Origin of the sequence: Arenicella xantha (genome assembly GCF_003315245.1) — a bacterium.
In the GTDB taxonomy this organism is placed as follows: domain Bacteria; phylum Pseudomonadota; class Gammaproteobacteria; order Arenicellales; family Arenicellaceae; genus Arenicella; species Arenicella xantha.
The window spans coordinates 115,344-173,014 of record NZ_QNRT01000002.1; the positions used below are offsets into that span (position 1 = coordinate 115,344).

General features: G+C 47.3%; 53 protein-coding genes and 1 tRNA gene (2 of these 54 cut by a window edge). 15 read left to right on the forward strand and 39 right to left on the reverse strand.

Features of this window, described 5'->3' with window-relative positions; translation table 11 throughout:
* The 3 genes from DFR28_RS06425 to DFR28_RS06435 form a co-directional block, all read right to left on the reverse strand.
* Positions 1-767, reverse strand: partial view of a lipase secretion chaperone gene (locus DFR28_RS06425; protein ID WP_113953524.1) — the 5' portion only. The gene continues 31 nt to the left of window position 1, outside the view; the window shows 767 of its 798 coding nt (coding positions 1-767); its start codon is at positions 765-767; the stop codon falls past the left edge of the window.
* A 170-nt stretch (positions 768-937) separates the two neighbouring features.
* Positions 938-1,873: a poly(ethylene terephthalate) hydrolase family protein gene (locus tag DFR28_RS06430; RefSeq protein WP_113953525.1), complete on the reverse strand. Its 936-nt coding sequence runs from the start codon at positions 1,871-1,873 to the stop codon at positions 938-940.
* Between the two features lie 549 nt (positions 1,874-2,422).
* Entirely contained in the window at positions 2,423-3,484 is a 1,062-nt protein-coding gene (locus tag DFR28_RS06435; protein WP_113953526.1) for a PQQ-dependent sugar dehydrogenase, read from the reverse strand.
* A 179-nt stretch (positions 3,485-3,663) separates the two neighbouring features.
* Here DFR28_RS06435 and DFR28_RS06440 point away from each other — a divergent pair, with 179 nt between their 5' ends.
* A complete protein-coding gene (locus DFR28_RS06440; protein ID WP_113953527.1) occupies positions 3,664-4,605 on the forward strand; it encodes a sterol desaturase family protein in 942 nt (313 codons plus the stop codon).
* A 16-nt stretch (positions 4,606-4,621) separates the two neighbouring features.
* Complete coding sequence (locus tag DFR28_RS06445; RefSeq protein WP_113953528.1) at positions 4,622-5,416, forward strand: hypothetical protein; 795 nt, start codon at positions 4,622-4,624, stop codon at positions 5,414-5,416.
* Positions 5,417-5,429: 13 nt separating this feature from the next.
* Here DFR28_RS06445 and DFR28_RS06450 read toward each other — a convergent pair whose 3' ends face one another.
* Together DFR28_RS06450 and DFR28_RS06455 are read right to left on the reverse strand one after the other, a co-directional pair.
* On the reverse strand, positions 5,430-6,371 hold the full coding sequence (locus DFR28_RS06450) for an SDR family oxidoreductase (protein WP_113953529.1): 942 nt from the start codon (positions 6,369-6,371) through the stop codon (positions 5,430-5,432).
* A gap of 30 nt (positions 6,372-6,401) precedes the next feature.
* On the reverse strand, positions 6,402-6,872 hold the full coding sequence (locus tag DFR28_RS06455; protein WP_113953530.1) for a DUF411 domain-containing protein: 471 nt from the start codon (positions 6,870-6,872) through the stop codon (positions 6,402-6,404).
* A gap of 243 nt (positions 6,873-7,115) precedes the next feature.
* Here DFR28_RS06455 and DFR28_RS06460 point away from each other — a divergent pair, with 243 nt between their 5' ends.
* From DFR28_RS06460 to DFR28_RS06470, 3 genes are read left to right on the forward strand one after another with little or no spacing between them, the layout of a single operon-like run.
* Positions 7,116-7,415, forward strand: coding sequence for an ArsR/SmtB family transcription factor (locus DFR28_RS06460; RefSeq protein WP_113953531.1), 300 nt, complete (start codon positions 7,116-7,118; stop codon positions 7,413-7,415).
* 18 nt (positions 7,416-7,433) lie between these two features.
* Entirely contained in the window at positions 7,434-7,856 is a 423-nt protein-coding gene (locus DFR28_RS06465; protein ID WP_113953532.1) for a YeeE/YedE family protein, read from the forward strand.
* Positions 7,857-8,273 (forward strand): DUF6691 family protein, encoded by a 417-nt coding sequence (locus DFR28_RS06470; protein ID WP_113953533.1) that lies wholly within the window; start codon positions 7,857-7,859, stop codon positions 8,271-8,273.
* A gap of 143 nt (positions 8,274-8,416) precedes the next feature.
* On the opposite strand, the gene gdhA is transcribed toward DFR28_RS06470, so the two are convergent.
* The 11 genes from gdhA to ccoN form a co-directional block, all read right to left on the reverse strand.
* Positions 8,417-9,778 carry an NADP-specific glutamate dehydrogenase gene (gene gdhA / locus DFR28_RS06475; RefSeq protein ID WP_113953534.1) on the reverse strand — a complete coding sequence of 454 codons (1,362 nt, stop codon included), beginning with the start codon at positions 9,776-9,778 and terminating at the stop codon, positions 8,417-8,419.
* A gap of 264 nt (positions 9,779-10,042) precedes the next feature.
* Positions 10,043-10,774 (reverse strand): sulfite exporter TauE/SafE family protein, encoded by a 732-nt coding sequence (locus DFR28_RS06480; RefSeq protein WP_113953535.1) that lies wholly within the window; start codon positions 10,772-10,774, stop codon positions 10,043-10,045.
* Positions 10,771-10,959 carry a cbb3-type cytochrome oxidase assembly protein CcoS gene (ccoS, locus tag DFR28_RS06485; RefSeq protein WP_113953536.1) on the reverse strand — a complete coding sequence of 63 codons (189 nt, stop codon included), beginning with the start codon at positions 10,957-10,959 and terminating at the stop codon, positions 10,771-10,773. The genes DFR28_RS06480 and ccoS overlap by 4 nt, the downstream gene beginning before the upstream one ends.
* A gap of 26 nt (positions 10,960-10,985) precedes the next feature.
* Entirely contained in the window at positions 10,986-13,565 is a 2,580-nt protein-coding gene (locus DFR28_RS06490) for a heavy metal translocating P-type ATPase (protein WP_113953537.1), read from the reverse strand.
* Between the two features lie 43 nt (positions 13,566-13,608).
* A complete protein-coding gene (locus tag DFR28_RS19630; RefSeq protein WP_170131996.1) occupies positions 13,609-13,782 on the reverse strand; it encodes a hypothetical protein in 174 nt (57 codons plus the stop codon).
* 42 nt (positions 13,783-13,824) lie between these two features.
* Positions 13,825-15,255 (reverse strand): cytochrome c oxidase accessory protein CcoG, encoded by a 1,431-nt coding sequence (gene ccoG, locus DFR28_RS06495; RefSeq protein WP_170131997.1) that lies wholly within the window; start codon positions 15,253-15,255, stop codon positions 13,825-13,827.
* 3 nt (positions 15,256-15,258) lie between these two features.
* A complete protein-coding gene (locus tag DFR28_RS06500) occupies positions 15,259-15,525 on the reverse strand; it encodes a hypothetical protein (RefSeq protein WP_113953538.1) in 267 nt (88 codons plus the stop codon).
* Positions 15,526-15,531: 6 nt separating this feature from the next.
* Positions 15,532-16,416 (reverse strand): cytochrome-c oxidase, cbb3-type subunit III, encoded by an 885-nt coding sequence (ccoP, locus tag DFR28_RS06505; protein ID WP_113953539.1) that lies wholly within the window; start codon positions 16,414-16,416, stop codon positions 15,532-15,534.
* Positions 16,409-16,573 carry a cbb3-type cytochrome oxidase subunit 3 gene (locus DFR28_RS06510; RefSeq protein WP_211316911.1) on the reverse strand — a complete coding sequence of 55 codons (165 nt, stop codon included), beginning with the start codon at positions 16,571-16,573 and terminating at the stop codon, positions 16,409-16,411. The genes ccoP and DFR28_RS06510 overlap by 8 nt, the downstream gene beginning before the upstream one ends.
* Positions 16,570-17,184 (reverse strand): cytochrome-c oxidase, cbb3-type subunit II, encoded by a 615-nt coding sequence (ccoO, locus tag DFR28_RS06515; protein ID WP_113953540.1) that lies wholly within the window; start codon positions 17,182-17,184, stop codon positions 16,570-16,572. The genes DFR28_RS06510 and ccoO overlap by 4 nt, the downstream gene beginning before the upstream one ends.
* Positions 17,184-18,617: a cytochrome-c oxidase, cbb3-type subunit I gene (gene ccoN, locus DFR28_RS06520; RefSeq protein ID WP_113953541.1), complete on the reverse strand. Its 1,434-nt coding sequence runs from the start codon at positions 18,615-18,617 to the stop codon at positions 17,184-17,186. The genes ccoO and ccoN overlap by 1 nt, the downstream gene beginning before the upstream one ends.
* Positions 18,618-18,753: 136 nt before the next feature.
* Between ccoN and hemN the strand changes: the two genes are divergently transcribed.
* Positions 18,754-20,166, forward strand: a complete 1,413-nt coding sequence (gene hemN, locus DFR28_RS06525; protein ID WP_113953542.1) for an oxygen-independent coproporphyrinogen III oxidase — start codon at positions 18,754-18,756, stop codon at positions 20,164-20,166.
* 122 nt (positions 20,167-20,288) lie between these two features.
* Here the strand turns inward: hemN and DFR28_RS06530 are convergent, their stop codons facing one another.
* On the reverse strand, positions 20,289-20,765 hold the full coding sequence (locus DFR28_RS06530) for a c-type cytochrome (protein WP_211316912.1): 477 nt from the start codon (positions 20,763-20,765) through the stop codon (positions 20,289-20,291).
* Positions 20,766-21,246: 481 nt separating this feature from the next.
* Here DFR28_RS06530 and DFR28_RS06535 point away from each other — a divergent pair, with 481 nt between their 5' ends.
* A complete protein-coding gene (locus tag DFR28_RS06535) occupies positions 21,247-22,077 on the forward strand; it encodes a universal stress protein (protein ID WP_113953543.1) in 831 nt (276 codons plus the stop codon).
* Between the two features lie 115 nt (positions 22,078-22,192).
* Here DFR28_RS06535 and DFR28_RS06540 read toward each other — a convergent pair whose 3' ends face one another.
* The 5 genes from DFR28_RS06540 to DFR28_RS06560 all read right to left on the reverse strand — a co-directional run bounded on the left by DFR28_RS06540 (position 22,193) and on the right by DFR28_RS06560 (position 27,279).
* The gene (locus tag DFR28_RS06540; RefSeq protein ID WP_113953544.1) at positions 22,193-23,875 is read right to left on the reverse strand and encodes a Na/Pi cotransporter family protein; all 1,683 of its coding nucleotides are present in this window, start codon (positions 23,873-23,875) and stop codon (positions 22,193-22,195) included.
* Positions 23,876-23,973: 98 nt separating this feature from the next.
* The gene (locus DFR28_RS06545; protein WP_113953545.1) at positions 23,974-24,405 is read right to left on the reverse strand and encodes a hypothetical protein; all 432 of its coding nucleotides are present in this window, start codon (positions 24,403-24,405) and stop codon (positions 23,974-23,976) included.
* A gap of 206 nt (positions 24,406-24,611) precedes the next feature.
* Complete coding sequence (locus tag DFR28_RS06550; protein ID WP_170131998.1) at positions 24,612-25,325, reverse strand: helix-turn-helix domain-containing protein; 714 nt, start codon at positions 25,323-25,325, stop codon at positions 24,612-24,614.
* Positions 25,326-25,514: 189 nt separating this feature from the next.
* Positions 25,515-26,909, reverse strand: a complete 1,395-nt coding sequence (locus DFR28_RS06555) for a mechanosensitive ion channel family protein (RefSeq protein ID WP_113953547.1) — start codon at positions 26,907-26,909, stop codon at positions 25,515-25,517.
* 13 nt (positions 26,910-26,922) lie between these two features.
* Positions 26,923-27,279: a DUF1304 domain-containing protein gene (locus DFR28_RS06560; protein ID WP_113953548.1), complete on the reverse strand. Its 357-nt coding sequence runs from the start codon at positions 27,277-27,279 to the stop codon at positions 26,923-26,925.
* A 372-nt stretch (positions 27,280-27,651) separates the two neighbouring features.
* Between DFR28_RS06560 and DFR28_RS06565 the strand changes: the two genes are divergently transcribed.
* Together DFR28_RS06565 and DFR28_RS06570 are read left to right on the forward strand one after the other, a co-directional pair.
* On the forward strand, positions 27,652-28,614 hold the full coding sequence (locus tag DFR28_RS06565) for a phospholipase A (protein WP_113953549.1): 963 nt from the start codon (positions 27,652-27,654) through the stop codon (positions 28,612-28,614).
* A gap of 206 nt (positions 28,615-28,820) precedes the next feature.
* Complete coding sequence (locus DFR28_RS06570; protein ID WP_113953550.1) at positions 28,821-29,711, forward strand: phytanoyl-CoA dioxygenase family protein; 891 nt, start codon at positions 28,821-28,823, stop codon at positions 29,709-29,711.
* Between the two features lie 160 nt (positions 29,712-29,871).
* On the opposite strand, the gene DFR28_RS06575 is transcribed toward DFR28_RS06570, so the two are convergent.
* On the reverse strand, positions 29,872-30,090 hold the full coding sequence (locus DFR28_RS06575; RefSeq protein ID WP_113953551.1) for a hypothetical protein: 219 nt from the start codon (positions 30,088-30,090) through the stop codon (positions 29,872-29,874).
* 337 nt (positions 30,091-30,427) lie between these two features.
* Between DFR28_RS06575 and DFR28_RS06580 the strand changes: the two genes are divergently transcribed.
* The gene (locus DFR28_RS06580) at positions 30,428-30,628 is read left to right on the forward strand and encodes a helix-turn-helix domain-containing protein (RefSeq protein ID WP_113953552.1); all 201 of its coding nucleotides are present in this window, start codon (positions 30,428-30,430) and stop codon (positions 30,626-30,628) included.
* 29 nt (positions 30,629-30,657) lie between these two features.
* Here the strand turns inward: DFR28_RS06580 and DFR28_RS06585 are convergent, their stop codons facing one another.
* From DFR28_RS06585 to DFR28_RS06605, 5 genes are all read right to left on the reverse strand, one after another.
* A complete protein-coding gene (locus DFR28_RS06585; protein WP_113953553.1) occupies positions 30,658-32,550 on the reverse strand; it encodes an Orn/Lys/Arg family decarboxylase in 1,893 nt (630 codons plus the stop codon).
* Positions 32,551-32,744: 194 nt separating this feature from the next.
* On the reverse strand, positions 32,745-33,953 hold the full coding sequence (locus tag DFR28_RS06590) for an efflux RND transporter periplasmic adaptor subunit (RefSeq protein WP_113953554.1): 1,209 nt from the start codon (positions 33,951-33,953) through the stop codon (positions 32,745-32,747).
* The gene (locus DFR28_RS06595) at positions 33,935-37,027 is read right to left on the reverse strand and encodes an efflux RND transporter permease subunit (RefSeq protein ID WP_170131999.1); all 3,093 of its coding nucleotides are present in this window, start codon (positions 37,025-37,027) and stop codon (positions 33,935-33,937) included. Before DFR28_RS06595 ends, DFR28_RS06590 begins: the two co-directional genes overlap by 19 nt.
* A 433-nt stretch (positions 37,028-37,460) precedes the next feature.
* Positions 37,461-37,970, reverse strand: coding sequence for a hypothetical protein (locus DFR28_RS06600; RefSeq protein ID WP_147250943.1), 510 nt, complete (start codon positions 37,968-37,970; stop codon positions 37,461-37,463).
* Positions 37,971-38,118: 148 nt separating this feature from the next.
* Positions 38,119-39,057: a winged helix-turn-helix transcriptional regulator gene (locus DFR28_RS06605; RefSeq protein WP_113953557.1), complete on the reverse strand. Its 939-nt coding sequence runs from the start codon at positions 39,055-39,057 to the stop codon at positions 38,119-38,121.
* A gap of 175 nt (positions 39,058-39,232) precedes the next feature.
* Here DFR28_RS06605 and DFR28_RS06610 point away from each other — a divergent pair, with 175 nt between their 5' ends.
* Positions 39,233-40,720, forward strand: coding sequence for a carotenoid oxygenase family protein (locus tag DFR28_RS06610; protein WP_113953558.1), 1,488 nt, complete (start codon positions 39,233-39,235; stop codon positions 40,718-40,720).
* Between the two features lie 32 nt (positions 40,721-40,752).
* A complete protein-coding gene (locus tag DFR28_RS06615) occupies positions 40,753-42,006 on the forward strand; it encodes an acetyl-CoA acetyltransferase (RefSeq protein WP_113953559.1) in 1,254 nt (417 codons plus the stop codon).
* Positions 42,007-42,174: 168 nt separating this feature from the next.
* Here the strand turns inward: DFR28_RS06615 and DFR28_RS06620 are convergent, their stop codons facing one another.
* The 6 genes from DFR28_RS06620 to DFR28_RS06645 all read right to left on the reverse strand — a co-directional run bounded on the left by DFR28_RS06620 (position 42,175) and on the right by DFR28_RS06645 (position 48,978).
* The gene (locus DFR28_RS06620) at positions 42,175-43,326 is read right to left on the reverse strand and encodes a glycosyl hydrolase family 28-related protein (RefSeq protein WP_113953560.1); all 1,152 of its coding nucleotides are present in this window, start codon (positions 43,324-43,326) and stop codon (positions 42,175-42,177) included.
* A gap of 156 nt (positions 43,327-43,482) precedes the next feature.
* Positions 43,483-44,310, reverse strand: coding sequence for an ABC transporter ATP-binding protein (locus DFR28_RS06625; protein ID WP_113953561.1), 828 nt, complete (start codon positions 44,308-44,310; stop codon positions 43,483-43,485).
* The gene (locus DFR28_RS06630) at positions 44,307-45,353 is read right to left on the reverse strand and encodes a FecCD family ABC transporter permease (protein ID WP_113953562.1); all 1,047 of its coding nucleotides are present in this window, start codon (positions 45,351-45,353) and stop codon (positions 44,307-44,309) included. The genes DFR28_RS06625 and DFR28_RS06630 overlap by 4 nt, the downstream gene beginning before the upstream one ends.
* The gene (locus tag DFR28_RS06635) at positions 45,350-45,640 is read right to left on the reverse strand and encodes a DUF2218 domain-containing protein (protein ID WP_113953563.1); all 291 of its coding nucleotides are present in this window, start codon (positions 45,638-45,640) and stop codon (positions 45,350-45,352) included. Before DFR28_RS06635 ends, DFR28_RS06630 begins: the two co-directional genes overlap by 4 nt.
* A 6-nt stretch (positions 45,641-45,646) precedes the next feature.
* Positions 45,647-46,780 (reverse strand): ABC transporter substrate-binding protein, encoded by a 1,134-nt coding sequence (locus tag DFR28_RS06640; RefSeq protein ID WP_113953564.1) that lies wholly within the window; start codon positions 46,778-46,780, stop codon positions 45,647-45,649.
* A gap of 71 nt (positions 46,781-46,851) precedes the next feature.
* Positions 46,852-48,978 carry a TonB-dependent receptor domain-containing protein gene (locus DFR28_RS06645; RefSeq protein ID WP_113953565.1) on the reverse strand — a complete coding sequence of 709 codons (2,127 nt, stop codon included), beginning with the start codon at positions 48,976-48,978 and terminating at the stop codon, positions 46,852-46,854.
* A 137-nt stretch (positions 48,979-49,115) separates the two neighbouring features.
* Between DFR28_RS06645 and DFR28_RS06650 the strand changes: the two genes are divergently transcribed.
* Positions 49,116-50,126, forward strand: a complete 1,011-nt coding sequence (locus DFR28_RS06650; RefSeq protein WP_113953566.1) for an AraC family transcriptional regulator — start codon at positions 49,116-49,118, stop codon at positions 50,124-50,126.
* Positions 50,127-50,237: 111 nt separating this feature from the next.
* On the opposite strand, the gene DFR28_RS06655 is transcribed toward DFR28_RS06650, so the two are convergent.
* From DFR28_RS06655 to DFR28_RS06675, 5 genes are all read right to left on the reverse strand, one after another.
* Entirely contained in the window at positions 50,238-51,128 is an 891-nt protein-coding gene (locus DFR28_RS06655) for a DUF2894 domain-containing protein (RefSeq protein WP_113953567.1), read from the reverse strand.
* The gene (locus tag DFR28_RS06660) at positions 51,125-51,799 is read right to left on the reverse strand and encodes an OmpA family protein (RefSeq protein ID WP_113953568.1); all 675 of its coding nucleotides are present in this window, start codon (positions 51,797-51,799) and stop codon (positions 51,125-51,127) included. The genes DFR28_RS06655 and DFR28_RS06660 overlap by 4 nt, the downstream gene beginning before the upstream one ends.
* Positions 51,799-53,688 carry a hypothetical protein gene (locus DFR28_RS06665; protein WP_113953569.1) on the reverse strand — a complete coding sequence of 630 codons (1,890 nt, stop codon included), beginning with the start codon at positions 53,686-53,688 and terminating at the stop codon, positions 51,799-51,801. The genes DFR28_RS06660 and DFR28_RS06665 overlap by 1 nt, the downstream gene beginning before the upstream one ends.
* Positions 53,688-54,428, reverse strand: coding sequence for a DUF3348 family protein (locus DFR28_RS06670; protein ID WP_147250944.1), 741 nt, complete (start codon positions 54,426-54,428; stop codon positions 53,688-53,690). Before DFR28_RS06670 ends, DFR28_RS06665 begins: the two co-directional genes overlap by 1 nt.
* A 391-nt stretch (positions 54,429-54,819) precedes the next feature.
* A tRNA-Gly gene (locus DFR28_RS06675) sits at positions 54,820-54,894 on the reverse strand.
* Between the two features lie 893 nt (positions 54,895-55,787).
* Between DFR28_RS06675 and DFR28_RS06680 the strand changes: the two genes are divergently transcribed.
* Positions 55,788-57,017, forward strand: a complete 1,230-nt coding sequence (locus DFR28_RS06680; RefSeq protein WP_113953571.1) for an efflux RND transporter periplasmic adaptor subunit — start codon at positions 55,788-55,790, stop codon at positions 57,015-57,017.
* A gap of 5 nt (positions 57,018-57,022) precedes the next feature.
* Positions 57,023-57,671, forward strand: the 5' portion of a protein-coding gene (locus tag DFR28_RS06685) for an ABC transporter permease (RefSeq protein ID WP_113953572.1). It continues 554 nt past the right edge of the window; only the first 649 of its 1,203 coding nucleotides appear in the window; its start codon is at positions 57,023-57,025; the stop codon falls past the right edge of the window.

The following is a 57,671-nucleotide window of genomic DNA, read 5'->3' on the forward strand; positions in this document are numbered from 1 at the left end:
GTTTGATCTTTTAATCGATCTTGCAGTTCCTGTTGTCGTGCGGCAATTTGTTCGCTCGACAGACTCGGGTCTACACCTAGCTTCAAACTTTCAAACATGTACTCGGCGTTCGCGTCAGACACTTGAAACAGCTGCTTAGTCGTCTCACTACCCAAATAAACCTCTCGTAACGCCTGCAATTCAGAATACAGTTGTTGGTCGCTGGTCAACGACTGCAAGGTCGGCTCACCGTGTGCGTTTGCAGTATTCTCATACATTTGACTAAACTCCTCCTTGGCACGCAAGAACTGCCGGTAATCGTCAACTAGCTCAGCGGTTTGCTCACCGGCCTTTCCAGGCAGCGCTGATTTGATCAGCTCTTGTAGCTCGGTGGCAGATGCTTGGTCTAGCCTATTGTAAATTCGCTCCAAGGCTTCATCAAGCGATAGCAAAGCGTCATGATCGAGGACCACGTCGCCGTTATCATCTAGTTTCACTGCCTGCAAAGCATCATAAACAGACTTTGGCGTAAATGGCCGTGAGGATTGGTCGGCGGCAGCATCGGCCGTGTTACCAGACACGCCAACCTTGTCCCAACGCCATGCGCTTCCAATATTGTCGGCCACAGACTGTTGCGTTGTCGCCGATAATGTATTTTCTGAAATTCGGTCGGCAGATCGCTGAGGGGGGTACGTTGGGACGCTAGAATTCTTTTGCACCACGACAATACCAACCAACAACAGTAGAGCCACCGAGACCGCGATAATTGTAAGGCTGAGTTTCGACATATAACCTCCTCTTCTATGGAACGTACGTCGAGGAGTGTGTGGCAAGGGTATGCGCCTTACCAACTCCTCATGTAACTAGAAAACATGGAACTCGATTGCTCGAGCCCCATGTCAACGCGCGCATCACCGTTTAGTTGATAACACTGTGCGCGTTATTGCTAAACAATCTTCTAGGTAAAGTCGCAAGTATCACGAAATTCAGAGATGCGGCTATTCGACTCGTGATTTGGTCCGCATAGGAATTGATTATAGCGGTGATCCTTGTCCAAAAATCGTTTCATCCAAGACACACCATAGGTCGCGAGCAAAGCATTATTGCTATTGCTACCATTGGCGCAATTATGTTGACCGCCAGAAATCTCCATAAAAGCTTTGTCCGTGCTTGTAGGAATTGTGTTGTAGAAAGGACTGGCGTGCGAGCTAACGTTAGCAGTGGAGTCGTTTTCGCAGGCCATGATCATTGTTGGTACCGCTATTTGATTAAAGCTATTACTACCTGAATTCCAAGGAGCAAGAGGCACCGCCGCACTTAAGCGATTACGAGAGGCGCTTTGTAGCGATCCGCCACCGCCCATGGAAAATCCCATGGTTGCCAAGCGATTTTCGTCCACCAGGCCAGAGATAGAACTACTTGAGCTATCACTTTGCGATATCAAATACGACAATGCACTGTCGAGCTGTCGGCTTCGGCTATCAGGCTGATCGAAGCGCGAGTTAGTATCGATGGTAATGACTACAAAGCCATGAGAAGCCAACAACGGCCCCCACCAAGCAATTGCCGACTGCGTATTGGTAAAGCCTGGCGCTATAGAAATTGCCGCCATTTCTTGGGATATGTTACTTGGATAGTAAATCGTACCGCCGCCGAATCCATCGACAGAGCTAGACACACTGACTGTTGAGACTGGCTGGGGTCCTTGCGCGGCACTCACGAAAGAGAGACTTGGGTTAGGGCCAAGTTCGTATCCGCAATTGCTGGTGCAAGTATCTGGCAACGGTAGGTCGTCACCGGTACTGCCTCCCCCGCTGCCGCCACCGAACGCGGACAAAGAAAAAGAGAGAGAGATGATACATAGGGTTGATTTGATTAATGTGGTGGTTTTCATAGAGTTATCCTTTGGTTTATATCATTATTGTTTTAATAAAATACTTCATTGATCAACTACAAAAAACTACGTGTCCAGTTACCTGAACAGATTAATCATATAATAATAAGATATATTAATAAACAGATGACAAGGAAGTCATGCGCAGACCCATGCACACCGAAGCTCCGCTCAAGCCGACCTAAGGTTTTATAAGCTCTCCGTGGCTTTGACGTAGGCGTCCTAAAGTAAATTATTAGTGACTGTTGGCAAAAAACGTAGCCGCCGCGAAAAATCTTAAGTACTTGATAAATAGTATTATTTACCTTCAACGTGCGAGATTCGAAGCGATGAATAGATGAACACTAAGCGATTCCTTTTGCAGGTATCCGAAAAATAGCTTGGAAAGCCTTAATTTGACTGCTTACTGTTTTAAGCGCAAACCAGTCATAAAAAAGAGGCTGAACTAGTTAACTAGCTCAGCCTCTTATTGGTATTCACAGATACTTTACTAAATACTATCGATTCGCATCCGCGTCATCTTAATAAGTGCGAATGAGCAATAGGCTCCTATTGAATAGTGCTTTCGGTAAGCTTCAACAGACGCCCTCCCTTGCTGTCTTCTAATACCCATATCGCGCCATCGGGCCCTTGTTCTAATTCACGAATACGGGTTCCCATATCAAAACGATCGACCTCCTTAGCAGTATCGCCGTTAATCTCAACTCGTATGATCGCGGCCGATTTTAGGCCAGCAATAAATGCCGAACCCTGCCAATCTGGAAATACTTTGCCGTTGTAGAAGATTAGCTCGGATGGCGCAATGCTCGGTACCCAATAAGCCTTAGGTGCCTCGAATTCAGGTCTGGTGTCGTGGTTCGGGATTTCATCGCCATTATAATGGTCACCATTCGACACTATGGGATAACCGTAGTTTTTAGCTGGTTTCACCAGGTTGAGTTCGTCACCGTGTAGTGGCCCCATTTCAGTATTCCATAGGCGACCCTCTGCATCGAATGCCAGCCCCAGTGGATTGCGATGACCCAACGACCAAATCTGAGCAGTAATGCCGCCTTGATCAAAAAACGGGTTATCGCTTGGAATCGACCCATCGTCATTTAGACGTAAAATTTTACCCAGGTTACTCTTCATGTCTTGCGAGGGATCAAATTTTTGCCGTTCGCCGGAAGAAATAAACAGAAAGCCATTAGCATCAAATGCGATTCGGTGACCGTAGTGACCGCTGCCTGTGACTTTAGCACTTTGTCGCCATATAACTTTGGAGTCAGTCAAAGCGGCGGCACCGTCATCGCCAAGCTCCAATGTGGCACGGAGCACTGCAGCCCCACGGGTATTATTATCGCCTGCCTCAGCGTAGCTTATATAAACAAGATTGTTGTTTTTGAAATCGGGATGTAACACCACATCGCCTAAGCCGCCCTGCCCGCGGTAATCGACTTTTGGAACGTTCTTTACCGGCCTCGAAACGTCACCATTTTGCGTTACCACCAACAATCGCCCAGGTTTTTCCGTAATCAACATTCGACCGTCAGGTAGAAAGGTCATGGCCCAGGGTTCATCAAAAGAAGCAATCGGAGTGACCATAAAAGGTAATCCGTTACTGGCGGCCATAACAACCGCTGTGAAACAATAGGTTATGAAAAAAATAACGATCTTCTGCACGGTGAATCTCCTAGAATTATCTGCGTCAATTATAGACAATTCAGGTGATGGAAATGCGCATGATTTTGCCTGCTACAATGAGCGAAGATAACTATCTCAAATCAATCCACACGCATAAGGCTTAAGCTATGGACTTAAAAAATATCATCAATGAATTTTCCCAAGATGATCTGATCTATGTGTTTTTGCCAATTTTTTTCGCGGCACTATTGATTGAATGGATTTATAGCCGTCGTTATCGTCCCGAGCTATTCGAAATCGGAGATACTAAAGCGTCGATTTGGATGATGTTGTTGGTTGGTGTGGTTGACCTTGCGCCCAAGTTTTTAGCATTTATTGCGCTGGTCTACTTAGCCGACCTGTCTCCATTGCGCGATATTGTGCGGCGTCAATGGTGGGCTTGGGTCTTACTATTTTTATTAGACGACTTTATTTATTACTGGTTTCATAGACTAAATCATCAAGTTCGTCTTTTCTGGGCTGGGCATGTGTCGCATCACTCGGCGATCCGAATGAATTTCGCCACCGCACTTCGCCAAGGTGTTGGAGAACGCTTACACAAATATCTATTTTGGCTGCCACTTCCTCTGTTGGGCTTTGACCCATTGATGATTTTGACTGTTATGGCGTGGAATTTATTCTATCAATACTGGCTCCATACTGAACTCATCGGCCGCTTACCGACCTGGTTTGAATGGATATTTAATACGCCCTCACATCATCGAGTACACCATGCATCGAATATACGGTACCTAGATTGTAATCATGGCGGCATGCTCATAATTTGGGATCGCCTATTTGGTAGCTTCTCGAAGGAAGTAGCCACAGAGAAACCCGTGTATGGATTGACTACGAATATTACCTCGCTGCGGCCAATTGATGTTGCAACGCATGAGTACCGCGCGATTCTAAGTGACGTGCATCGCGCAACTAGCTGGAGCGATAAACTACGCTATCTATTTTTAGCGCCCGGCTGGAGCCATGATGGTGAAGACAAACGATCTAAGGTGTTGCGATCTAAGGTGTTGAGATCTAATTCCGATAGCAATACCGATGAAGTCGCAGGCTGACGCAGACAGGTAAACCATGCCAACAATCCGTCAATGCCCCAAATGCGACTACATTAGAAATGCAGGTGATGCCCTTGTGCTGGATAGTATTTGTCCAGCCTGCGGTATAGTCTATGAGCGCTTTCTTGCGCAGCGCGAGCCGCAGGCTCACAACGATTTACCAACAAATGTCACTAGCCGCAATAGACGAGATTCATTACCCAATGCCGGTAACGATGCTCGCCAAAACCAACCAACCAGTATGCTGCACTACCTGATGCCCAACACATCACAATCCGTAATTCTCGAACAGCTGCTCGGATACGGAGTGCTGTATCTGATTGTGTTTATTTGGGGTTGGCGTTTTATTATCGCAGGCCTGAGTGTTGAACCAATTATGGGCTCGTTTATGCACTTGGTAAACTTACCGTTCCATGAGTTTGGTCACATCCTATTTAGACCCTTTGGGAACTTTATGACCATCCTTGGAGGCAGCTTGTTTCAGGTTGCTCTGCCGCTGGCACTGACCATTATTTTTGTATTTAAGAAACGCCATCCATTCGCCGCGTCGGTCACTTTATGGTGGTGCGGTCAGAGTTTTATCGATTTATCACCCTATATCGCAGACGCAAGTTTTCGTAGTTTGCCGTTGATTGCAGGTCTTGGTGAGGAGTCTCACGATTGGGGAAATTTGCTGACACAGCTCGATTGCTTGCAATACGACACCCAATTGGCGAGCTTCAGCTTTTGGTTAGGGTCGAGCATTCTTCTAATTAGCTTAGTGTGGGGAGCATTAGTGCTACACAAGCTGGTTAAACAGCATCGGGCATAGACCACTTCTTACGTCATTCAATATACGGCTTTACTGCGTCGTAGCTAAACGACCACAATTGCTCCGCTAAATCGACACTTTGCCCATATCGACTCGGTCGCTCTTCACTGCAATCTGCAAAGTATTTACCGTTCGCCGTCGATAATTCAGGCGCAGTTGCTACATAGCATTGGGTTGCCGCGCCTTGCGCGATTGTCTTGGTGCCCAGCATTTTTCCGACAAACCAACCACTGATAGGATTATTAAACAAGACACCTTGAATACCGCCCATATTGCGGCTCAGGTTAGTGCGTATGATGCCCGGATGTACCGCGTTGGCCGTGGCAGAACTGCCCTCTAAACGAGCGGAAAGCGCGAGCGCTGTCAGCATATTGGCTAATTTTGACTGACCATAAAACGGCCAATCTTTGTACCACTTGGAGCCGTCGAGGTTGTCAAATAATATCCCCCCTAAAGGCGCCATTTTATGCGCTAAGCTCGACAACATCACAATACGCCCTTGATCAGCCCGTTTAATTGAGTCAAGTAGCCTATTCACCAAAATGAAGTGCCCTAAATGATTGGTATTAAACTGTTGTTCAAAACCATTCGCTAATTCCAGTTTCGGTAAGGCCATAATTCCGGCGTTACAAATCAATCCATCTATCGGTAGATCGAGCGCATTAACCTGATCAGCGCATTGTCTAACTGATCCAAAATCACTGAGTTCGCAGATAACGGTGGTTACTTTGCCATCGATAGACGCAGCGGCTGTTGCCGCTTTCTCTTTGGTTCGAGCAGTACCGATAATGTGCGCGCCACGACTCGTTAGCACGCGCATGGTTTCAAGCCCTAGTCCTGAGTTTATGCCGGTGACCACAATATTTTTACCCGCCAAGTCGACCCCTTCGGTGACATCAGTGGCAGTACTAGTCTTAGTAAATTCACGCGGCTTGGTAATTTGGTTGGTGGTCATCGCTTGGTCCTCAATTAAATGCTTAAAGCGTTATTGATTAACATGAGCATACACAGAACTCGACCCGTCTTCATTGAGCTGCAGCACTTGGTAGTAATCAAGTCGGTCACCGACTTCCATGCCGGGGCTCCCAACTGGCATACCAGGAACCGACAGCCCAAACGCGCCTGCTGGCGGGTTGGCTAAAAACGCTTCAACGTACTTGGCCGGTATATGGCCTTCAAAAATATAATGCTTGCCTTCAGAGTACTCAGTAGCAACCAAGCCAGTATGGCAGGATCGGTAACGACCTTGCACACCATGCTTCGACTTGATTGGAGCGAGGTCAGACAATGCAATAACATTGGTTTGAATGCCATTCTCGGTTAAATGATCAACCCATTTTTGACAACATCCACAGCTAGGTGTCTTGTATACCGTCATCGATACTTCTGCCATGGATTGAGTGGTGTAACTGCTGATAAGCCCGATAAATATCCAGGCTTTGATTCGTATATTCATATTTCTTAGGCCTAAGCTTCAAACACTGTTTAGTACATTGCTGGCATAGTTTAACGTAAGTTACGCAAAGTATCGTGACTTCCATGAGTCAGCTATCACTCGAGTCTGGGCTTAATAAAGTACATTATTAATGGTGGCTTCCCTCTAAGCTCTTGCTCATCATTATCAAATAAACCGTACTTCAGACAACAATTTAATCATCAAGCGCTGTTTATTATTCGTTATTTGCATATATAATGAATTATGAATATTGAAAGACTTAACCAATCAGCAACGCAAGTCAGCGAACTAATGAAGATGCTTTCTAGCGTTAATCGTTTACTAATACTTTGCCAATTGACTGATGGCGAGAAATCGGTTGGCGAACTCTGTAAGCTGGTTTCAATGAAGCCGCCGGCTATGTCTCAACAACTATCCATTCTACGTCGTGAAGGTTTACTCAAAAGCAATCGTGTCGGTCAATCAATCTTTTATTCGATCACTGATGACAATCTGCTGAAGCTAATTTCATTTCTTCACGACACTTATTGTTCTGAACCTTAACTCAACTCGGCAAAACATATGAACGACTATCTAATAGCTCTACTCGGCGGTGGCTTAATAGGCCTAGCAAGTGTAATTTTAATGGCTTCGCAAGGAGCCGTCATGGGAATCAGCGGCATTGTCAGTCGAGCCATTTCTAGACCAACAAGTGTGACTGCCTGGCGGCTGGTGTTTATTGCCGGCGTACTCGCTGCACCGATTGTTTATTCGCTCTTTGCCAACAACTTCATTGCTCTCGAAATCACTGAAAACTCAGTATTGTTAGTGATAGCGGGATTATTCGTTGGTGTCGGTACGGTAATTGGAAACGGCTGCACATCGGGGCACGGAGTCTGCGGATTATCGCGCTTATCGGCTCGCTCAATGGTTGCGACAATCACTTTTATGTTAACCGCCGTGTTGACTGTTGCTGCCGTCAACTACTTGTCAGGAGTTAATTAAATGCGACTTATTACGATTTTTATCTCTGGGTTAGTATTCGGCATTGGAATTATTGTGTCTGGCATGGTCAACCCTGCCAAAGTAATTGGATTCCTCGATATTTTTGGCGCTTGGGACCCAAGCTTGGCTTTCGTTATGATTGGTGCAATCAGTGTCACTATGGTCGGTTATAAGCTGGTCTTGAAGCGAGATGTGTCGCTGTTCAATTTGAAATTCTCCCTACCAACAAATACCGACTTAGATCGAAAATTGATCATCGGCGCAGTTCTATTTGGAATTGGTTGGGGGCTCGTAGGGGTTTGCCCGGGCCCAGCCGTTGTTGGTTTTTTGGTGGCACCGAAGCCACTCGGCCTATTTTTAGTATCTATGCTAGTTAGCATGGCACTTGCGCGTCGTTATATGGATCGAGTTCGATAAGCCAAACTCGTGATCTCTGCCGACTTGATCATTCAACCGTAATCCAATGTAGTTAAACCCTCGAAAAAAAAGCTCGACCATTATTATGATCGAGCTTTTTACGCCGCCTGTGTCAGCGAAGTCTTGCAGTGTCAGCCCGTGTATTACATAACACCATAAGCTAGCATGGCGTCCGCAACTTTGATAAACCCAGCGATGTTGGCACCTTTGACGTAGTCGACCTGATCCGTCGTTGGATGGCCGTCACCGTGCTTAACACAGCTATCATGAATGCCAGTCATTATTTTACGCAGACGAGCATCTAACTCCTCTCGGTCCCACGATAATCGCATGCTATTTTGCGTCATCTCTAGACCCGATACCGCTACACCACCAGCATTCGCGGCTTTGCTCGGAGCAAATAACACGCCGGCGTGCTGGAATGCGTCAATACCGTCTTTGTAGGTCGGCATATTAGCTCCTTCGCACACGGCTTTGATACCGTTGCCAATCAACGTTTTGGCATCTTCAACGGTAATCTCATTTTGCGTAGCACATGGAAACGCTAAGTCACCTTTGACGCTCCAAGGTGCTTTACCTGCGTGGAATTCAACACCGTATTTATCAGCGTACTCAGAAATGCGCCCACGGCGAACCCCCTTCAACTCCATAATAAAGGCAAGCTTTTCCGCATCGATGCCATCTTTGTCATATATATACCCCGACGAGTCCGACATAGTGACCACTTTCGCGCCCAACTGTGTCGCCTTTTCGCACGTGTACTGCGCGACATTACCAGACCCAGACACAATGGCGATTTGATCCTTAAGTGTCATGTCATGATGGTTAAGCATGTCTTGCATCATATAAACGCATCCATAACCGGTTGCCTCGGTACGAATTTCGCTACCGCCAAACTGCAGACCTTTACCGGTAAGCACGCCTACAAACTCATTTTTTAAGCGCTTGTATTGGCCAAACATATAGCTAACTTCGCGCGCACCGACACCGATATCGCCAGCAGGCACGTCAGTATTTGGGCCGATATGTCGAAATAATTCAGTCATAAAAGCTTGGCAGAAGTGCATGACTTCGCGGTCACTCTTACCTTGCGGATTAAAATCTGCACCGCCCTTACCACCGCCCATTGGCAGTCCGGTTAGACTATTTTTAAACGTCTGTTCAAACGCGAGAAACTTCAAAATACTCGGCGTAACGCTTTTATGAAAGCGCAAACCACCTTTATATGGCCCAATCGCATTATTGCACTGTACACGATAGCCGCGGTTGACCCGCACATTGCCTTCGTCGTCTTCCCAAGCAACACGAAAGCTTATCATTCGATCTGGTTCACACATTCGCTCAAGAATACGTGCCTTTTTGTATTTAGGATTCTTTGCTATATACGGCAAAATCGTTGTTGCGACCTCCTCTACCGCTTGCAAGAATTCAGTTTCGCCTGAATTTCGTCGCTCTAACCCGGCCATGAATGCATCTACTTCATCCGTTTCGTATGTATTTGACATTGGTGCTCCCCACATTGTTTGAATTTTTATACAGTACTTGAACCCTCACAGTACTACCTGCTGACTACTAACATAACTCCTACAGAATAGTATATGCCCGTCAGCTGGGTCTTGTCTGGCTTTTCTGCCATAAGCGACGTCCACGACCTCTGGTGAACGTCGAAGTTAAACGGGCAGTTTGAATAGTTAAAGGAAGCAAGTGGAGCATCGCAGCCCCCTCTGATTTACAATCGCATTGTTTTAAAAATACGTTGAATTGAGTCTTTAGGTAATGCAGAAAACGGTGTTTAACAGCAATGGGTAGTCATTTAGGAATTCACGCGAAACCCAGTACGGCGCGGTGAGCATGGCCAGCCCACCAAGAATGAAAAACAGACCACCGATAGTTTGACTGTAGCGGTTGGAAACAACAGACTGAAACCGCTTAAACAGCAAACCAGACAATACTAGCGCGGGCATAGTTCCAATCGCGAACCCCAGCATCACCAAACCAGCACCGAATACGTCGGCGGAAAACACGCTTGTTAAAAGAACCCCATAGACCAAACCACATGGCAGAAAGCCCCAGGCAATTCCCGCCAAAAATGATCGGTAGCGTCGATTACTGTCATGCACAATGAGTTTACTAATTGGTCGCCAGATTGAACTGGCTAACTGCTCCAAGCGTTGGAATGGGCGCTTTTTTCGCATCAATAATTGAATGCCAATCAATACAATAGTCAGTGCCGTGGCAATTCGTAAGGCACGACTCACGGCGCTAATATTAAGCTGAGCGACCACCGTGTAGCTCAACAATGTGAATACTACTCCGAGGCTCACATAGGTAACCATACGACCGAAGTTAAGTAATGCAACGTGCCAAATAGCATCGGTTTGGGAGCGAATAACTTGGTTGCTAGTTGGTCCGGATAACATCGCCATTTGCAAACCGGCACACATGCCCGCGCAGTGCGCACTCGCCAGAAGACCGAGAATCAACGCCGACCAAAATGTCATTCTGCGCTATCACCACGATTCGGTTTGTGAGGATCAATAGAATCAAAAGAATCGTCATCTAGAATGGTTAACGCCGGTGAGTCGAGATCATCAAACTGACCACTTTTAGCCGCCCACGAAAAAGCCCAAATAGCGGCCACCACCAGTACTAAGCTCAGCGGAATTAGAAGATAGATAATTTCCATTAGGTTGTGCCTGCTCAATGAGTTTGTTAACGGCTACGTTTGGCCAGCGCGCGCCGGATTCGACTCGCGTTTAATACCACCAACAGGGAACTCAAAGACATACCAAGTGCCGCAATCCAAGGTGTCAGGAAGCCCAAGGCTGCTAAGGGTAACACAAGCACGTTATACCCTAAGGCCCAGACTAGGTTTTGTCGAGTTACCTGTTGAGTACGCGTGGCGACCGTTTGAATATCGATTAATCGACCTAAGTTTCCATTTAGCAAAATAACATCGGCATTATTCGCCGAGAGCTCACTACCAGAGGCAAGTGCGACGCTGAAGTCAGCGGCCGCAAGTACGGGCGCGTCATTGACACCATCTCCAACCATGGCTAATGTCTGCCCTGCTTGTTGCTGGCTAGAAATATAATCCAGTTTGTCTTCTGGTAGTTGATTAGCACGATAGTCGTTTATCTGCAGCGACTCGGCGCATGAACGCACAGCGGACTCTCGATCCCCGCTGATCAAGGTAACCTGCTGCCCGTTAGAAATTAGGTGATTTACTAAGTTAGCTGCCGATGGTCGAATTTCGTCACGCACTAAGTAAATTGCGATTAATTGCGCTGAACTGGCTAACACAACCTCGGAATCCTGTTGGTGATTGGCCGGGAAACCCATCGCGGAATCTAGCTCAGTAATCGCTATACCGGTACGCTCACAAACCCAGCCGCGTTTACCCAAGTAATAACGGACTCCATCGATACGGCCAGTGACGCCCTGCCCGGTCTCTTCACTAAACCCCGACACCGCAAAAAGCTGATCCACCGTTTGAAAAGCGCTTGCCAATAAATGATCCGATTGTGACTCTAAGCTAGATGCTATTTTGAGCCCTTGTATCTCGGCCTGTTCGCCAACTGAAACGATCTGTTGAATTCGCATTTTTCCCGCGCTGATCGTACCCGTTTTATCAAAGCACCAATGTGACACCGTAGCGATCGACTCCAAAGCACGATTGTTCGAGATCAAAACTCCAACGCGTTTCAAGGTGTTTATTGCGGTACTGCGCGCAACCGGTGCAGCAAGAGAAAACGCACAAGGACATGACGCCACCAGCATAGCGAGACACACCTCAAACACTCGGTCAGGTTGATAAAAGCTCCAGATCAAACCAACTAGCGCAGTTAGACACAGAACCACGGCAACAAAATATCGACCGGCGCTCTCTAGGTAGCTATGAGCTAGGCGCTCTGGCCTGTCGGCTTTTTGCAGTAAGCGCTGAATTTTAAAGATGCTTGAATCAGTCCAACCATGAACAGCTTCAAGCATCAATGTTCCGCTTAATACACGGCTGCCGGCAACCACGCGATCGCCCGCTGCATGCAATACTGGGCGAGACTCGCCAGTGATCAGCGACTCGTCAAACTCGCCACTGCCTCCAGTAATAGACGCGTCAAAAGCGGCAATATCGCCAGCTCGCAATTGCATTTGATCACCAACTTGTATTTGTTGTGGCTCCACTTCAAGCGACGTTACTTGATTATCGTGAAATCGTTGCACAGTAATTACACGCGGCAACAAACTCTCAACATCGTCGTTAGCGCCAGTAAGTCGGTGTCGAGCACGCATTTCGAGAAAGCGGCCAAGTGAGAGAAAAAACACGAACATCACAGCAGAATCAAAATAGATGTGCGTGGAGCCACCAGTTAACACGGTGTAAACGCTAGGAAAATAAGCACCACCAATTGCCAGTGCAACTGGCACATCCATGCCGAGACGCTTATGTCGAAGGTCATTATAAGCATTTCGAAAAAATGGGCTTCCGGAGTAAAACACCACCACGGTCGCAACCAACAAACTAACGAGTGCTAAAAACCGAGCGTACTGCGTTTGCATGCTGGCAGCATCGACATAGCTAGCAACCGCATAGGTCATGACTTGCATAGTGCCGAACCCAGCGACCAAGATACGCTTGATCGCTAACAGACGCTCATCTCGGTTTCGGATGCTTGCCATGGGCGATTCGGAAATAGCACATAGTTTGGGCGCGTATCCGAGACCGGCAATGGTCGCCAACACGTCGGCGAATAGAAAGTCTGAATCACTCGTTTCGAGGTAGATACATTTGGCGTCAGTATCAACTCGGACACGTAGATCGTGTGCGATCTCTCGAATTGCTCGGTCAATCAACCAGCTACAACTGGCACAGTAAATTCCGCTGACTTCGACACGAACCGACCTAGTTCCATTCGGCTCGCTATGCACATAGGTTTTCTGGCCATTAGGCGTATCAATAAACTGCCATTGTGTCGCTGAGTCAGACCGAGTATCACTCTTATTCGGCACCGCCACTTCAGCGAAAAACTTGTTGGCAGACAAATCACCACGATGTTGATAAAACCGTTCAAGTCCCCGCGCCAGAATAAATTCCGCCGCCGACTTGCAGCCAACGCAACACATGGGTCGTTCATGGGCATCGATGGTCACCGACAGCGTCGTATACGGTGGCACAGCTTCCAAACAATGAAAGCACACCAGAGGCTCAGGCTTGTCGTCGCTCATATTTGCTAGTGCTGATTGACTCGATTTAGCCGTGAGCGGTGTTTTGGCATCGACTGCTAGCGTATTCAATTGATTGCTCTTAAGTATGCCTAGCCGAATAATAGCTAATGCGTTACTGACCCTCTAAATGCACAATATTCGGCGCGTTCTGATAGGCAATGACCACGGTGACCATGGACGCGATCACCACGATTAACGGCAGCGAAATCATTAACCAAACCATACCAATCCGATACCACGGTTGATCCTTATTGAGCGTTTTCTTTGCGACAGTTTGGCTAGTCATAGTGTGATCTCTTGGTAGTAATCGACAATCGTTTTAATCCGATTAATCAACATTAGCAGGTCCCCAAAAACGGGACTCTTCAGTAATTGACGATGGTTTTTCGCCTTCGGTTTCCGCGAACGTCAACTTGACGGATTGAGAACGACGGTGATCAGCATTAGCGGGTAAACTGACAATAGCAGTGAATTCACCAATTTCTCCGGCTGCAACCGCACGAGACTGCCCATCTTCGAGCGCTTTAGCCCAACGCACATCGGCATTATCTAAGCCTGTCACGCCCACTTTATAGTGTTGTTCGAACTGACTCTTATTCATGACGCGAATCTGGTAAGTGTTTTCAATCTCGCCGTTATCAGCCCACCGATAGAATGCATTGCGGTCACGCAGCACGTCGACTTGCAACGTAGAACGCATCGCTAAAGCGGTTATAAACCCTATAAACACGATGCTCAAAAGTGTGCCATAGATCAACACACGAGGCCGAAAAACAGTTTGAAGAAGAGTTTTCTTATCCCCACTATCTTGTGACTCAGTACTGTATTTAATTAACCCGGTTGGTAAACCGATACGTTCCATAACTTCGTCGCAACCATCAATGCACGCGGCGCAGGCAATGCACTCGTATTGGAGTCCATCACGGATATCAATACCGGTTGGACAAACCTGTACACAAATACCACAGTCAATGCAGTCTCCAGCTGGTGCATCCTCGGCTGCATCTTTGCGTTTTTTGCCGCGACTGCGTGGCTCACCACGCTTCTGATCGTAAGCAACTATCAGCGTATCACGATCAAACATGGCGCTCTGAAAACGCGCATACGGGCACATGTATTTGCAAACTTGCTCGCGCATAAACCCAGCATTGCCATAGGTCGCAAAGCCATAAAACAGAACCCAAAATAATGACCAGCCGCCAATATTGAAATTGAAGAAATCAACAAACAATTGGTCAATCGACTGAAAGTAGCCGACAAATGTTAGACCTGTAAACAATGCAAACGTAATCCACAGGACTTGCTTGGTCACTCGCTTGCGGATTTTGTTAAATGTCCACGGCGCTGCAGCTAATTTTATTTGTTGAGCGCGCGTACCTTCGACCCAGCGCTCCATCCAAACAAAAGCCTCAGTCCAAACGGTTTGTGGACAGGCAAACCCGCACCACACACGGCCAGCAATCGCGGTAAAGAAGAACAACGACAACCCCGCTAATATGAGCAGCAAAGTTAGAAAAAAGAAATCTTGTGGCCAAAACGTTAGAAAAAAGATATGAAACTTGCGTGCCGGCAAATCAAATAGAACAGCCTGGCGCTCGCCCCAGTTTATCCACGGCAACACGTAGTACAAACCCAGTAATGCATAGACACTGAACACCCGAAAATTTTGAAATTTACCTTTGGCTTCACGCGGGTAAATCTTGTCACTTTTCTCGTACAGCCCTACTTCAACTGGAATCTTTTTTAACGACTGACTCATGAACTAACCCTCAGGGCTCTGTTTCTTGCGTTGACCTAGTGACATTAACCATGTGATGAAGAACCCGTTAATCGATAACAGGCCCCAAAACAGTAGAAATCCAAAGCTGTAACCGGCCGACCTTTCCATCTCCATCGGAAAGGTCGCAATTTGCGCGAGATCTAAGGGGTCGAACGTAGCGAAAAATAACATCGTCGCTATACCTGCCGACAGAAATGATACCCAGAGAATCGTACTCAGCTTGACTAGCATTGGATTGTCGTTGCGCATCGTCTCTTACTCCTCATTATTATTGCTCAAGCTGGTGACATAAGCCGCCAGTAGACGAATTTCATCTTTGCTCAGCGAGGCTTTGAAACTAGGCATATTGCCCTGCTTTCCATGGCGCAATACATGTTCGATATCGCTTGAGCGTGGACCATGCAGCCAAACTTGATCGGTCAGATTGGGAGCGCCCAAGGCTTGGTTACCTTTCCCTTCAGGCCCATGACATGCCATGCAAACACCGAACAAGGCTTTGCCCTTCTCGATCGCAAAATCCGTGACGTCCTGTTTGCCAGCGAGATGCTGAACATACAACGCAAGCACGGTCACCGCCGAACCGTCTAAATTCAGATTCGGCATAACCCCTGCGCGGCCGTTGGTAATCGACGCTAGGATTGTCTCAGGGCTGCTACCATACAACCAATCGTCGTCGGTCAGGTTCGGAAAACCCTTAGCGCCACGTCCGGCAGAGCCATGACATGAAGCACAGTTATTGGCAAACAAGCGCTCGCCGGTCTCCATGGCTTTAGGTATCTCAGCTAACTCGGTAATGCTGGCGTCAGCGAACTCAGCAAAAAAAGCAGATTGTTTAGCTCGGTTCTCGTTACGCGCTTCAATAAATTGGTCTTGCTGCGACCAAGATAAAGTTCCTTCATACGAACCCAAACCTGGGTACAGCACTAAATAGACCCCAGCGAATATAATTGTCAGTATAAATAGGCCAAGCCACCAACGCGGCAATGGATTATTCAACTCTTCGATTCCGTCCCACTTGTGGCCAGTGGTATCTGACTCGTCAATCCCATTACTACGGCTAGTAGCAAACAAAAGCCATACCATGGCTAAGATATTGCCAACGGCCAGTACAATAATAAAGGTGCTCCAGAAACTAGTCATTGTTTGCTACTCCTGATTCCTCATTGACGTCTTGCAAAGGAAGGTTCGCCATTTCGTCAAAGTTTTTGCGGTTGCGCCCACTCCAGGCCCAAACCCAGATACCAATAAACAGAACCAGTAATACGCCGGTCATTACCCCGTTAACTACGTTCATCATTGCTGATTCCTCCCATTATTTGCCACGCCCAAAAATTGCAAATAAGCAATCAACGCATCCATCTCAGTTTTACCTTCAACGTCGCTCGCCGCACTGTCTATTTGCTCTTGTGTATAGGGGTCGCCCAAGAAACGAAGAGTGCGCATCTTGGTGGTTAGTAAATCGCCATCTAGCTCAATATCTTGTAGCCATGGAAAGCCCGGCATGTTTGACTCCGGAACAACATCCCTTGGGTTAATCAAATGCGCTAAGTGCCAGTCATCAGGGTAGCGTCCACCGACACGAGCTAAGTCTGGACCGGTACGCTTAGAACCCCATTGGAATGGACGGTCGTAGACTGACTCGCCAGCGAGCGACGGTGGGCCATAGCGCAAACTTTCAGACACAAATGGTCGAATCATTTGTGAATGACAGTTGTAACAACCCTCTTTTACGTAAACATCTCGTCCGGCCAACTCCAAGACCGGATATGGAACCACACCTGGGGCTGGTTCGGTAGTTTGAGCTTGGAACATTAGTGGAACAATTTCAGCGATTCCCGCAACACTAATGACCAGTGCAATCAAGATGCCCATTAGACCGGTGTTTTTTTCAATCGTTTCGTGTTTCATTAGGCAGTCACCTCATTGCCTGTCGCTTGGTCAGACCCTTGCGTCAGTTGTTTTTCTGGACCGACGATGGTCCTGTATACGTTGTACACCATGATTAACATGCCGATGAGAAATAACAGACCACCACCGACGCGCATTACATAATACGGATAGGTTGCTTTAATACTCTCAATGAACGCATAGGTTAAGGTGCCGTCATCATTTACCGCACGCCACATCAAGCCTTGCATCACGCCCGCAATCCACATCGATGAAATATAGATAACAACACCGATAGTACTAACCCAAAAGTGCGTATTAATGAGATCAATGCTGTACATCTCACGCTTCCCATAGAGCTTAGGCAGCAATGAGTAAAGCGAACCAATCACAATAAAAGCAACCCAACCCAATGCACCTGAGTGCACGTGACCAATTGTCCAATCGGTGTAATGCGACAAAGCATTAACCGTTTTGATTGACATCATTGGGCCTTCAAAAGTCGACATGCCGTAGAAAGACAATGAAACGATCATGAACTTAAGAATTGGGTCATCGCGCAATTTATGCCATGCCCCAGACAGAGTCATCATACCGTTGATCATACCGCCCCAAGAAGGTGCTAATAGGATTAGCGAGAACACCATTCCAAGTGATTGAGCCCAGTCTGGTAAGGCGGTGTAATGCAAATGGTGCGGCCCAGCCCACATATAGATCGAGATAAGCGCCCAAAAATGCACCACTGACAATCGATAAGAATAAACTGGTCGATTGGCTTGTTTAGGCACAAAGTAATACATCATTCCTAGGAACGCGGCGGTTAAGAAAAAGCCCACGGCATTATGTCCATACCACCACTGGGTCATGGCGTCGACCGAGCCCGAAAAGACCGGGTACGATTCAGTCATGCTTACTGGAATCGCTAGATTATTGACAATGTGCAGCACCGCAACGGTAATAATAAACGAGGCGTAAAACCAGTTAGCCACATAGATATGGGCAATTTTTCGCTTTACGATGGTGCCAAAAAAGACGATGCCATACGCGACCCAGACCACAGTGATAAGAACATCAATTGGCCAAATCAGCTCAGCGTATTCTTTCGATTGGGTATATCCAAGTGGCAACGTTATGGCGGCTAAAACAATCACAGCCTGCCATCCCCAGAAGGTGAACTTGGCAAGCTTGGGCGCAAATAGCGGTGCGTGGCAAGTTCGTTGAACCACGTAATAACTGGTGGCAAACAAGGCACATCCACCAAAGGCAAAAATCACCGCATTGGTATGCAATGGCCGTAGCCGACTAAACGTCAACCAAGGAATATCAAAGTTAAGTGCCGGCCAAGCCAATTGGGCCGCTATGAGGACGCCAACCAGCATTCCCACTACTCCCCATAGAATAGTAGCTAGCGAAAATTGCCGAACTACATCATCATGATAGACAAGTTTACTCATAGGTTTATTACCGCAAAATTGATTACAAGCGGATTATTGCGAATAGAAACAATCTGGACTTGATCTGGATCAAGTTTTCGCTTGGTTGAAGGGTTATTCTGACTCAATACTGTACAAGCCTTTGATAAACAAACCTATGTTTCAAGCAACCTGCATTCCAGCTGGGCTGATCGAACGATATGACACGATGGCGCCTCGCTATACGTCGTACCCTTCAGCGCCGCAATTTAGTGATCAGTTTGATGAAAGCCACTTAGCGATTCACGCTGAGAGATCAAACGCGAGCTTGCTCCCCAAAGATCTGTCTGTCTATGTGCACATTCCGTTTTGTCATTCACTATGCTATTTCTGTGGATGCAACAAAGTGGTTACCCGAACAGATAACCAAAAAGTATCTGAGTACTTAGACAACCTTATGCACGAAATCGCTTTGCGTGCTCGCTTATACAGTGACGATCGCTTAGTGACCCAGATTCACTTTGGTGGTGGCACACCGAATTTTCTATCGCTAGATCAAATCGCATCGCTGCTGGATCAAATTGCTTTGCAGTTTCATTTAGACCTACCTAACAATCTCGAGATTGGTATCGAACTTGACCCTCGTTTTATCACCAGTGACGAGCTACGCACCTATCAATCCATTGGTTTTAATCGCTTTAGCATTGGTGTTCAAGATTTTTCCAAGCCGGTTCAGACTGCGATCAACCGCGTGCAAGACGAAGCCAAGACGCTAGAGATTATTAACACCGCGATGGAGTGTGCTAATTCGGTTAACGTCGACTTAATTACTGGGCTGCCGTTCCAGCAATTGACAACCTTCGCCGACACGCTCGACAAAATCATCAGGACCAAAGTAAGCCGTATCGCAACCTATAACTTTGCCTACATGCCGACTAGGATTAAAGCGCAAAAAATGATTTCGGCGTCTACTTTGCCATCTAGCGCGGTGCGCATGGAATTGGTGTCGCTAGTACGCGAGAAGCTACATGACGCGGGCTATCAGCATATTGGCATGGACCACTACGCCTTGCCGTCCGACTCCTTATCGATTGCACAAGATAATGGCACCTTACAGCGAAATTTTCAGGGCTATACGACGCATCGCGACACCGATTTAATCGGCGTTGGAGCCAGTGCCATCAGTAAATTCGACACGGCATTTTCACAAAACGAAACCACTCTTTCTTTGTATAACGAGGCATTGGCAAGACACCGGCTGCCGATCGCTAAAGGCGTGGAGCTTGATGATGACGACAGAATACGCTCCGCGGTGATACAACAAATCATGTGCCGAAATAAATTAGACCTCACTCTCCCGATCGGTCAGTTCATTGAACGCGATACAAACACAACGTTAGCAGACTATTTGAGCAGTGATATTCAGCGATTAACTCAGTTCATTCAAGACGGCCTATTAGTTCCTGTCGAAAACGGATTCGAAGTGACCGACACCGGTCGATTCTTTATGCGCTCGATTGCCAGTGTGTTCGATAAATACTTGACTAAACAATCGAGTGATCGTGTCGTGCCATTTTCCAGAACGGTATAGCGCCGAATAAATAATAAGCCCGCTCACCAATCGTTAGTTAGAGGGCGCCACCAACATTCAGCGTAAAGCCTGCAAGCTAGGCGAAACCGCTTACAGGCGCTATTAAAGAAATCTTTAAATTGCTAACCGGGATACACGTAATAGGGATAAATTGTCTCGGGATAGCTCTTAAATTCGTATTTGGAGCGCAAAAAGGTGACCAAGTCGATCAGTTCTTCAACTGTCATCACTTGATTGTAGTACGCCATTTTAGACTCACCGTTTTCCGTGACCTGATCGACTGGATAGCCCTTGGCAATACGATGAGACGGGTTAATAATCGACGTTACTAAGTCTCCATAAGTCTGCAGCTTAGTGGTTGCACCACCTAGTTCGACTGCGATGCCATCACCTTCAGTCAGGCGCCATTCATCATCGGAAAATTCTGTTCCTTGTAAAACATGACACTGCAAACACTGGTATTCCAAAAATACCATTCGACCATTTTCGATGTCACCTGACGGAAGGCTAAAGCCTCGATTTGCGACTTTTTCTTGACTACATGCAGCCAACATCATGCAGCTAAGCAAAAGACCAAGTTTGAGATGGGTTGATTTCACAGAATCCTCCAGAGCGAGACGCTCAGTTGCCAAAATAAAACAATCGTCACGGTCTCTCGGTACGACCGAATTAGCTCGCATAGACACCAATGACGTAATGAACAACAGACTAAGGCGATCGATCTGTTGCAGCTTATACCTTAGTACGAGTTTTGCTAACCAGGTTTGATCTGCATCAAGTTAATCGAGTTAAGCGACGGCAATTTGCGTGACTAATGCGTTTTTTTCTGGCGTCTGCAACGATGTTGTTTTGGCTTCAAGCCCCAAAAACTACTTCGATTAAGGCTTCTCGCGCTAAATCGCGAACCAGCGACGGCTAATTAAACTAGCTAACTAGCTAAGCTATCCGCCTACCTATCAAGATCATCCTCCCTGGCAAAGCTGATCAAACTGTATCGTTACTTGATCTGCGTCAAACAGCTTAGCTTACAACTTACTATACTAAAGTCTAAATTAGCATTTTTTCTAAGGCGAGGTAATTATGATACGCAGAGTACTGGTTTACACCTACGGTAATCACTCCCATGATCACTCAATACGCGCGGCAGCGACTTTTGCAGCACACCACCAGGCCGAACTAATTGGCCTTTTTGTAGAGCCCGACGTCATGGGCTTCACTTCTATTTATGGCTCCTACCCGCTCAACTTAGCGCAGACATTCGTTGATCAACAAGATGGCTATGAAGCAAAAATAAAGGCGTCGTTTGAGGAGATTGTCGGTCATCTTGACATTCAAACCCAGTGGCATCGTACCGCCGAGTATGAAAAACAGCCGCGCCCTTCTTTTTATTCAGACATCACCTTCGTCGGCCAAGTTACCGAACCTAACGATATAGTGTTCGATGGAGCGAGCTTCATTGATCACTTAATCACCGATACTGGACTGCCTACCGTTGTGGTTCCGACTGATTGGAGCTCAACATCGTTTGCGCAACGACCAGTACTGGCGTGGCGCGAAACACGTGAAGCCGCCGGCGCAGTACGCCATACTTTACCGCTCATGCGTGCAGCGGAGAATGTTCATGTTGTGAGTGCCTACCGCAAAACTGACCTAGAAGTTGAACTCATTGATGGCATTGAGATATGTCAATTCTTAGCAGAGCACGAGGTGAAAGCCGAGTTCTTTTCAGTCGAGATCGAGTCTCACAAACACAGCGAGGCAGGCGCGGTCTGCCAGCATGTTAATGAACATAATCGCGACCTCATTATTGCTGGCGGCTATGGGCACTCACGCTTAAGGGAGATCGTGCTTGGCGGTATGACTCGGGGTTTATTGGCGGAGAGTCCGGTACCAGTGCTATTTTCACACTAACACGCTCTTTTACTAAGCTAAGGTAACTCCGTGTTCTATACAGCGGTTCGGCCTTAGCTGTTCTGTGCAGCCGACTTTCTACGGATAATCTAGCCGTAGAAAGTCGTTTGTCAAACTATCGTGATGCCGCCACGCGCTGAAGCCGTGTTAGTGCATTGACCATGTATTTGGCATGATGGTGTACTTCATGGTTTAGATTGAACCACGTTGAGATCGTAGCCGTAACCGCGGTTTGCCCCCGATTAGCGTTGATAATTAGATCCGAACAAGCTTGGTGATGCCTAACATTCAATTCGCTCAGTTCGGCATCTACCGTTGAAAGCATAGAGCTTAAGTTGTTACTCGCCTCATCGCCGTGCTGCAAGCGCCCTTGAAGCGCACCGGTTTGCCTCATCTCCAGTTGGTCAAGAGCATGATCGTAAATTTGGTAAAACTGCTTTAAAAAAGTTTGATGCGCGTCTGCTAGGTTGTGGCCACCACTGCCCTCCTTTGAACCTCTAATCACATTAAAGTCGAGCTGAATGTCCTTCAGGGTTTTACAGGCATACACAATCGCACGGGTTGCTTCGAGTAGCTGGCCAACCGCGTTGTCATCAGCTTGTGCGATGTTCGAGAGTCTAAGACGCTGAGCAAAGTGAATAATCTGACTCTCAAACTCTTTAATTGCTTGATACTGATCAGCGATTGCACGGTGTACCACTTCATCGCTCTGCAAACCATTTTCTGAGACCCGAACACCAACCCGAGTTGTATTTAGAGATATTGCGTCACGCGCCAACAACATCACCGAAGCTTGCAAACTAGCTACCGCAGCTTCAGGAACTTCTACCGGCACTTCAAATAGTGTGGCTCGGCTATCCGCTTCAACTGGGAGCAGACGTTGAATCCAGCGTGTGTATTGCGCGAGCAACGGCAGAAAGATCAGCAAACCTAGCAAATTCAATATGCTGTGAAACATCACTAAACCAAACATCTCGTCGACAACACCAACCAGACTCAGCCAAGCAGGCAACAATGGCAACAACAGAAAGAAGGCCGAAATATCCACCACGACATTGAACAATACATGAGCCAGCGCAAGCTGTTTCTTAACGATCGATTGTCCGAGGCTGCCCAGAATCGTAGTACTGGTGGTGCCAAGATCCGCCCCAATCATGAGTGCCGCAGCATCGACTAAGCCGATTGCTTGAGAACTCAGTAGAGCGAGTGTCATCATCATCACCGCTGAACTCGATTGCATCACCGCGGCTAACACGAGACCAATAAGTAGATAAACCCAGCCGGCTAGTTCAGCGGCCTCGTTTAAATCAACTAATTCAGTTAAACCAGCGACACTTTCTTTCATTACCGACAGGCCAAATATCAACAAGCCGAATCCAAATAGTGCGGTGCCCGTTCCGCGTATGCGGGTATTTTTAAGGAAATCCAAGTTGGTTAGTGCACCGATACCCAAAAGCGGCAACACCAGGCTGTTCAGATCCATCTTAAAACCGACTAAGGTTACAATCCATCCAGTAATCGTAGTGCCTAGGTTGGCCCCCAACACAACCCCTATTCCACTGTAAAGAGACATGGCGCCGGCGCTCACAAACGCCAAGGTTAGCAGCGACACCATCGAACTACTTTGCAGCACTGCGGTAATAAAAATTCCCGCAGAGGCGCTACTTAGCGGCGTTTTTGTGCGATTAACAATCCATTTTTTGAATCCCTCACCACTGGCTTGCTGAATGCCCGATTCAAGCTGCCCCATCGCGTACAGAAAAATCGCTAAGCCTGAGATAAACGCAATAAAGCTCATACAATATAATCAACCTTGGTAAGCAAACTTAGTAAGCAAACAGTGGTGCTTCAAAACGTAAATAACCGGTGACATGTGGTGCATTGCATAGCTAATCACTAATCAGCAGATGCCCAACCGTCACCGAACCAGCGCGTCAACAAAAAGTCGATTAGCAGGCCAATGAGTGCGCCCTCAAGCACCATCCAAAATGGCGACGCCCAAGGGCCCGTGGCGCTGAACATTTCCAGACTAAGCTGTGAAATAACTGGATAAGCGATAAGCACCAACACGAAGTTCATCCAAGCCCCTAACCATATGCCTCTGAACCACCAAGGCATGGGTAGCTTAAATACTGGATGACGCGCCAAGATACCGAACACGCCCACTAAAGCGCCTAATGTGGTGTACCAAAACACGATGCCGATACGTAGCATTAAGCCTGAGTCATCAACCAACATCGGTAATACAAAGAAGCCGAGTAAGCCAACAGCAAGCCCCAGCACCTTGCCAACACCAATTCTATACACGAGCGATTTTTCAAATGACATGGTCGATCTCCGATAGGTACCATTGAGTATGCTGCCGATCGTTATTCAATCTGCGCGACACAATCCGCAGCGGCAGTAATCCATTACAGCTTACTGATATCAAAAGCTTCTCATTTGATATAGATCAAGCTTTGAAGAGGTAACGAACCTATCGAACTAATTTTTCTAGCTAAAGAGCTCTGGTGCAACCTACAAATCAGCGATAACTAGGCCGTATGCGCGATTGAACTAATATCGATCGACGTTTCAAGCGCATGACAATGAACCAATCCTTCCAATTTTGCGCGATCTTGCACCGTGACTAAGCGATTATTAATGGTAATAACACCGCGTTCCTGAAAACGCTTTAACAGGCGACTGATTGTTTCGGGAGCGAGCCCTAGATGGTTCGCTATATCACGCCGAGACATTGGCAAATGCAAATCTAGACTATTGTGTCCACGTGCTTGTAATCTCGATAGTAGATTATGCAGAAAGCCTGATAGCTTCTGTTCTGCAGTTTGATCGAAATGTTCAATCGGATTCACATGTGAATTATAGATATCACGGCTTAGCAAGCTAAATAATTGTTTCTGTAGCGACGGCACCGTTGAGCACAGCGTCTGCAACTCATTGAAATCCATCTCACACAAAACCGATGTGTCGAGTGCTTCGACATTGAATCCATAGCGCTGTGCATAAATCGCATCAAGCCCAAACAATTCGCCTGGCAGGTGGAACGATTGAATGTATTCAGTGCCGGCCTTATCGAAACGGTATGATTTTGCCATGCCCGACTTAACCGCGTAGATTTTGTCGAACTTATCGCCTTGTCTAATGAGAATATCACCGGCGTGCTTCACCGAGGTGGAACTAACAATATCCTCTAACTTGCTGATATCGGCTTTATCCAATCCAAGCGGCAAGCAGATTTGACTCATGGAGCAATTGGAACAGGTGTGCTCAAACATAACTCTAACCGGGGTTAACAAATCGTAGCGATAGTATAGCGCGCACCAGTCGAGGTTGCGTCATATTCATCGCAAGATAGCTGTTTTAAACACTCGAATCGACCATGAGTTGTGTGTTATTGACTTGACTCAACAATGCTAAACCGCCGGGAAACACCGTTATTCAGTGGGCAACGCTTTGTCTAGTAAGTCATTTTTTGCTTCTTTAGCTCGCTCCTCACTGACTTTCTCTTGAATCTGACGATCAGCCGATACGTCCACCTGCTCGCCAACGTCAAGCGGCTTGCTAATCGGTGCTTGAGCGCTTTTGGCATCACCTTGTTTTACGTTTTTCTGTGATTTCGTTGCAGATGCATCAGCACTAACAAGCTCTGCGAGCACCGGAGGAACGCGCCCGTCAAAACGCAGTCGATAAATTGGTTCAGGTAATGTAAACCCCTGATCCTCCAAAGCGGTCTTTGCCGCTTTAATAGCCACACTACGAGCTTTTGAGAAATTGGTATCTGACTGATTAACCCACGCCATGAACTTGATAACAATGCTCGAGTCACCAACAAAATCGATCATGGCGCCAGCGCTTGGGTCATCCAAAATGAAATCATGTTGCTTGATTGCATCCAGACCAACTTGCATCGCAATCAGCGGATCATCTTCACCGTCCACGCCCAATTGAAAGTCGAATCGACGCTCTGGGTTAGTGCTGTAATTCAGAATAATTCCCTTGAACACGATTGAATTCGGGATCCTTAAATGGTTACCGTCTAAAGTCATCAAGATTGTCGCTCGCGATGTTAGCCGCACCACATACCCTTCATGCTCGTTGATGGTTACGTGATCATGCGCACGAAATGGCTGACGCAGACTCAGCATAATGCTTGAAATGTAGTTTTCCAAGGTATCGCGCACCGCAAAGCTAATCGCAATACCCAGCACGCCCGCACCACCTAATATCGTGGCAATAAACTTTGACGCACCTATCAAATTGAGCGCAAGCACAACGCCCAAGGCAATAATTAGAATGCGCACGGCGTGCGACAACAGCTCGGCTAAAAATGGATTAGGCGCTATGCGTTGCCACAAACGATTCCAGCGCGCAATCGCACCACCAAGCAACACAAATATGATCACCACGCCGAATGCCACCAATGTCAATGGAAGCGCGCGAATCATGCTCCTGACACTAGCTTGAAAATCAGTCAAGATCGGTGTCACATTGTCGCTGATACCAAGAGTTCGATTAATTTGATCTTTAACCGTCACCACACCTGCAGTGCGGGTTGCTATATCCATAGCGTCGTTGGCAAATCGTTCATTGGACGCGTCACCACTAAGGGTCACAACACCGGCTTCTACCTCAACCAGCACCGCGTCAAGCCCATCAATTTTGCTAAAGATATTCTGGATTCTAGACTCGATACGCGCATCGTTAGGTTCATCTTCGGCGACCTGGATGACCGGTTCTGGGTCAACCATATCGGCTTGTGCGATCAAAATGTTCGGCCAAGTCAGCACTAGCAACGCAAGCATTAAACCGGTCTGAATACTATTACTCATATTCTTTTACTACTTATCTACGACTTATTATCAATGTCAGCATCGCAAGAATCGCCGGTACGGATTGGATGATAAAGATGGTTGGTTTTACGCTGATAGCACCGACCACACCAGCCACGATAACGCAGATGAGAAAAAATAATTGCACGTCAACTTTTTTGCAGATAATCGCCCACAATAAGCCGGCAGCCAGAAAGCCATTATAAAGTCCTTGATTGAGTGCAAGCTGAGCTGAGCCACTGGCTTGTTCAGGGCTCATAGCGAATATTCGATGACCAATGGGATGATCCCAAAATACCATTTCCAGAATCATGAAACCGACATGCAGCAGTGCCACTAGTAGTGTTAAGGCGGTAGCAAGTATTCTCATATTCAGTTCCAATTCTATGCAGGTTTATGAGCGAAAATCATAGCATTAAAAACCGCTCAGTCCTGCGCTCATCGCTCAGTTTCCGTTAACTCCGACTCTTCATTAGCGGCAGCCTACGTTTGCAGCAGGCGCCGGTAGGCGTGTTTGTCTCAGCTTAGTTTTATTGCTTCGTTGCTAAAGCCCCCTGCCATACTGAATGATTTACCGTAAAGCTCAATCAAATACGACATTTTAAGACTAGTTCACGACAAACGCGATGGTATGGTTCGCTTATAATAAGTTTGCAGTATATTCTTAGCGTCACACGTCCATGCCGTTGTCATTTTCACACATACCTACTTCTGCTGCACACCGCGACCGACAAAGCCTGTAATGAAAAAACTCTCCGCTACTCTGATCTTTGCTGCACTCCTTGTTAGTTCCGATGCTCAATCACAGCACGATAATGAAGCAGTCAATGCGTGTCTTCAACAGCAACTAGCCAGCGCACCTGACTCAACAACAATGCAAGAGGTCCGAAGTTTGTGCAGCTTGTTAGATCAAGATGATACTGGCGCAACGGTGGTTTCAGAACGAAAGAAAAGACAAATGTCACTGTTTGGCGACGAATTTAGTATTTTGCTGCATCGCGACAACTATCTACTGCCACTGACCCACAACACCAAAAACCAAGCGGCCGCGCTTGAATTTTCCGAAGCAACCGAGTTAGACGACGTTGAAATGAAGTTTCAACTCAGCATTAAGACCACGCTGCTGTCGCATACTCCGTTGTTTGATGGTCAGGTGTTCGCGGCTTACACCAACCAATCTCATTGGCAAGCCTACAATGAAGAAGTTTCCAGACCGTTCCGTGAGACCAACCATCAGCCAGAACTATTTGTTGATTTTCCGGCTCGCTTTGCGCTCGGTAATTGGCAGCTAAACACGTTTCGATTTGGACTAAACCACCAATCGAACGGACGGGCGGGAGAAATATCACGAAGTTGGAATCGCCTATACTCTGAGTTCGAATTTGCATCCGAGCAAAACGAAATGAGCTTGCGACTATGGAAACAGGTTTCCGATGAAGATAACCCAGATATCAGTCGTTTTATGGGAAATTTCCAACTGAACGGTTGGCACAAACTTGGCAAACATCAGCTACATTGGATGGCGCGCAAAAGCCTTCAGGGCGGCGGCAAAGGAGCGCTGGAATTAGGTTGGAGTAGGCGCATTGGTGGACGCGAGGATTTGCGTCTTTACCTGCAAATATTCGATGGCTACGGTGAAAGTTTAATCGACTACGATCGTCATGTGCGACGCGTCGGTCTTGGTTTTAAAATTGGTGCAAATTAGCGATTCAAACAGAGAAACTAAGAAACAAAGAAACGAAGAAACTAGAGTCTGCTGGGGTTAGTTTTTCACTAGCGACGCTTGATTAATTTTATAAAAAATCAATGATCCACAAAGGCTATCTAAATTCCGATTATCACTCGACTCATCTTTCAACAGCCTGTGGTATCTTTACATAATGACTAACAACTCTGGGTTGAATTAATATTATGAGCGCCATATCGCCAACCATGTTGCAACATTATCATGACCATGGATACGTGGTTGTACCAAAATTAATCGCAGAACAGCACCTCACGACCTGGGTCGACCGACTAGCTGAAATCGTTGAAGGTCGCGTTCCACCATCACCTGGCATGCTGGTTATGAAGGATGTCATGGTTGCCAAAGGCGCAGTAAATCCCGGCAGTAAAATGGAGGCTATTGCCAAAATACAAGACTTTGAAAGTGATCCGGTACTCGATTCTTACACGACCCATCCGTCTATTTTAGAGTGTGTCGAAACCATTGTTGGCAAAGACGTTCAAACCATTCATACCATGTTGATCAATAAGCCACCACATGTCGACGGTCGCCATCCATTGCATCAAGACCTGTTGTATTTCCCGTTCCGCCCGGCTGACAAGATTGTTGCGAGTTGGACTGCCTTAGAGCCGGTCACGAGGGAGAATGGTTGCTTGGTGGTGCTCCCTGACACACACCGTGGAGAACTGTTGAAACACGGAAATCCAGAATGGGACAACCTTAACGCAGGGTACTTTGGCGCAAAAGGTGTGGATGCGTCAAATCGAGTGCATTTGGAAATGAACCCCGGTGATACCGTATTTTTTCACCCGATATTGATTCACGGCTCTGGCCGTAACCGAACGGAAGGTTTTCGACGCGCTATTTCAGCCCATTACTCCGCCGTCGACGTCGAATGGGCATGGGCCACCGAAGGTGCATTTGGCGAGAGACGTTATCGCATAGTCAGTGGCGATAAAAAAGGTCAATTTTGGTCCGGTGAACGATTTAAAGAAGGTGGGCTTGATCCCCGTACATTACTGAGCTCTAGCGAAGATCTCAAGAGCGTAGAGTCAGTGAAAAAACGACACCAGTAGCACTCAGCGATCTATCTATAAATGACATAACAGCTACCCCAAGCAAATGCTTGGAGTAACTGTTTGGCGGAACCGACGCCTCTAGAACGAGGCAAGATTGAGGTTCCATACTACGCGGTAAATAGGACTAAGCGGTTTAGAGCTTAGTAAACCGATCCAGCTATTCGTACGCCTCTTCGTCGTATAGATCTAGATCATCTCGCGCTTCCCAGCGTGAAGTTGTACGCCGTGCTTGTCGATCACGTTTGCTTTGCTGACGTGGCTTCTTAGCTTTTCGCCGTGGAGCGTCATAGCCATCGTAGTCGTCGTAGTCAAATGCTCGGTTAACCTGACTGCTGTAGTCAGCGGTATAGTCAAAATGGTGATGATGTTTAGCCATCTGGGTTTCTCAACAATAAAAAATCAGTTTGTTTAATATCGCAAAATTGAACTCGATCTATCACTGTTTTAACGATTAGGACCGAGCCGTTGTTGGTGCAGCGCTGACACGGCAGTTGGCCTATGTCTCACAGCGCTTCACCTGTGATTATTATTCAAGTATCGAGAAAGCCTGTAAAACGCTATTTTTGCGCCCTGACGACAAATATTTTTGATCGACATAGAGAGACACTCCCGATGAGTTGCACCAAACTGTGCAATATTTGCGCCCGACTTCCCTTGCTTAAGCAGCGCGGTCTATACTGAGATTATCTCAACACTCCGCTCTGGCACACACTATGATCAAATGTTACCTCGATCTATTACTAAGCAAGCGTAATATTAACGCAGAGTCGCTCATTGCCGATACATCATTGAGCCGTGCAACTGTTAGAAAGTTGCTGGATGGCAGCGCCAACGAAATCCATTTCGACGAGCTTGAAGCGCTGTGCGACTATCTAAAATGCGATGTCGGCGATTTACTTAGTCATCAAGGTTGATGGTTAGCGTAAGCAAGGCGACCGAGTAGCTACGCAACCACATAAATGTCGCCATCAAAGCTGCCTTGTATCGTTATATTTTGACTACTTAAGGTCCGCAAATAGTCGATTTGCTCTTTGCCGATTACCTGCCCTGGCACCAACAATGGAATTCCCGGTGGATATGGTGTAACGAGTCCTGCACATATCCGCCCTTCACTCTCGGCCCAATGCACAGCTTCACGCTCAGCAAAAAAAGCTTCATTCGGCGAACATGCGAGCTGGATTGCCGGCAAACTCGGCGGCAATTTGCTTTTTCGTTGCGACCGAGACAGTTTCACTTTGCCTGAGTCTAGCTTTTTAAGCGCATTGTAGAGCCGCACAATTTTGGATCGAGTGCCACCTAAGGTAAGTAATACCAATAACGTAGAATGCGTATATTTTTCGATCTCTAAACCAATTTCATCGAGCAGATAATTGTGGATATCGGTATGTGAATAATCGAGCTTAGAGATATCGATCAAAATTTTCAGCGGATCGTGCCCCATGTTATCGCTATCAAAATGATCAAACATTTCGCGAAATTGATCGGGGCCCAAAATACGAATTTTATTCAATGAACGCATTTGCTCTTTAAATTCGGCAACATGATTGAGCAATGCGTGAAGGATCTTGTAACCCTCCATTTCGAGCTGTTTATGACACACATCCAGCGATGCGATTAACTGATACTTTGGTGACGTGCTCGAATATATATTGTAAACCTCTCGAAAGAAGTCTTTATCAAAGTCTGGGTCATTAATATGGATATACGCGGCCTGCGAGAACGCCGACACGACCTTATGCGCCGAGTGAGTAACATAATCCGCGCCAGCATTAATTGCTGAGTAATAACGCAAACTCGGATGAAATAGTGAATAAGCAAACCAGGCTTCATCAATGAAAACCTTAATATTCTGCGCATGAGCCAGCGCAACTATTTGCCGTAGATCACTTAGCAACCCGTCATATGTGCAACCAGTCAACACCAGTAATTTTGCATCTGGATTGTGCTGAATGGCGAGTTCAATATCGGCTAACGATGGCGGCGCAAATAGACCATAGGTTGTGTTCAAAATGCTTGGAAGATAAACCGGAATACTGCCCGATTGCAAAACACCGTAATGCACTGACTTATGGCAATTTCGGTCCACAATAACTTTGTCGTCACGACGCAACAAGGTCTGTAGCACGATCTTATTCGAGGTCGATGAACCATTGGTTACAAAATAAGTGTGCTTGGTTTCGAAGGTCGCCGCCGCCGCATCTTGAGCTCGACCAATACAATGCGTACTGTCCGATAGTGAGCCTAATGAATCGACCGATACTGATAGATCGCCAACAAACACGTTTCGACCATAAAACTGATAAAAATCATTGATATATGGTGAATTCCTAAAGCTAGTTCCACCACTATGCCCTGGCGTATGCCAAGAATCATTGGATTCCGCGATGTAACGTCTATAGGCCGTCCAGAACGGTGTTTGAACCCGGTCATCAAAATCATTAATTATGTAACCCATTACCGACTCAGGGTCTGAAAGCGCGTCCTCGCGAAAGAAAAAAGATTCAATTTCGCTCGATTCATCAACGATATTTAAACCACGAGTGTCGTCGCCGACCACGTACACCGGCAACTCTAAGCGAATGTCTTTAATTTGCTCGATTAAATTCGCTTTATCGGTGACCGTCCGCTCGTGTGCATCCCAATGTAATACCACTGCTTGAATATCGCCGTCTTCACGCACGAAATCTAATGCACTAATTGAGTCAGCACATTCCACCACGCTAATCTCAATGTCGTTTCTCTCAAACGAATCAATAATAGACTCAAAGGCGGAACTCAGCTCTTGGTTAAGCTCGGGCTGGTGTTCAATGACGAGGATGCGTAACAGTGGTTTCATAGTAAAGAGTACAAAGAAATTTTGCGCACTTTACAAGAGTCCTTAAGTAACAGCCACTATTTTTTGGTCATTACACACTGATTAAGCTGCGCGTATATTAACCTTCATTCTAGCTGCTTCCGCGTTATCTAACCTAGGTTTACCAAGCTTATTGACAATAAAATACCGTTAGCCTGCGATTATTTGATGACGGCCTATTGAAGTGGACTTCCCAGACTTGAAATAGCCTCACTAGCGCTTGGAATAACCGCTTGAAAACTAACTTCCTGACCATCTCGTAAGCGTTCACCACCACGAATAATCACCACATCATTAGCAGATACTTCGCCGATCACTTCAATCATATCGCGCTCTGCATAGCCAAGCTCAACATCTCGTTTGCTCGCCACGCCCTCTTCAACCACATACACATATTGCGCGCCGGTTCTTAAAATAACGGCATCGCGCGGAATCGCAACCACACTGCGTGGTGCGGCACTCGGCAGTGAAACCCGTACTGGCGAACCGACCAGTAAACCACTATCTTTGAGTGACACCCTTAGCTCCATGGTACGACTAACTGAATCGCCGACCGGCACCAGAGCACGTAACGGCGCTTTAAACGTCCTGCCAAGACTGGTGATTTCTAGCATTGTCCCCGGCGCGAGTGGCTGTACTAATGCCGCAGGTACTTGCGCACTGACTTCTAGGTTTATCGTATCTACCAAGCGCACTACCGGGCTACCAGTCTGAGCATATTCGCCTTGCTGAATTGACTGGCTCACTACCGCGCCAGGAAATGGCGCTCGAATTGTGGTTCGATCCAAAGAATTCTGTGCGGCTTGCAAGGCGGATTCGGCGCGCGCTACGTCCGCACGTGCGGTATCGCGATTAGAGCGCAACTCAGCTATGCCAATCTCCGAGACACCGAGCTTATTATTAGCCAACTCGACTCGATTAAAGTAATCCGTATGGTAGGTCAAAAGGCTCTGCAAGCGCGCTAACTCAGCGCTACGCTGCGCCACCATTTGCTTAGCATCGGTGGCATCAATAGTAGCGATATTGCCGTTAGCTTCGAGCAACTCCCCCACCTTGGCAATCTCGAGTATCTTGCCTGAAGTCTCAGAAGCGATCACCGCATCTCGAACACTAATAACCGTGCCAGGTAACACGGTGTGCGGTGCCATATCGATCATTTTAGCTTTGGCAATCGCGACTGGAGCCGGCGGTGGCCCAGATCGCTCGGCATCATCAACCGTGGCCTCTACTTTGCTTACGCCGAATAGTAGATACCCCGCCAGCCCGATCGAGGCAAGTACAAGAAAGGCAAAGCCAGCTAGCAAACGACGATTATGAAACCACTTTGGTAGCGGTGCTTCGATTACATTATCAGTGTCTTCGTACATCATTGTGCTTTGATCCATTTTAAACCTCGAAAGCGCTGCAATAAATTAAGTTCAGGCAGTGGCTCCAAGCGGAGCAAGCACGGCAAAAGAATAAGAGTAAAGAGAGTTGAAACAGCCATTCCACCGACAATCACAGTAGCAAGACCTTTGTATATGATACTGCCCGCACCAGGCGCAATCACCAGCGGCAGCATTCCCATTAATGACGTCAGCGTGGACATTAAGATCGGGCGCATGCGAGTTTGCAGCGCCTCCCGAACAGCGTCATCTTTATTCATTAAATCGCGTTGCGCACGACGCGTTTCCGAAACCAGCAAGATGGCGTTATTGACCACCAGCCCTAACAGAATAATAAAACCAATCATGCCCAGTAGATCCAGCGGGGTTGGGGTAAATAGATTGAGTAAACGCACGGCAACAATCCCACCAACCGCGGCCATAGGCAGAGAGATCATGACCAATAGTGCATCCTTTGGTGACTTAAACAGCGCCGCCATAACCAAAAACAGCAACACCACAGCCAGCGCAAAATTACCACGTAGATTCAAGATCGCGCGCGACAAAGAATCGGCATCACCACCATAAGAAATATTGGCATCGGACGGTGTAATTCGTCTAATTTGTTCTTCTAAACTGGTTAAAATCGCCATTGTTTCACCTAGCGCCAAATCTGGTGGTGCAGCAATGTTAAGCGCAATCGTGCGCCGTGCATCTAGGCGATAAATTTGATTTGGTCCAACACCGCGTTCGATACGAGCCAAATCACCAAACGGAATAACAGCCCCCGAAGGAGTCACCACCGGCATCGTTTCAAGTTGCTCGGGAACCGCCCAATCCTTGGTTCGAAGCAAAATATCTAAGCGCGACTCCTGATGGAAGAACTCACCAAGCCACAGCCCATCACCAAATGCGCGTAGTGTTCTGGAAAGCGACTCACGAGTCATACCGACTTCCGCTAAACGCCGATCATCGGGAATGAGCCTAAGCTCTGGAGTCACAACCTGAGGATCAGGATTCATCCGCACACGGCTGCCCGGCAAGTTCTCTTGAATTAGATCGGACACCTCAACCGCCGAGGCATTTAGCGCGGGAAAATCAACGGATTGTAAATTGATACTAATGTTGGCGCCGCCCCCGAAACGCCCAAACAAAGAGCCTTGCTGAGCAAATGACTGGGTATCTGGAAAACCTGAGAGTATTTCATCATTAGCGATTTGAACCATTTCATCGACACGCGACTGATCCTCTACGCGGATACCAATATTACCGCCCCATGGTCCGGTAAACAGATAGTAATTTTTAAGCTTAGGTTGCTTTTCTCCACTCATGTACGGCGCCAAGCGTTCTACTACAATTTCGGCAAATTCTTTTTTCACCAAATCAGCGCTGGCGCCCGACGGAAATGAGATAAAAGCATCCACCGCATCACGCTTAACCGGCGGTAAATAGTTTAATTGTGGCCATAATACCCAGCCCAATAACATTGGAATAACGGTCAAACCTGCAATCCAAGACGTACGTTTACGTGAAGTGTCGGTCAACAACATTAGTCGGTTCACCAAACCGTGCCAGCGCTGATCGCCTTCGACACTTGGGCTATCTTCAGCACGTAAGAAGTACGCGGCACCGGCGGGTAAAATCAACAAGGCGACCAGAAAGCTAAAGCCAACCGCAATGGCTATGGTCAATGCCAGGTCGGCGAATAATTGACCTTCGACATCCTCAAAGAACACGATTGGCACGAAAATCACAATGGTGGTTAAGGTTGACGCCAATAATGCGCCACCGACACTCCGTACTGAGCTTAGCGCAGCTTTAGTTGGCGCCATGCCCGCGTCCACCTGACGCACGTAGTTTTCTAAAACCACAATGGCCGCATCCAACACCATACCTGTTGCAAAGGCTAATCCCGCTAACGAAATCACATTAATGCTACGACCAAATAGGTTTAGCATGACAAAGGTCGCCATTAGGCTTATTGGAATGGCGGCCGCAATCAAAAGGGTTGCCCGAACACGCCGCACAAACAGCCACAGAGAACCGACAGCTAACACGATGCCAATACCCATGTTTTCGCTAAGCAGGGAAACTGCGCGGCGAATAAATACTGACGGGTCGAAGCTTTTCTCTAAGGTGACGCCATACTGGTTTGGCAGCGTTTGGTTCAACAAATTCATACGCTCCAGCACTTGATCAATCGCTGCGAGCGTATTGCCGCCGGGCTGCCGAATCAGCTGCATACCGAGGGCTGGATGGCCATTTTGATAAACCACACCTTGCGAGTCGTCAGGCCCGACGATTACTTGCGCGATATCACCAAGTTTGACGGCGGCACCATTACGCCAAGCCAAAATGGTTTCAGACAATTGATCCGCTGCGTATCGGCCCTCGAAGCGCAATGTAAAATCCCTGCGCCCTACTTCGATTTTACCGCCACTCACATCACTTGACCGATTAAGCACCGACGCTATCGACTCAATTGAAATACCGAGTTGCGCGGTTAAAAATGGATCGAATTCAACGCTAACAATTTGCTCGCCGACATTACGATTCACATCAACTCGGCTCACACCTTCAATGTTTTCAAATTCCGGTGCGATGGTCTTCTCTACAAATTCACTAAGGTCATTACTCGAAATGAGCGAGTCCGGTGCATGCTGAACAAATAGGTAAATCAGCGTATCACCAGATCCACCGCCTCCATTACGATATATCTGCGGGCGATCAGCATCAGCGGGCAAGCCTCTGACGCGTTGAATGCGGCTCGACACCTCCGTGAACACCTGATCCATGTCGGTGCCCAAGGCAAATTCCATATTGATCCATGCATTGGCGGTATTTGAAAAAGACCGTAGCTCGGTCATCCCATTAATGCCCCGAAGTTCTCGTTCGATTGGTTCAACCACCTCGCTCTCGATTTCACGGGGGCTGGCCGCTCGCCACGACACCTGCACCGCGATTACCGGTCGTTCGATTGACGGTAATAGCTGAACCGGCAGCTTCTGCACTGACACGATTCCAATCAATATGAGCAAGCATATTGTCGCGGCGGTAATCGCTGGATTATTAATAAAAAACCGAGTGATCTTCACGATGGGAAGCCCTTTTTCAAATGGTTTCTAAGCTTTTGAAAAATTATGGAACGTAGTGTCTAGCGCGGATAGACCAATCGCATCACAACTACTTATTTCAACAAAAAAACAGAACCAAGATTATTATTCAGTGCTTTACTGGCAAACACTCATTTCGCAAACGGTGAATTATTCGCTTATGTGTTGTTAGATGCTTGATTACTGGTTTTGGTTGCAAAAAATGACAATTAATTCCTATTGTCTTATATAGATGCCGCTTACCAGCGACGATCGCCATATATAGGGGAATGAGAAGTTGCCGCAGTTGTCTGCTGCATGTCGGTGCAGATAAAACTCGACACCGAGTCAGAATAATTAGGTGATGACCAACCCGTCACGCAATGTTTTTTTTAAGTGTGGTCACAATTCACAATCAGCGACAATACCCAATTATTTACTCGAAATCATCGCAGCAACTTTGCGTGCCTATCAACGTTCCGCTGTAGTCGCCTAAATCTGATCCATTATCTATCGGATCTTGCGTCACACTAAACGTGGCAATTTGCTCACACACCAGCTCAGTTCCACAAAGTTGAACGATATTTAACTCTCCGGTGATGCGGTTGTTGGCGCTATCAATTACACCACTGAAGGTAATCTCAATATTCAGATCTTGCCCGCCTCGGCACTCATCAATACGCGAGACACTATTACCAGAAAAGGTTGCTGATGCTCCCCGAGTCACGACAATGGGGCCTTGCACCTCAGTAGCGGTTACCGTCAACGTAAGCGATTCATTGACCGCTGTGGTAGTGAAATTCGAGCAGCTTGTTTGCGCATGAGTTGGCGTTATCAAACTATTAATTACCGGCTTACTCCACGCCTTAGGCAACACAGGAACCATTGTAGATGCGCCGAATATAGTTAAGAGTGCTTCCCTTCGAGTTGAGCTAGTCCGTTTCATAATGTGCTTAAGGCTGATTCTGTATAAATGTAATATACCAGCGCGCCTTATGAATGCCTACCCAGACGACCGTGCATTCAGATTCATCACGTCCAATCCAATTAACTGTATCAATTTCGCTGCCCGCTTAGTTAGCAACAACCACCTCTTACCGCTTCCATTCAATATCTTGCGGCCACGGTTTCTGACCACATCCAGCACACACCACATCTAGGGTTAGTGGGTTTCCACACGGATTATGTACTAAACGGTTGTTAACCTGTGACGCTTCCAGCATGTTCTCCACAACCCATTGCCGTAAACTCATTATAAATGGAAAAAGTGATTTTCCTTTATCGGTCAGGTGGTATTCGTATCTCACTGGATTGTTTTGATATGGGTCTCGGCGTAACACCTTAGCCTCAGCCAGCAGTTTTAAGCGCTCGGCAAGCACACTCGATGGTATGTTTAGTTGGTTAATGAACGCGTCAAATTTTCGCGCCCCGAAAAAACACGCAATCAGAATTAAAATCGTCCAACGATCGCCGACCATGCTTGCCAAACCAGGGTCAGTATCGGGCTCGTCTTTGCCTGACTTAACGACACGTTTACGATGCTTGGCGTTACTTGCGCGAATTGTATCGAGCTGATTATCCAACTGCTCAGACATATCTAGCCAACTGACATCATTGAACGCTACCAGCGTGTCGCAGGCGCGGCAAACCGGCTTAGGAGCCAATCGTTCGCCACAAACGCGATGATATAAGCGTTGCGCAACATTGTGCTGACGATCATTGTTCTGCCGCCAATCAGCTTCCCATTGCAGTGCTAGTAAAGAGGAACTCATTAAACTCAAGCCGCGCTGCGTAAACTTGTATTCGAAGCGCTTAGAAGACGCTTTGGTCGGCGCGCGATACAAGATTTCCTTTTCGATTAATGCATTTAAGCGTCGCGTCAAGGTGGCCCGGCTGATCGAAACTCGATGGCAAAACTGTTCGAAACGCGTGGCACCGTAAAATGCCTCTCTCAAGATCAGCAATGTCCATCGGTCACCAATTACATCTAAGCCCGCGGCTATCGGCTCGTTGAGTATCAATTGATTAGTCATAAGCCAAGTGTATCAAAGCTACTGAATAATTACTGATATGCCCAACTAAGCCCAACAAACATAATCTCACAAAAAGTCTTATAAAGAGAATTACTAATACCATTCAATAGAAGGATTGACTTAATATCAATATACATATAGTTTCATAGACGAAGTTACTAAATCTTGCTATATCATGAAAATTCTCGAAAAAAATACTATCAAGCACACTCTCAGGCGTAGCATCCACCCGTATTTAAACGGAGCATGGAAGCCAAATTACACCGAGTACACCGCCACCGACATGGAAGTGATTGGCACCATTCCGTCAGACATTGATGGCGTATACCTACGTAATACTGAGAATCAGCTGCATGAACCCATCGGGTATTATCATCCGTTCGACGGCGACGGCATGCTGCACGCAATGTCTTTCAAAGACGGAAAAGCGGAATATCGCAACCGGTTTATTCGAACAAAAGGCTTCGAGGAAGAACAAAAGCTCGGTAAATCAATATGGACAGGCTTCGCCAATGACCCGAAAAAATCTAAGCGACCAGGCTGGGGCGCACAGGAACACCTAAAGGATTCATCTTCCACCGATGTGGTGGTACATGCCGGAAAAGTGCTTTCAACATTCTGGCAATGCGGCGATGGATATCGCTTAGACCCATACACATTAGAGCAATATGGAGCAGAAAATTGGGTTCCAGCCGAAGGTATTTCCGCCCATCCCAAGGTCGATATAAATACCGGTGAAATGCTGTTCTTTAACTATTCGAAAAAAGCACCCTATCAACACTACGGCGTCGTCGACAAAGATAATAATCTCGTTCACTACACACCAATCCCCCTACCTGGACCGCGCCTTCCACACGACATGGCGTTCACCAAAAATTACTCAATATTGATCGATCTGCCATTCTTTTGGGATCCAGAGAAACTCAAAAAAAACCAACACGTGCCCACTTACTACGGCGATACCTTACCCACGCGTTTCGCGATATTCCCCAGGTACGGCAGTGCTGAGGATGTTATGTGGTTTGAAGCCGACCCGACCTACGTACTGCACTGGATGAATGCTTACGAAGACGGTGACGAAATCGTGCTCGACGGGTATTTTCAAGACAATCCCGATCCGGCGCCGATGAAAGGTTTGCCTAAGCTAGTCGGTAAATTCATGGCAGGATTAGACCAACGGTCTTTCAAATCCAAGTTACATCGCTGGCGTTTTAATCTGAAGACCGGCGAAGTCACCGAGAAACACTTAGATGATAAAATCTTAGAATTCGGCACATTCAACCAGCACTACGCTGGCGTCAAGTCTCGTTACCTATATTCAACCTGGAGCAAACCCGGTTGGTTTTTATTTTCGGGGATCGTTAAGCACGATTTAGAAACCGGTGAATCATGGAGCCTGCCATTTGGCAAAAAACGTTATGGTAGCGAAGCTCCATTTGTGCCGCGAATTGGCGCAACCAGCGAGGATGACGGTTATCTCGTCAGTTTTATCACTGACATGAAAGAAAACCGCTCTGAATGCATTTTGGTCGACGCACAAGACATTGAAGCCGGCCCAGTCTGCCAAATTATACTACCGCATCGAATCTGCAGTGGGACACACGCGGCCTGGGCTGACGGCCCGTCGATACGTGCCTACTCCGAGACCAGCAGCGATGAATAAAAGCCAATTCTATACAACCAGCATGGTAAGCCATGAACACTAAACCAATCTATATCTTGGGCGGCTACCAGACAGATTTTTCACGTAATTGGAGCCGCGACGGAAACACTGTTTATGATTTATTTTCATCTACCGTTAAATCCGGCTTAGCGAGCAGTGGCATCGATGCGAGCGAAGTCGAGGTTGGTCACGTTGCTAATTTTGAAGGCTCGTTGTATACCGGGCAATCGCACCTCGGCGGATTTTTTGGGCACGTAGACCCAGCAATGCAAACCATGCCAGCCTCTCGCCACGAGGCTGCCTGTGCCTCTGGGTCAATGGCGATGCTAGCCGCGATGGCTGATCTAGAGTCAGAACGTTATGGATTAGCCTGTGTGGTTGGTATCGAAGTGATGCGTCAAAAATTTGATGATAGTCTCGATCGACTGCAGGGCGCGGCCTGGGTTGGCGAGGAGTGGCAGGACGCTAATTTCGTATGGCCTCGGGCGTTCAGCGACATGATTGATGCCTACCAGAATAGATATGGTATAAATAACAATCACCTAGCGGCCATTTCTCAGAAAAACTTTGATAATGCCAAACACAACCCTAACGCGCAATCGAGAAATTGGAGTTTCAGTGATGAAGCCTTTAAGCCTAGCAATCAAGCTACTGACCAAGATGCAGCCCAAGCCAACCCCGTCATTGAAGGCAATATACGACGATTAGACTGCGGGCAGGTCACCGATGGCGCAGCGACTGTGTTTCTAGCTACTCAAGAGCGAGCACAAGAGTACGCGCTAAAACACGGCAAGAACTTGGCGGACATTCCACAAATCAAGGGCTGGGGGCATATCAACGCTCCCATGCTATTTAGTGAAAAGCTCCGTTCAGGCGCAAACTCACCATTTCTGTTGCCACACGTGAATACCTTATTTTGTCAAACTTTGCGTCGTGCGGGCTTAGCCAGCCTTGATGACATTCACGGATTGGAATTACACGACTGTTTCAACATAACCGAATACATGATCTTAGACCATGCCGGCCTTAATCGCCCCGGTGAAATATGGCAAAGTATCGAGCAAGAGTACTTCGTTAAAGACGGAAAACTGCCAGTCAACGTCAGCGGCGGCTTAATTGGGCTTGGCCATCCGGTGGGCGCTACTGGCGTGCGGATGGCCTTAGACTGCTACAAGCAAACTACCAATCAAGCCGGCGATATGCAGATCGATGAATGCCAAACCATGATGACCTTCAACTTAGGCGGCAGCACAACCACCTGCGCAAGCTTGATTATTGGCACATGAGCATTAAACCTATCCGCTATTTTTGACTTGTATAGAGTTTATATTGGTTCAAAGTGTGGCAAATACACGCCAAGAGGCTAACCCAGCCGATGCGTCATTTCTTTTGTAGAATCGGATGTATCTACCCCAAAGCTTGAAGCACCCATTAGTTTTGCTGGCTCTAGGCAGTTAATTGGCACAGTTCGCCCCCAACTCTATGGGCGCGGTCGGGGCTGATTCGTCAAACACAAACGAGCAATGAAGTTTAGATACGGCTCCGTCAACCAAACCTTCTCTAAACACTGCATTGGAAATAAATGTGTGTCCGGCAGTCGCATTGGTAGAGTTAGAGGAACGAACAGCCGCGCTCGCTGCTAAAATATCGACCCCCGTGATTCTTGATCGATTAGTGCTAGAGTTACTATAAATGCCGTAATTCGAGCCAGAAGCGCCGGTTACTTCTATGCGCAGGCCGCTGTAGAGTCCTTTGCTGGCAGAATTGCTGTAGATCCCGTATTTATTTCCTGAACTGGAATCGATATCAATCGAAGATCCAGAAACGACCCCATCAATGCTGGAATTGAAATGGATGCCCGCCTGAATCGAAGTACAACCATCAATTGTAATGCGATTACCGATGATGTTGGCGTTGCCAGTATTAACCAAAATGCCCGTCGCTAATGTACAGTCGCTAAGTTGAATTAAGTTGTTATGAGAATTGAATACGCCGGAAAGAATATAAACGCCATTAACATCGTTGCCATCGCTAAGCTCGATGGTGCTGTTCGACAAACTAAAATCTGAGGAATTGGCATAGATACCGTAGTTACTCCCAGGCCCATCAATTTCGATTCTTACGTCGTCGATCAGTATGCCGTCATCGCTTGATAGGTAAAATCCTAGGGCATTGTTGCCGCTTGTACTGGAATGACGGATAGTTAAGCTCCGAACACCGCTATTACGGTTACCATTAAAGACCGCCGATTCATTACGGACTGTAGTTGAGACAGTGCCAAGCAATACTGTTGCGTTTTGACCGCTGCCAGACACATCCACATATTGTTTCATGTTTATGATTGACGCAATCGGATAGACGCCAGGCGCAATCACAATTAGGTAGGGATTGCTTGCACTTGCGTCGCTAATCGAGTCCATGGCTGCCACAGGGTCAGTAAAATCACCGTTAGCCTTCGCTACAGTAACAATATTCGCCAATGGCTTTGCATCATCACCTGACATCGGAATGACTACGACTTTATTTTGTGCAAACACCGTGACTGACGCAGTCGCCAGCACCATAACCAGCGCGCAACCAAGAGTTAATTTGAATTTTCCTAGCATTTTTGACTCATTTTGACTGGAGGGTTGATGAACCAGCTAGGCCCACATAGGTTTACGATACTCTATAAGCGCACCAGCCTATCAACAACGGGCCAAACGGCCACCTCAATAACTAAACCCCGTCAACCTTGGGGCTGCGAACAGGCTGCTAATCAACTAACACTCTACTCCAGAGCCTGATGCGCTCGGAATTACCAGTACCGAGTCTTGATCAGATCGATAATGACTTGAAATAACAGGCTCACCAAATTTGGACTTCAATACTTCAATATCAACACCATAGGTCGACTCGATAACGCCGCTCATCAACACGTCTTCAGTGCCACCTTGCGCGCTAATCTCGCCACGATTCAGGACAATAAGCTGATCGGCGAACTTAGCGGCCAAAGTTAAATTGTGCATCGACACAATGGTGATGACTCCACGCTCACATGTCTGTTGCTTCAGAGCATGTAGAACTTGCAACTCTCGATGTATATCAAGCGCGCTAGTGGGCTCATCCAAAAGATACAGATCTGGATTGCGGATCAATGCTTGGCAGATTGCCGCTAGCTGTTGCTGACCACCGGAGAGCTGGTTGATATTTTTATGGGCAATGTTGTCTAATTGAAATTCGCTAATAAGTGCGGCCGCCGCAGCTACATCTTGATCGCTGACCGCCCAACTTAGATTACTCTTACGAGCCAGCAGGATGGTTTCAAACACGGTTAAGTTAGCCGTATTCCCAGTCAATTGTGGCAAGTAACATACGCGACTCAACCAGTTCGCCTTGGACGTTTCCTGCAACTCGATATCATTTAGAAAAATAGCGTTAGCGCTCACTGGCAGCAGGCCCGCTAGCGCTTTAAACAGAGTACTTTTACCCGCCGCATTTGGACCAATTAACGCAACAAAGCTACCTGGCTCAAGGCTATCAACATTAATATCTCGCAAGATATGGCGATTGCCGTAATCACAGTTCAAAGACGTTACATTAAATGTCATGACCAACTTCTTCTTTGTGTTTTAAGTATTAAACTGATAAAAAATGGAATGCCAATTAGCGATGTGATCATACCAATTGGATAGATCACGCCGGGCGTTGCGGCCTTACTCACCACAGAAGTTAGCGACATCAATAGCGCTCCAGCGATTATTGATAGCGGCAGAAAAAATCGCTGGTCTTCGCCCACTAACATGCGCGCAATATGCGGGCCGACCAAACCAACGAACCCGACGGTGCCCACAAACGAAACCGCGGTTGCGGTTAATAAAGACACACCAACCAATATCTCAATACGCAGCCGCTTAACGTTAACGCCTAAGCTACGGGCTTTTTCTTCGCCCATTCGAAGACTTGTCATGGGCCAAGCACGGACCATAAAGAGCAACATGATTGGCAGCAATACAGCACCACACACCGAAACTGAATACCAACTCGAGCGCCCAAGTGAACCCATCATCCAAAATACAATCTGGCTTAATTGAGCATCAGTGGCAGCGTATTGAACAATACTCAGCAGCGCGTTAAACGCAAACAAGAGCGCAATGCCAACCAACACCATTACTTCAGCCGAACTCTCCTTAATACGGGTAAATACGTACAGCAACGCAGTGGTCAAAATAGCAAACACAAAGGCCGAGACCGACGAATCGACACCATCGGAAATTCCCAATATATTGACATTAAAGACCAACGGTAATGCCGCACCAAAACTCGCGGCAGATGAAATACCCAAAGTAAATGGGTCCGCCAACGGATTATTTAGCAAGGTTTGCATCTGAGCACCGGCTGCCGCTAACATAGCGCCGATCAAAATTGCGGTAATAGCAATTGGCAAACGAATATCCCAAACGATTAAGCGAATATTGCCGGCGCTGGTTTCAGGCTCAAACACCGCACTGAATATCTGCGACCAAGACAAACCACCGGGACCAGTGTAAATGTCACTCACAAATGATAAGAACAGCAAAATCAAGCCAAGCGTGATTAGCATAACCCGCTTTTTATTGTTCAATCGGTAAGCATTTGAAACCGCATTTATCATAGCGTTTCTAGAGTCCAGTCGAGCTTGGTATCTTTAATATGCTTGAGCAATGGAATGTGTCGATCAATGATGCTTTGCACCGCTTGCAAGGCATCATTCGAGTCCGCTTCGCAACGAAAAACTAATGCCCCATCCACCGCGCTCATGTGGCAAAGTCCCATCGGGAACTGCACTTGAGAACAGGCTTCACTTTTCTCAACCGTGACTTTACGGCTAAAGTGATGGCTTAACATATCCACGTATTTGGCAGCTCGTTCTGCCTTAACTTTCGACTTTGCTTGATACATAATTGCTTACTTAGCCTCCTCTATTGACACCGAATAGGCGCCGTTTAGGTTAACTGGATTGCTGCCAGACAGCATAGATTTGAGTGTGTCTTGTGGTGCTAGATCCGCGAATAGTTCTGGGTGAAACCACTGTGCCATTTGCTCGATGGCATACAGGTTTAGCGGTGAGTTATAGAAGTGGTGCCACAGCGAATAAGCACGCTTATTTTTCACTGCATCGAGTTCGGCGAATTTTCTGGCCGCCACGAATCTTGATAGCGATTGACGTGCATCATTGACGCTAACACCAGCTCCAGACAGCAATAAACTATCAGCATCTGAGCCTCTACTCATTGAACCAATAGCGGTGCCAATAAACACATCGAAGTTAGTGCTTAGCACATGCTCATAGCTTAATTGCCCCACTGGCCCTTTTAATAAATCACTGGCAATAGAGCGTCCACCGGCAAATTCAGCCATGTCGGCAAACATGCCCTTGCCGACGCTCAAACAACATTCTTGACTTGCATTCGCCTTGAGCTCAAATAGCACTGACGGATAGGCACTTAACGGAATTTGCGCTACTCGTTTTTCGATAAGCGCCAAGCTATTACGGTAGCGTTCAGCAAATTCGAACGCTTTATCTGAGGCACCAAGCAAGGCACCAATAATCTCGACGCTATTCGCCGTGTGCTTAATCGGCTCTTGGCTAAAATCCACAAACACCACCGGAATATTCGCGGCCTCTAGGGTCTCCGTGATGTGCTTAGACTGAGCACTTGGGCCGTGGCCGGACAAACCAAATATTGCTAGGTCTGGGTTAAGCAGCAGTATCTTCTCAACACTGACGCTCTCGGCACTCGTTCTTCCGAAGTTCTCTATTTGATCAATATCTGGGTAAGCCTGTCGATACGCGTTATACGTATCTGGATCGTATAGCTCAAACTCATTCATCATGCCGGCAATTCGAGTAATCGGCTGCTTGATACCCAGCACGCTGAAAATCGAAATGAACCGCCCTTCTCCTAAGATTACTCGCGTTGCTGGCTTTTCAAGTTCGACCGTGCGGCCAGCAATGTCGACAACTGAAATTCTTGCCAGACCCTGACTGGACGCTAACACTGTTGCAGCCGCCAAAAATAGTAATATGCTTTGTTTCATGGATACCTCACGACAAACTCCGCCGACGTTTTCACGGCAGCGGAGTCATTTGTTAATGGAATTATTTGGGATTAAAATCGGTAGGCAAGCGTTGCCTTCAAATTTCGACCAGGCTCATAGTCGAGTAGATACAGTTCGCCAAAACGCGGATGAAAACTCAAACCAGTGCGTGATGACTGCGAGGCATAAAATTCATCAAACAGGTTATCAACTCCAACTGTTAACTCAAAACCGTCGAAATTCTCTGGCCGCCAGCGCGCCGAAATATTGTGCACAGTGAACCCATCTTTAGCGTTATCCGATGTTGCACCATCTAAATCGACGCCGCTTGCAACCGAACCGACTGCGAGCGCATCCCAATGCAACTCAAGATTAAAGGCCTCTAACCTATAATCGAGATTCAAACTAACGGTGTCGCCTTGGGTCCTATCTAATCGAGCGTTTTCCAAGTCTGCATACGGTGTGAACGCGCTCAATTCGCTTTTTGCATCGGAGAAAGTAAGCAACATCGATAGATTGTTAACCTCATAGCTGACATAGGCTTCAAGACCTTGAATCGTCATATCACCAATATTGTCTTTCCATGTACCTTCACCAATTGACGGCGGCTGGGTCGCATAATCATAAATATAATTATCCAGCTGGGTATCAAATACGGTTACGCCAACACCAAAACTATCGGCGCCAAACATACTGTCTTGAAACGCAATTGAAAATTCAGAATTGACGCCAGATTCCGCTTCAATACCGGCGTTTTCAGCGTCAAATAGCCCGGCTCCGGTAAATACTTCGCCTATTTCCGGGCCTTTAAACAATTCGGTAGCACTCAACTTGAAAATCACATTATCACTGGCCTGAAACTCACCAGCCAGCGCCAGTGTTGTGTCACTAAACGAGCGATTTATCACAGCAGAATCAATGTCATAGCTGTTGTAGCGAATGCCAGGAATTAACGCAAATCGATTGCTCAAACTGATGCGATCTTGTAGAAATAGCGCGATATTTTTAGCGCCCTCGCCCGCCACATCAACACCACCTGCTTGGTATGCGGCCGCATAAGACGTGTCATAGTCGATTATCTCTGCGCCATAAGTCAGTAAATGCGACTCCAATTCAGATTCGACTAAAAGATTGGCTCCAACGTTTTCAGCGCGCCCGGAAACAAGCGCCGCAGAACTCGAAAATGCGGCATTCTGAGCCCAGCCGGTCTCGTCGCGCTTTAGTTCACTTTCGCTATTAAACACGGCCAGTTTAATGCTATGCGAATCCAAGTCGACATCGTAGTTCATCGTTAAGGTATCGCGGCTTAACTCCGTGTCCCACAACAACGGTACGCCTAAACTGTTAGTAATTGCTAAATCTGTGGCCAACCCCATATCAGGCCGATAACTATAATCACCCTGATCCGTATAGCTCTCATAGCCAAGTTCGATGCGCTGGCTAGCGCTAATATCGAACCCAAGCTTAAGCAAAGTGTCGTCGAGTTGGCCTTCAAGACCACGTACTTGACCATCGGTACCGGGTATGACATTGCCAGAAAAATCCAAAATTTCGCCGCCACCAACGTCATAGTTATCTCGGTCTACACTATTGTGATAAACCACCAAATCAAGAGAATCGCTTAGTTGTCCGTAGCCAGTTAATGCCACACTCGCTCCAGAGTTGTCGCTAGTGGTTAGCTGCACTCGACCGCCAAAGGCGTTGTCAAATTCCAGCAGTTGCTTGGCCGATTTAGTTTCAAACCTTACGGCACCACCTAAGCCACCATTAACCACCGAATTAGTTCCAACTTCCACGTCGACCGAACTCAAGATATCAGCGTTGATATGCAAATTGCCCATATGGTGATACATATACGAGTTCTGATTCGCTCCATCAATGCTAATGCGAAGATCTTTATCGTCCATACTACGAATGGTAATGCGCTGATTCAATGAATGCGCCCCGCCAACATCAACACCGGGAATAGTCCGCAATAAGTCGCTAATGTGATCCGCCTGTTTAATCGTGATGGCCTCTTCATCGAGTTCTATTGAGGAAGCTCGAACCTGAGTACCCCATACCAACACTTGTTCGGCCGGTGTATTTCGACTGAGCGACGCCTCGCTATTTAATACGGTTTGCGCCTTGGCGTTTGAGGTATTAAGTGCGCCCACGCTCAAGCCGATTGGGACAATGAGCAATCTATTAAAATTCATAACTAGTTTCCAAAAGTGATAACGATATGTGTTTGTTGCAAATGCAAATCATTCTCATTAATGGTAAGCTACATCGAATAATTGTGTTCCAGAATTTATTATTATTTTCTGACAAAGAGATATGAATTACCGCCACCATGAAACAAAATAGCTCAGCGATACTCGACAATGTTTATGCAAAGGATTTTGAAGCCCTGCAACTCTCAATTGGCGCGTCAGAGAAGGCTATCGGTCTTGAAGTGTCTAAACCCATTCTCAATGGGCAGTTTCGTTATCACGCTTTTCAGAATGGTTTATCGATGCACTCGGTCAATGCCACCGAACAGCAGGATGCCAGCAACGCGATCGAACTACCGCCAGGTCTGAGTATTAATTTTATATTCTCTGGAATCGTGGAATTTGAATTTGCGCAACAGAGCCACACCTTGCAACCGATAGATGACGAAGCTAGCTGTTCGGTAATCGTTAACTCTCGGCAGGAAGTAATGAAGCGCCGTATGAAGAAAGGCGAATATGTCGAGAAGCTCAACATATTTGTTGAGTTACCTTGGCTGGAATCTAGGTGCCAATCAAGTATTGACCGTAAAAACCTCAATTCATTATTGTCGCGAACATCAGTGCTTTCGTGGACGCCGACTAAACAGACGCAAAAGAAAGCTAAACGGTTATTGAAATTGGACCAAGCGATGAGTTTCATGCAAGTCATGCATGCTGAACAGCTAACAATAGAAATATTAACGCAATGCTTGAATGACCTAAATAACCGTATTGAACCGCATAACGACGCCGCTACGCAGTTGCTAAATGACCACTCTCTACGTTTAAAAGCCGCGATCAATGAACACCTTGAAGTGCATAACACGGTTGGCGATGTGGCTAGCGCTCTGAATATGAGTGAACGAACATTACAAAGGAAATTCCAGCGTCACTACGGGGAATGTATTTCCTCTTATATCAAGCAGAGAAAAATGGAACACGCCAAAGTGGCTTTATTGATAAACCGTAAAACTGTCGGCGAAGCCGCTTACATCGCGGGCTACAAACATACCCCTAATTTTATCAATGCATTTAAAAAGCTAACCGGAATGACGCCATCGGCCTTTGTCCGTTCAAACCAAGAGCAAATAGACAAAAAACATCAAGCCTAGTAAAAACAACGTCTAAATGAGCTGCGCCGAACCAAGCGACGGGTACGGCCGCTCAATTCGGAGAATCTTACCCTGCCCTTTCTGGTCAAATCAGAACCGGATCAGGCCTGCTTACTTACGATTTTTATCGCCGAGTTTGGCGCCAGGATTCTCAAGCCATAACAGCGTCGCTATATAAGCAGCAAAGCGACGTGTGTAACTCGGTGACAACTCTCGCATTTGAATCAGTGACTCAATTGCCAACATTTGCGGATTATGCGGCCCCGGATTCTCTGGTCCATCATCTATCGCCTGAGCAATAATGTTGTCAATGTTAAGCCGCTTAGTTGACTCACGATGCACCTGCATCGAGCGCAAAGACAATTGCACCGGTTGCGTAGAAGTGTCCAGTACCGAACCGGTAGACACAACACTGTCTGCCAAACCGCCAACTAAGCTACGCGCCTCTTGTTGCTGTTGCTCTAAGAGGTACTCTAGTGAATTCAACTGTTCGTCATCAACCTCGTCTTGGTCTTGCTCGGTAAGTTCTAAATGCAGTTCACTTAGTGAGGCTAAGCCCTCACCGGTTAATGAGTCACGACTCAAGCGCGCGCTCAATTGCGATAACGAGGTAAACTTGCAACTAGCAAACAGAGCCTGAGCAGCTGGCAACTGGTCTGGAAAGGCATCGGAAATAGTTTCTACAATTAGACCGGCGGCTTCACGATCTTTTACGAAATTTTCGGTGTATTCACTCAATCTAGCATTTATCTTTTCAATCAGTGACGAATTGCTTGTGTGGCGCGGCTCACTCAAACGTCTTAGCAGACTCTTAAGGCAAGCAAAACGAACGGGGTCGTAGTGCTCAATATCGCGGGTTTCCAGCACTGTGTTGAGCTGCGCACCAAGGTTGTCATGATTAAGATTATCTAAACTAGCCCCATCTATGCACAAGGAATCAAAGCCTACGCCACCTTGCTCGGCCTGCTGCTGGCCCTCTTTGTTTACGGCTGACGCACTCATTGCACACTTGAAAGCGGTTTCGTTGCTAGTTTAGTCTCTACCTCGGCCGCAGCTGAATTGCGCGGCACCGGCGACATTTCAACCCGTCGATTCTGGGCTCGACCAGGTTCGTCTTCATTGCTAGCAACCGGACTTTGGTCACCGAACGCTGCGGCGAATACCATATTTGCTGGCATACCTTCTTGTATCAGCACACGAGTAACCGTAAGCGCTCGTTGTGCAGACAACTCCCAGTTGTCGCTAAAGCTTCGGTTGTCACCTCGAATCGGCCGGTCATCCGTGTAACCGCTGATCATCAGCATTTGATCGCGCTCGCCTAAGTAAACCTTCAACGGCGCGATCAAGCTGGCAAGCAAAATCCGACCTTCGGGCTGCAGTTGATCCGAATTTACTGCGAACAACACGCTACCACTAATCGCGATGCGGCCGTTTTCAAGAGTGACTCGGCCGTTACGCAACGGGTCAACCAACGCTTCTTCGAGCGCCTTACGTCGCTGTTCTTCGACTTGACGTTTCGCTGTTTCAATCTTGAGCGACTGCGCTAACTCCAATTGGAAACCCAGCGCCCAAATTAGCAGCAACACGAACACGCCGACTAAGCCGGACATTAAGTCGCCAAAGATCGCCCAAATAGGAGGCGCGTTAGAGCTGCTGTCGTCTAGTTCGTTCACTAGCTTGCCTTTTTAACCGCAGCTTGCGTAGGTTGCGCTTGCACTGCATCGATGATTTTTTGATGCGAAAGCACATTATGATCGATGATTTCACGCGCCTGAGCCACGTAGTATTTCAATTGTTCATCGCTACGAGATGTCGATTGCTCAAGTGATGTTTCGATACGCGTCAGATTCTCAATAAGTTGACTATTCGACTCACTAAACAAGGTGACAGCCGCGTTAAACGCATCGCCTAGACTGGCTATTTCAGCGCTACTGCTAGCAAAATGCTCGGCTACCGCCGCCAACTTGGTGGACTCGCCTTGCATACGCTCACCAAACTGCTCGCCCACTTGACTCAAAGTGTCGGCCGACCGCTCGATCAAGGCATCAACTGCCTCGCGTTGGCCAACCGCACTTTGCTCCAAAGTCTTAGATAAACTATCAAGCTGCTCCATTAGACGCGTTCGTTCGCTTAACAAGTCGTTATCGCGTTCCAAGTTCTTTGTCATCTCACCGCGCAACTTCTCGATGACCTGTGCTGCGGCTTTCGGTGTTTGCGACGCCGTTTCAATCAAGCGCTGCATCGGCTCTTCTAACGCCTGCCCCAACGTGGCTAGGTGACCCGCCACCACGGATTCCAATTCGCCCAAACGTTCGACCGCCATATTGCCACGTGTGCCCTCTTCTTCACGCACACGCTGCAGCTCCACACTGATGGTAGAACTCAACTGCTCGGCTTGCTCACGCTGTCGCTCAGCCCATTGCGCACTCGTGTCACTAAAGCTTTCGATCAAACTTTGGCTAGTTGATTGCAAGTTCTGGCTGGCGCTCGCCATCGCGCTATTTACTGCCTCGACTAAGCTATCACTTGTCTTACTATGCTGTGCCAGATTAGCTTTGAAGACTGTTTGGATCTCTGCGTTGCTGGCACTTAGCGCGTCGTTCAACGACTTCATTTGCCGCTCACTGTTAGACGTTAGCGTTTGCTGTGTTTCCAGTGCCGACTTATTAAGCTGGGCTAAGGTGTTTTCAGCCATCGGCATAACACTTGAACTAATTAGCTCTGCGCTCTCCACTAAGCTGGTTTTTAGTGCCCGATCAACCCGTTCATTAAGCTCGCCATATAGCTCAGTGACTGTACCTTGAAACGATTCTTGATTAGCCAATAAGCGTTCGCCGATACGTTCGCCCATTTGTTCAAGATTATTCGCTAATGCACTAAGCTGCTCAGCGACCGCAGGAAGAGACTGCGCTTGATCTTGAATGGCCTGAAATGCAAGCTGTTGTGTGTAATGTCCAGAAAACTGGCGTAATTCAAGGCCAATTTTAGTATCGAGTGATTGACTCGCTTGCAGTCGTTCACGACGACTCAAGGTTGATAACAAGCCCAGCATCGCGGACGCTGCAACGCCAGCAACCGAGGTACCAAAAGCCAAACCAAGCCCTTCAATCGGTGCGGCTAAACCGGCGCGTATAGCTTCGAGCTCGCTACTGCCTTCAAGCGCAACAACTGCGCCCTTTAGGGTACCGACCATGCCCAAAAATGTACCTAATAAGCCGAGCATCACCAACAAGCCGACCAAATAAGGCGTGACCACGGGCGCGGGCAAGCCGTTATTTGCGCCCTCGATCCTTCTGCGCACCGCGTTTTGTAAACTCGGATGCACCGGCGCCAGCCATTGAACTAAGTCCGTAACCGGATGATTGACATCACTCAGCGTGAGCTTAAGCGTATTGGTAGCACGACGAAACTGCACCAACTCCCATGCGCCTATCGCGTAGACCGCACCAATTACCAGCGTTACGCCAAACCCAAGCGTATCGCTACCAAGAAAAATACCGCCCATCCAAATAATCGCCAATGCCCCTAAACAAAAGGCAGTGCCAAATAGAATTCTAGTCATTATGTATCTGTTACTTGTTCGTTAAGTGCTTCGAGCAATCCCAACACAGGCTGCAAACGCACATCAAATTCAGCGAACAGTAGCTCGCGCATATTGTCATAAAAACGGGCAAGCCAGCCGCCAGGTGCGAGCCATTCGCTAACCTCACTATCGCTCGCCTCTTCAGTTAAGGCATCTTGCTCCAGATGCTCTGCTAATAGTTGCTCGAAACTTCGTTCCAGTATCTTAGGCGTTACACTAAACAGTTTACGAGATTGAATTGTGATGCTGTCATCGACAATTCGATCAAGCACAGCCAGTTTATGCATCTGCGGCGAGGCCGCCGCCAAAGCTTGACGCACTCGCTCACGTAAACTTTGGATCCCAGCCGCCATCTCAACCTGATGGGTAATATAAAATCGTTGGTATGGCTGGTAAACCAACAAGGCATCGGCCTTAACCCCAGCATTGGCACTTGGAACCCGCACCGGCATTGTCTCAATATCCGGCGAAAAACTCCGGCTAATCATCGTTAACATTCGTTCACGGCTCGCCAACACGTCTTCCTGAATGGTGCTTGTATTAGCAAAATTCTGTGCGGCCGAGGTATCCGGTAATTGCTTCAACGCTCTTGCCAAGGTGATTGAATCAGACAACCCAATCAAGCCAGCCAAACGTAGCGATAAGTTGCGTTCAACCGCACTCACCTTGCTGCCTGTGAGCTCGGCAAGCATGTGCACTAACGTTGAACGATCTAACAATGGGGATGTTATCGATTGGATAAAGCAAACAAACACGCTTGCGCGCGCCCTAATTTTTCAAAGCGCCATTATCCACCACAAACAGCAAGAATCAAGTTTCATATTCAGCGTAAAGGCTAACGAACCAGCAATTTAGTAGGCAACTGTCTTGGAAGACGGGTTTAGTCATCAATTCCTAAATAGGCATTCGATATAAACCGTTTAGAGCAGTGCGCGTAACGCGTTTACCCGCGTAGCTACAACGACCGTTTGGCGTGATAATAGTTTTGGATAAATTACGGGATAAATAGTTTGAGTTGCTACACTGCTCCAAGTGTTTACCAGCCCATTCCCTAGCCTAGCAAAATACTAATCCACTAAAACTGTTAGAGTGAATTAGGCAGTATCAAATTGGAGCGGGAAACGAGATTCGAACTCGCGACCCCAACCTTGGCAAGGTTGTGCTCTACCACTGAGCTATTCCCGCATAGAATTTGCATACTGCATATGTTGTTGAAACAGACTGATAAACAGATGATTAGTGGCTGCTTCTCAACGAGGCGTGAATACTATTGAAAACACACGAAAAAAACAACGTCTATTTTGAACTTATTTTCAATCGTTGGCATCCCTAGTTATATCAGTACAGCGTGCAAAAGTAACTCCTCCACGAACTCCACCACGGTGCGATACGTTCTCAATCACTTCGACTTAAGCCAACTGGTGAATTAGCGTCAGTTACTAAGCAAGGCGGCTTCAGCTTGGCAGCATTCCTTAACGTGAAGGTGGTCAATTATCACACAGATTACCGGCGTCAAAATTTACAATAAATCGATAATAATCCACTCAATTTTGCGTATACAACGGCGAATGGCAAGTGCCTCTAATAAAACCCACTGGCCAAGCGGGTTTATAGATTTACACCTGCGCCAGTATGGGTTTAGTGTATTCAGTAAAACCTGAGGACCATCAGCCGCAGGTATGAATCCGAATTTTGACTTGGATCAATCTATAACTGAGAAACTCAGGCTTAATGGGCGTGTAGACCTTTGTGACGAGTCGCCAAAAAGTGATCGTGACACATATCACAATTTAGTCATGGCTTTCGCAACCTCGCTAAGCCCTCAGAAGAACACTTGTGCTTCATGGGCAATTTGCTATGTTGATTCCAGTGGGAGATAAACAGTTTGCTTAATGGAATGAAGATGCTTTTAGAAATTCGGTGTATCAGTAAATCTCCATACTTCAAATGGTTTAAGTTGAATACAAACTACGGTCTAAAGATGCCTCCATTCGCAGGCTCTCGCGAACTGTCTTTAATCACACTGGGCAACAATTAGATAGCGAACTTCTTCCAATGCATACTCAAGGCAACTACCTGTGAAACTCACCGGCAAAAGACTAGCTTTATTGATTTTCCTCGCGGTCATAATTGTGTTTGCTGCAAGATTTATTACACACAAAGTACAAGGCCCAGAATTGTCAGCGTACCGAATCCAGAGTCAACCGCTCACACAGACCGTTGTCGCAACCGGCCGAGTTACCTCAGCATCACGCGCGCAGATTGGAGCAGAGATTTCCGGCGTAATCATCGAACGTCACGTTCACGAGGGCGATCAAGTCCAAGCTGGCGATAAATTGGTAACGTTGCGGTCTGATGAACTAATCGCTCGCCTCGGCGAGGCACAAGCGTCACTGGCTGAGCTTCGCGAATCCAGTAAACCCCAGGCTGATGCGGCATTGAACCGCGCGCAAGCACGGTTCGATCAAGCCAATCGAGAAGCAACACGTAGGCAAGATCTGCTGCAACGCAAAGCAATTTCCCGCGAAACCATGGAACAGGCTATCGAACAAAAAACAGCTGCACGCGCAGCGCTTGAGCAAGCCAAGCTGGCAGCCGATGCGTTGGCAGCTGGTAATCCTGCCGATGTTGCCGCGAGCAATCGCCTTGCGATGGCGCAGGCAGCTCTCGATAAAACCATGGTGCGGGCATTGGTGAGCGGCACCGTGCTCACACGCAATGCCGAGCCTGGCGATGTGGTGCAACCAGGCCGTGTCCTTTTTGAGATTGCTCGTGACGGCCAAACCGAATTGATTGTGCCGGTGGATGAGCGGAATCTAGCCGTATTAAGCCTTGGTCAACCGGCACTTTGTGTGACCGATGCGTATCCAGATCAGCCCTTCCCGGCCACAGTTAGCTTTATTGCACCGGCGGTCGACCCTCAACGTGGCAGTGTGGATATTCGCTTGCAACTCGACCCGGTCCCCGACTTTCTACGTCAGGACATGACGGTATCAGTAAATATCGAAACTGGCCGACGTGAGCAAGCACTAGTCGCCCCCAACGATGCGCTCGACAATGTTGCTGGCGGGCAAGCGCAGGTATGGAGAGTCCATGACGGCCGCATTCAACGAACGCAAGTGACACTTGGCTTGCGTGGACTCGCGTTAACAGAAATCACCAACGGTTTGGAAAATGGCGACCTAATCCTCGCTAACGCCGACGCGTCATTGGTTGATGGCAGTCGAGCACGAGCAGTTGAAGAGGCGCTACCGAACGACTCGACCGACACCGCTACCGCGCGTGAAACACCAGTTAAATTTGACTAACGGTTATGTGGACAGAATGGGCCATTGCCACCAAGTTTCTACGTGAAGGTCGCACGCAAAGCGCATTAATTCTGATCGGAATTGGAGTTGGCGTTGCTGTTATCGTGTTTATTACCGCGCTGATTACTGGGCTGCAAAACAACATCATCGACCGCACTCTAGGTACTCAGCCGCACATAAAACTGTCAGCTCCCGATGAGGTAAACCGAATTTTTCCACCAGCTGACAACAGCGTGCAACTGGTACTAGAGAGTAAACGGGCACAACGACTACGCTCAATCAATAACTGGCTGCAGCTGGTTGATGTGTTAGATACGTTACCGACGATCACAGCGGTTTCACCGGTAATTTCAGGGCCAGCGTTTGCGCGCCGAGGTGAAGCGTTGCAATCTGTGGTGCTGATTGGAATTAATGATGAGCGATACCAAAAGATCTTGCCGGTCAGTGAAGACATCATAGCCGGTGTTTTCGATGTCGGTGCTGGTCAAGCCGCGATTGGTAAGCAGTTGGCCATCGAACTCGGCATTAGCGTCGGTGACAAGCTGCGTTTACAGACTGGGCAAGGCGGCGACAGCGTGCTCAATATTGCCGGTATTTTTGAGTTAGGTGTGCGCGAAATCGATGCGCGCTACGTCTACCTTGATATGAGTCAGG

Excerpts from the sequence above, each read along its gene's own strand:
- DFR28_RS06430 (WP_113953525.1), bottom strand. The coding sequence starts at position 1,873 with ATGAAAACCACCACATTAATCAAATCAACCCTATGTATCATCTCTCTC.
- DFR28_RS06435 (WP_113953526.1), bottom strand. The coding sequence starts at position 3,484 with ATGGCCGCCAGTAACGGATTACCTTTTATGGTCACTCCGATTGCTTCT.
- DFR28_RS06440 (WP_113953527.1), top strand. The coding sequence starts at position 3,664 with ATGGACTTAAAAAATATCATCAATGAATTTTCCCAAGATGATCTGATC.
- DFR28_RS06445 (WP_113953528.1), top strand. The coding sequence starts at position 4,622 with ATGCCAACAATCCGTCAATGCCCCAAATGCGACTACATTAGAAATGCA.
- DFR28_RS06450 (WP_113953529.1), bottom strand. The coding sequence starts at position 6,371 with ATGACCACCAACCAAATTACCAAGCCGCGTGAATTTACTAAGACTAGT.
- DFR28_RS06455 (WP_113953530.1), bottom strand. The coding sequence starts at position 6,872 with ATGAATATACGAATCAAAGCCTGGATATTTATCGGGCTTATCAGCAGT.
- DFR28_RS06460 (WP_113953531.1), top strand. The coding sequence starts at position 7,116 with ATGAATATTGAAAGACTTAACCAATCAGCAACGCAAGTCAGCGAACTA.
- DFR28_RS06465 (WP_113953532.1), top strand. The coding sequence starts at position 7,434 with ATGAACGACTATCTAATAGCTCTACTCGGCGGTGGCTTAATAGGCCTA.
- DFR28_RS06470 (WP_113953533.1), top strand. The coding sequence starts at position 7,857 with ATGCGACTTATTACGATTTTTATCTCTGGGTTAGTATTCGGCATTGGA.
- gdhA (WP_113953534.1), bottom strand. The coding sequence starts at position 9,778 with ATGTCAAATACATACGAAACGGATGAAGTAGATGCATTCATGGCCGGG.
- DFR28_RS06480 (WP_113953535.1), bottom strand. The coding sequence starts at position 10,774 with ATGACATTTTGGTCGGCGTTGATTCTCGGTCTTCTGGCGAGTGCGCAC.
- ccoS (WP_113953536.1), bottom strand. The coding sequence starts at position 10,959 with ATGGAAATTATCTATCTTCTAATTCCGCTGAGCTTAGTACTGGTGGTG.
- DFR28_RS19630 (WP_170131996.1), bottom strand. The coding sequence starts at position 13,782 with ATGACTAGCCAAACTGTCGCAAAGAAAACGCTCAATAAGGATCAACCG.
- ccoG (WP_170131997.1), bottom strand. The coding sequence starts at position 15,255 with ATGAGTCAGTCGTTAAAAAAGATTCCAGTTGAAGTAGGGCTGTACGAG.
- DFR28_RS06500 (WP_113953538.1), bottom strand. The coding sequence starts at position 15,525 with ATGCGCAACGACAATCCAATGCTAGTCAAGCTGAGTACGATTCTCTGG.
- ccoP (WP_113953539.1), bottom strand. The coding sequence starts at position 16,416 with ATGACTAGTTTCTGGAGCACCTTTATTATTGTACTGGCCGTTGGCAAT.
- DFR28_RS06510 (WP_211316911.1), bottom strand. The coding sequence starts at position 16,573 with ATGATGAACGTAGTTAACGGGGTAATGACCGGCGTATTACTGGTTCTG.
- ccoO (WP_113953540.1), bottom strand. The coding sequence starts at position 17,184 with ATGAAACACGAAACGATTGAAAAAAACACCGGTCTAATGGGCATCTTG.
- ccoN (WP_113953541.1), bottom strand. The coding sequence starts at position 18,617 with ATGAGTAAACTTGTCTATCATGATGATGTAGTTCGGCAATTTTCGCTA.
- hemN (WP_113953542.1), top strand. The coding sequence starts at position 18,754 with ATGTTTCAAGCAACCTGCATTCCAGCTGGGCTGATCGAACGATATGAC.
- DFR28_RS06535 (WP_113953543.1), top strand. The coding sequence starts at position 21,247 with ATGATACGCAGAGTACTGGTTTACACCTACGGTAATCACTCCCATGAT.
- DFR28_RS06540 (WP_113953544.1), bottom strand. The coding sequence starts at position 23,875 with ATGAGCTTTATTGCGTTTATCTCAGGCTTAGCGATTTTTCTGTACGCG.
- DFR28_RS06545 (WP_113953545.1), bottom strand. The coding sequence starts at position 24,405 with ATGTCATTTGAAAAATCGCTCGTGTATAGAATTGGTGTTGGCAAGGTG.
- DFR28_RS06550 (WP_170131998.1), bottom strand. The coding sequence starts at position 25,325 with ATGAGTCAAATCTGCTTGCCGCTTGGATTGGATAAAGCCGATATCAGC.
- DFR28_RS06555 (WP_113953547.1), bottom strand. The coding sequence starts at position 26,909 with ATGAGTAATAGTATTCAGACCGGTTTAATGCTTGCGTTGCTAGTGCTG.
- DFR28_RS06560 (WP_113953548.1), bottom strand. The coding sequence starts at position 27,279 with ATGAGAATACTTGCTACCGCCTTAACACTACTAGTGGCACTGCTGCAT.
- DFR28_RS06565 (WP_113953549.1), top strand. The coding sequence starts at position 27,652 with ATGAAAAAACTCTCCGCTACTCTGATCTTTGCTGCACTCCTTGTTAGT.
- DFR28_RS06570 (WP_113953550.1), top strand. The coding sequence starts at position 28,821 with ATGAGCGCCATATCGCCAACCATGTTGCAACATTATCATGACCATGGA.
- DFR28_RS06575 (WP_113953551.1), bottom strand. The coding sequence starts at position 30,090 with ATGGCTAAACATCATCACCATTTTGACTATACCGCTGACTACAGCAGT.
- DFR28_RS06580 (WP_113953552.1), top strand. The coding sequence starts at position 30,428 with ATGATCAAATGTTACCTCGATCTATTACTAAGCAAGCGTAATATTAAC.
- DFR28_RS06585 (WP_113953553.1), bottom strand. The coding sequence starts at position 32,550 with ATGAAACCACTGTTACGCATCCTCGTCATTGAACACCAGCCCGAGCTT.
- DFR28_RS06590 (WP_113953554.1), bottom strand. The coding sequence starts at position 33,953 with ATGGATCAAAGCACAATGATGTACGAAGACACTGATAATGTAATCGAA.
- DFR28_RS06600 (WP_147250943.1), bottom strand. The coding sequence starts at position 37,970 with ATGAAACGGACTAGCTCAACTCGAAGGGAAGCACTCTTAACTATATTC.
- DFR28_RS06605 (WP_113953557.1), bottom strand. The coding sequence starts at position 39,057 with ATGACTAATCAATTGATACTCAACGAGCCGATAGCCGCGGGCTTAGAT.
- DFR28_RS06610 (WP_113953558.1), top strand. The coding sequence starts at position 39,233 with ATGAAAATTCTCGAAAAAAATACTATCAAGCACACTCTCAGGCGTAGC.
- DFR28_RS06615 (WP_113953559.1), top strand. The coding sequence starts at position 40,753 with ATGAACACTAAACCAATCTATATCTTGGGCGGCTACCAGACAGATTTT.
- DFR28_RS06620 (WP_113953560.1), bottom strand. The coding sequence starts at position 43,326 with ATGCTAGGAAAATTCAAATTAACTCTTGGTTGCGCGCTGGTTATGGTG.
- DFR28_RS06625 (WP_113953561.1), bottom strand. The coding sequence starts at position 44,310 with ATGACATTTAATGTAACGTCTTTGAACTGTGATTACGGCAATCGCCAT.
- DFR28_RS06630 (WP_113953562.1), bottom strand. The coding sequence starts at position 45,353 with ATGATAAATGCGGTTTCAAATGCTTACCGATTGAACAATAAAAAGCGG.
- DFR28_RS06635 (WP_113953563.1), bottom strand. The coding sequence starts at position 45,640 with ATGTATCAAGCAAAGTCGAAAGTTAAGGCAGAACGAGCTGCCAAATAC.
- DFR28_RS06640 (WP_113953564.1), bottom strand. The coding sequence starts at position 46,780 with ATGAAACAAAGCATATTACTATTTTTGGCGGCTGCAACAGTGTTAGCG.
- DFR28_RS06645 (WP_113953565.1), bottom strand. The coding sequence starts at position 48,978 with ATGAATTTTAATAGATTGCTCATTGTCCCAATCGGCTTGAGCGTGGGC.
- DFR28_RS06650 (WP_113953566.1), top strand. The coding sequence starts at position 49,116 with ATGAAACAAAATAGCTCAGCGATACTCGACAATGTTTATGCAAAGGAT.
- DFR28_RS06655 (WP_113953567.1), bottom strand. The coding sequence starts at position 51,128 with ATGAGTGCGTCAGCCGTAAACAAAGAGGGCCAGCAGCAGGCCGAGCAA.
- DFR28_RS06665 (WP_113953569.1), bottom strand. The coding sequence starts at position 53,688 with ATGACTAGAATTCTATTTGGCACTGCCTTTTGTTTAGGGGCATTGGCG.